Consider the following 57,671-nt stretch of genomic DNA (forward strand, 5'->3'; position numbering starts at 1 on the left):
AAATACCAATAATACCAATTTTATCAGAATCAACATTCTTTTGAACAGATAAGAAATCTACAGCGGCCTGAAAATCTTCTGTATTGATATCTGGTGAAGCCATATATCTTGGTGTTCCACCACTTTCACCTGTATATGATGGGTCAAAAGCTATCGTTAAAAATCCTCTTTTTGCCATTTCTTGAGCATATAGACCAGAAGCCTGTTCCTTCACTGCACCAAATGGTCCACACACTGCAATAGCCGATAATTTTCCTTCATATGTTTTCGGTTCATATAAATCAGCAGCTAAAGTGATTCCATAACGATTATGAAACGTTACTTTACGATGATTCACTTCCTCACTTTTTGGGAATGTTTTATCCCATTCTTTAACTAAATTTAATTTTTCTTCCATTTCTTCTTCCTCCATTAATACCAATCATGTTTTTCATTACGATTCAAAGCTTCTATTTTTTTCATTTCATCTTCTGTTAATTTAAAATGATAAATCTCTGTATTCTCTTGAATATGATCAGGATTACTTGAACCCGGTATCACAACGACTTCCCTTTGTAAGTTCCATCTTAATATGACTTGAGCCGCTGTGACATTGTGAGCATCTGCAATAGATACAATGGTTTCATCATTCAATAATTCTTCAGTATGTCCTCTACCACCAAAAGGATACCATCCCTGCATTACAATACCATGACTTTGAATATATGGAACAACATCTAATTCTTGATAATAGGGATGGATTTCATTTTGAACTAAAGCTGGAGTTATATTGACTTGTGGTAAAAAGTCTTCCAATTCTTCAATATAATAATTAGATAAACCAATAGAACGAATTTTTCCCTGTTCCACATAATCCTCCATCACATGATAAGCTTTGACATCTCCATCACCGGGATGATGCAACAACATCATATCTATATAACCAATATTCAATTTTTCTAAAGCTAAATCAATAGCTGCCCGAGGATCATCAAACTGACTTGGATATATCTTTGTGATTACAAAAATATCTTCTCTATTGACTTGAGAATCTCTGATAGCTTTTCCTATTTCTTCTTCATTATGATACATATAAGCTGTATCAATCAGTCTAACACCTGATTGTAAGGCACTCGTTATAGCGTTATAACATTCATCACCCGTTAAACTATATGTTCCTATTCCATTAGTAGGCATATCATAACCACTATTTAATGTCACATATCCATCATCTAAATGAAATTGGTATTGTGTCTGATGAGATTTCACATCAGTTGTCACTTTATTTTCATTGTTTTGACATCCACATAAACATACACATAAGAAAGTCAGTATAATCATTATTTTTTTCATGATTTAATCATACCAATGAAACAATGATTGACCTTGATCCAATGTCTGAATCAAATTCTTATCATCATCAGATAATTCAAAATCAAAAACACTCATATTTTCAATCATTCTTTCTTTATGTGATGTCTTAGGAATCACAACAATCCCATTTTGTATTAAATACGTCAAAGCTATTTGAGCAGCACTTTTGCGATATTTCTTTCCAATATTTGTTAATACTGGTTCATGAAAAATATCTTTTCTACCTTCTGTAAAAGATGCCCACGATTCCATTTGTACACCATCTTTTTCCATTCTTTGCTTAAATTTTAACTGTGAATGATAGACATGTGATTCAATTTGATGAACAGCAGGTATCATGCCACAATGTTCAATAAACCAATCATAATGATGTCCTTGAAAATTAGAAATACCAATTGCTCTTACTTTTCCTTGATGGTAGGCTTCTTTCATAGCTTCATACATTTCTAATGATTGTGTGTAAGGCTCATGAATCAGCAATAAATCAATATAATCTGTCTGCAAATCTTTTAACGATTTTTCTATCCCTTGCTTGGCTTTTTGATAGCCTTGACATGAAGATTCAAGCTTTGTTGTAATAAAAATATCCTGTCTTGGTATTCCACTTTCGATAATTGCCTGTCCTACAATGACTTCATTTCCATACATTCTGGCTGTATCAATCAAACGATAACCTACCTGCAATGCCTGAATAATAGTCTGTTTCCCTGCTTCCCCTCTTAAATCCCATGTTCCTAAACCTAATAGAGGCATTGAAATACCATTGTTTAATGTTATAAATCTCATATCCCACCCTCCTTCTCTATTTGAAAAAGCAGATAATCTAAACAATCTATTTCATTTTGATATTTGTGTAAACAATCCAAAAGATATTGACGGTGTTTTTGTAAGTGAAAATCAAGCATATCAATGTTATTCACTTTGATACAATCCATACATGTTTGAATAAGTTCATTCTGACACCCTGCATCTATCAGATTGTCTTTTAGCTCTTTTGATATCTTTTCATCCACTCCATCACCTCCACCATCTTCATTATATAAACAGTCTATAGATATGTAAAATATTTAATATCTATATTTAATTATTCTTATTTTTAATAACTATGTTATAATCATTAAGAGGTGTTTTATTTATGGAAATACGTGTTTTAAGATATTTTTTAGAAGTAGCGAGGGAAAAAAACATATCAAAAGCTGCTGTTCGTCTTCATATTTCTCAACCAACATTATCTAAACAACTAAAAGATTTAGAAGCAGAATTAGGGAAAAAATTATTTGTGCGTAGTAATTACTTTATTAAACTGACAGAAGAAGGGATGATGTTAAGAAAACGTGCTGAAGAAATTTTAGAATTGGTAGATAAAACAACGGATGAATTTAAAGCACTTGATGAAATTAATGGTGGTGATATTCATATTGGTTGTGCTGAATCTAAAGATTTACACTCTTTCTTTCATATATTGCATCAACTCCAAATGCACTATCCTCACATTCGCTTTCATCTTCATAGCAGTGCAACCGATGCTATTGATGAAAGATTGGAACGAGGATTATTAGATTTTGCGATTATTGCGCAAGATGTAGATTCCAGAAAGTATAACTTTTTAAAAATTCCTTCTGCTAACCAATGGGGTATTATTGCTAGAAAAGATATGCCTTTAGCTCAAAAACAGAAAATTCATCTCAATGATTTATTAGATGTTCCTTTAATTTGTTCTCGTCAATCTTTACAGGCTGATTTTCCAAAATGGTTAGGTGATCAACAAGATCAGCTTCATATTATTGCTACATATGATTTAGCCTATAATACATCCATCATGGTTGAAGAAGGTATGGGATATGTTTTAACTTTTAATCATTTAATATATACTGGTCAAGACAGCAATTTATGTTTTCGTCCTCTAGAACCAGTCCTTGAATCACCTATGTATATTGTATGGAAAAAATATCAAGTCTTTTCACCTGTAGCTCAAATATTATTAAATGAACTTAAAAAAAGTTATTTACCAAAGGCATAACCGATTATACTTATGAAATATTTGTTTTTTTCATCATTTCCCTTTAAAATAATAAATATAAGGAGGAATGAAAGATATGAGTTTTCAAGACAATTTTTTATGGGGAGGAGCAATTGCTGCAAACCAAGCTGAAGGAGCATGGAATGTAGATGGTCGTGGACCAGCCAAAACAGATGTCACAACAGGAGGTTCTGTAAAAGAACCAAGATATGTGACATTTATTGATAAGGATGGAAAACCTGGTAAAGTCATCAATGGTCAACCTATCCCTGAAGGGGCCAAATATGCTGTTTTAGATGATTATTATTACCCTAATCATGATGGTGTTGATTTTTATCATCATTATAAAGAAGATATCGCATTACTTGCTGAAATGGGATTTAAAATGTTTAGACTGTCTATTTCATGGTCACGTTTATATCCTCATGGTGATGAAGAAACACCCAATCCAAAAGGTGTTGAATTTTATCGTTCTGTCTTTTTGGAATGTAAAAAACATGGTATTGAACCATTAGTGACAATCTGGCATTTTGATACACCATTATATTTAGAAGAACATTATGGTGGCTGGAACAATCGTCAGCTTATTGATTTCTATGTGCGTTTTGCGACAACTTGCTTTAAAGAATATCAGGGCTTAGTGAAATACTGGCTCACATTTAATGAAATTAATAACACAATCATGATGTTAAATCTTTTTGGCAATCATGCTGGAGATAAAGAACATCAACAAGGTTATCAACAACTTCATTATCAATTTGTTGCGAGTGCAAAAGCTGTACAAATTGGTCATGAAATTGATCCAAACAATATGATTGGTTGTATGATTTGTGGCATTACATTCTACCCTGGAACATGTGACCCAAAAGATATTATGGCAAATCGTCATATGTGGGAAAAAAGTATTTTCTATTGTGGAGATGTTCAATGTAAAGGAAAATATCCAACATTTGCGAAAAGATTATGGAATGAACATCATGTTCAATTAGATATCACTGAACAAGATTTAGAAGATTTAAAACATGGTTGTGTCGATATGTATACATTCTCTTATTATATGTCTTCTATTGAAACAACACATGAAACAGATGATATGGTTTCTGGTAACTTTGCTGCTGGAGCTAGAAATCCTTATTTAACATATTCTGATTGGGGTTGGGCACAAGATCCTTTAGGTTTACGTTATTATCTTGAAATGATTTATGATCGTTATGAAAAACCACTAATGGTTGTAGAAAATGGATTAGGTGCTTATGATACATTAGAGGAAGATGGAAGCATTCATGATGATTATCGTATTGATTATTTAAGAGATCATATTAAAGAAATGGGAAAAGCAATTGATAATGGTGTCAATTTGATTGGATATACAACGTGGGGATGTATTGATTTAGTATCAGCAGGTACTGGAGAAATGCGTAAACGTTATGGATTTATTTATGTAGATAAAGATGATCAAGGTCATGGAACTTATAATCGTTATCGTAAAGATTCTTTCTACTGGTATAAAAAAGTGATTGAAAATCATGGAGAAGATTTAGATTAAAGTTAAAAGCGACAAATGTCGCTTTTTTCATTGATATAAATCTGCAATTTCTCCCATATCTTCCAATCTTATATGTGAAGCGTCTATTCTTGGTGATTCTTCATTTTGTTGAGAAAGATTGGCAGGTAGCTGTCCTTCGAGTTGTCCTCTAATACTTTTTGATCTTAATAAGCAAAACTCTTGAAACGTTTCTACACCCAAAAGATAATCTTGATAAGAACAAAATGCAGTTGGGTCTTTTTGCACATAAGAATCTATCATTTTAATTGTATCTTCTACTTTGTTTTGGAAATATCCACTTTCAAAATATTCACTGATCAATTGTTGGAAATATTGATGATATTGTTTGAAATATTCATCATGTTGCATAACATGATGATATAATGGTCTATTCAACATAACTTCTTTAGTATAAGGTGTGTTGATTGGAAAGTTGACATACCTTGTTATATCATTACTAGGATTAGGCATTCCCAGTGAATATGTGCCATATGCCAAATTGTAATCCCAAGGAAGCATTGAAATCATACCATCTTCTTCATATAAATAATAATTATGCCCAGTCGGACCTAAATAACTATCTAAATTCACTACAAAAACCTGTACTACAAAATATCTTAAAACTTCATCTATATTGACAGCTTTTTCAATATTTTGATTATCATCTAAGATTTTTAATGATTGAATTAATCTTTTTTTATCAGCCTCAGTTATCTTAAATTTTGCATTATCAAATAAATTAGGATACGATTCAATATTCTCATCAATATACTGTAACGCTAAATCTCTATTGGGTGCATAAACATCTGTATATCCCGGTTTATAAAGCACACCATGATTTCTTCCATAATTTCTTCTTATAAAAGCTTCTTCTGGTTCTTCGATTGCTAAAAATAACCCCCAATCTTTTTGATTAATTGTCACCCAGACATAACTTGTTAGAGGAGATGGAACACCCATAAATGACATCATATCATAAGTTATATAGTTTTTTAAATAGGCATTGTCTTGAAAAGAGCAATCTAATGTAAACTTATCTAAGCCATAATAATGATATCCTGAATCATAATGATCAAATTCTACTTTTAAACTAAAGCGATCCGACCCATAACGATCAATAAGCTCTAATGAGTTATTCCCTTTCACTCTTAAACCTACCATATCAAAGGTTTCACCATCTATCGTTATAGAAGATACATGATATTCTTTGGCTTGTGCCTGATCAAAAAAATTCTGTGGATTATCCAATTGTATATCGATAGTATGGACATAACTTTGATCAAATAACTTAGAAGCATAAGCTGGTAACTGATAAACTGGTGTTATACCCCAATGTCCCGGTAACATGAAACCAATCGTTATAATAAGACTAAGGATAACAAATATCAAAACAATCCTATCTATATATTTATGTTTAATCATATTAATTCATATAATCTCCATTATAAGAAACCATCACTGTATATAAAACACCTTCCATATTTGAAAGTTCATTAACAAATGATGTTTCTTGATCCTTAAGTCTGACTTCATAATTCAGTTCAATGCAATCTTTTTTGATACTCTTGCTTTTCAGTGAAAAAGCAGACACCTGATTTTGAATAAATTGATAGACATTCTTTTCACTGTCTTGATTTTCACAATGAACAACTAGTATATAAGGTCTTTGTGTATTTTTCTTATGAGAAAAGATATAAAGAATGAGTCCAATCCATAAACTACCAAATACAGCTAAGGGAATTAAACCCGCTGCCAATACAATACCTACCGCTATACTCCAAAACAAAAATGCAATATCCATAGGTTCTTTAACAGCCGTTCTAAATCTCACAATAGATAAAGCACCAACCATTCCTAAAGATAAAACAATATTACTTGTGATGGCAAGAATAACCAATGTGGTAATCATTGTTAAAGCTACAAGTGTTATTGCAAAACTGGAAGTATACATAATCCCACTATATGTTTTTTTATAAACAAAGAAAATAAACATCCCCATCATAAATGCCAAAAGTAAAGCTATTGACATATCCAGTAATGAAACAGCATGTATATTTTCTAAAAAATTTGAACGAAATATATCCTGAAAAGTCATTTTTCTTCTCCTTTACCAATCAATCTGTCGACATTTTGCAAACTTTGAATAGGCTGATGTTTTCTGTGAAAGTCCTTGTATCGCCATTTTCACAATATCAGGTAAAAATTCATTATATTTCACTTCGAATACTGCAAAATCATCTACACCTATTTTTCTATGATCCAATGATAAAAAATCATATATATTTTTATATGTACACAAATATCTATCTATTGTTAATCTTACCTTGGATACATCATATGTATAAGCCTGCCTTTGGTATGATACAATCACACAAGGTTTTAATAATTCTCCTTTTAATGCACTATAAAATTCAATCATTAATGGATTACCACTTTTTAATAAAAAATCTATATCTCCATTCAATATATCTTGAACCTGTTTAACAGTCAATTTCGTAGAACGTTTCGCACATAACCCATTATGTTTCATTTTCTTTTCTAATCGTATAAAACTTAAATCATGATTATAATATCGTATTCTAAACTTATGCCTTTGTGATACTCCATTTAATTTTTCTTTTAAAGCTTTATCACCAGGTGTATCAAAATAAAGACTATGAACATCATAATATCCTTCATTCAATGTATAATGATCTTTAGAGAATAATAAATTCAATCTTCGATTTAAAATCTCTGCTTCTAATGGATTGATAATATGTTTAAGTTCGTGCCGATATTGAATAGGTTTATAATTCTTAATCATAAGCATAACCTCTCTATAAATTGAGGAGTTTATTTCTATAAACTCCTACATTTTCACATCAAATGAAACAATTTCTCCACTAATAGCATTCACTTGATAATTATAACTGGCATATGCATCCATAAAATTCACATTATATACAAGTTGATTGTTTTTGACATCCAGCTCATCTTCATATGATTTCAAATCTTTAAGAGTCACTTGAGCGTGATTTAAAACTTTTGTTCTGACTTCTTCATCACTCAAATAACCACTATGACTTTCTACCCCATCTATTGTAATGGTTTTAAACTGTATATTTTTATAATGAATTAATGTATTTAAATCATTAATGGAAAGATCAACCAAATCAGCAAATTCATAATCCGGACTAACATTTATTAATTTTTTTATTAATGTCACCTTACCTACAGAAATCCCATATTTTTCAGCTAATTCTTCTCGCTCTTTAGAAAACTTGTAATCTTGTGAAACAACAGATGCTTTTAATGAATAACCCGATAAGATATCTTTTACATCAGTTGCAACATCTTGCTTTAATGCCTCTCTTGCTTCTTTATCGCTCCCCTGAACACTTACAAGAACAGAATTTTTAGCCTCTGTAATATAACCATATTTAAACATACTTCCTATAATAGCATTCACAGCCACATCTAAATCTGTATTTTTTAAATCCATTTCATCTAACACAAGCAAAGCATCATCATTATGACAAATCACATCTTCTACACGTCTTTGATGATTGATTTTTAATTCAATACTAGGATTGACCTCAAAAGAAACGGAATAAACATTTTGAGGTTTTGATATCATAAAAGCAAAAATAAGAGTACACGCTAAAGCTAAAAAACTGATTTGATATTTTCGAGGTATCTTTCTTTTTATTTGTTGAACTTCAAGCTGATCAATATATTCAATATCTCGCATAAGTTGTTCTTTTCTTGAAGGCATATGAATATCTTGAAATTCTTTTTTTAACTGATTTTTTATTTCTTTATTTTTCAAGGCTCATTCCTCCAGACTCTTTCTCAATTTTTTTAATGAACGATGATATTTATTCAAAACCGTTGATAACTTTAAATCCATAATCTGCGCTATTTCTTTAAACTTTAATCCTTCAACAACATGTAAGATGATGATTTCACTTTCATCTTGACAAAGTATTTTCATCATCCTTTTTATCATCATCTTATCATGTATTCCATTCATTCCTTCATCAACACCATCAATTTCATAATCAACAACCTGCTCCCTTGATAACTTACGAAGTGACATATAAGTCACATTACGAGAAATCGTAATAATCCATGCTTTCGCATTTCCTTTTGGTTTATACAAATGGACATTGCGATAAACCTGTATAAAAGTATCATGTGTCAAATCTTGTGCATATTCCTTATTATGAACTATACTATAAATATATCTATAAACTTCATCATACATACAATCATAGATTTGTGCCAACACATCTTGATTTTCCTTGAGTTCAACAACTAAATTTTCTAATTTCTTTTCTAACATCACAGATCTCCCCTATGATGTTAATATCCCATTTATCAATCACCACTTTCTTGCATATTTATTTTAAGTTTATATTAAGTTTGCGTTAATTAGTCATCATCGTCATCATCATAGTTTGACTGATTTCCATAATTAGATTGTTCTTGATCATCATAATTTGTATTATCATAGTTTGTATTGTCATAATTTGTATTTTGATTTGTTGTTTGTCCAGAACTTGATGGTTTCGACGTAGATGGTTTACTTGTTGTCTGATAATTTGTATTATCATAGTTTGTGTTATCATAGTTTGTATTTTGATTTGTTGTCTGTCCAGAACTTGATGGTTTTGACGTAGATGGTTTACTTGTTGATTGATAATTTGTATTATCATAGTTTGTGTTATCATAATTTGTATTTTGTTTTGTTGTCTGTCCAGAACTTGATGGTTTTGATGTAGACGTAGATGATTTACTTGTTGACTGATAATTTGTATTATCATAATTTGTATTTGATGATTGATTTGTATTTGTTGAGGTATTTGTAGATGGTTTTGTTGTTACCTTTGGTTCTACTTCTCTTTCTACAATACCTTTTGTAGCACTAACTTCATATTCATACTCATTTTGATTATAAGTAAATTCAATATCATAAGTTAATGCTCCGTTTTCTAGATCATAATCTATTTCAAGATTTTTAATTTTATCTTTTGTTAGAGATGCATTTTTTAAAGCAACATTTAAAGCTTCGTCTTGAGAAATATATTGTTTTGTACTAACACTTCCTACCATTTTATGAGTATCTTTTTGTGCATCGTCCTTATTTAAAGACTGGTAAATTAAAATTAAGTCTTGAGCATTCAATTTCACTAAATCTTCTACTTTATAAGTCTTCTTCTCATCATCATTTTCATCTATAATATCTTCAATCAGATTGGCCTTTCCATAAGAAATACTATATTTATTCATTAAAGATTCAATATCATCATCAATATCTATATCTTGAGAATAAATGGCTCCTTCAATAGAATAACTTTTTAATGTTGTATAAATATATTGGCTCAATTCATCTTCCAATGCTACTCTTGCTTTATCATCATCATTTTCAACAGATAATAATACTGTATTTTGATTTGCATTTAAATATCCATTCTTAACCAATGAACCAAGTACTGCATTCATTGCAACATTGGCATCTGCCTGTTTTAAATCCATATCTTCTAGTACCTTTTTAGCATCATCATTAACTGCAATAGCATCAATAACTTTATCTTTTTCATCAAGCTGTAATTGAATACTTGGATTAATATCTAATGTTACTAAACTTGTATAATCCTGTGTTCGGCTACCACTGCCACACCCTGTCATTACTGACAGCATTAATGTACTCACTCCTAATAATTTTATCATTTTCATTTTATTCATATTTTTCTCATCTCCTTCATCTTACTAATGCATGAAAACCTTAATTTATCACAACAAAGAAAAAAAGATTTCAATTTTTTTGAAATCTTTCAACCACAATATTTTTCAAATTCTTTTAATATCTTGAGTGAACTACTTGTTCCAATACGACTCGCTCCAGCTTCTATCATTGCTTGACATGTTTTCCAATCACGTATTCCTCCAGCTGCTTTAACCTTGACTTCATCTCCAACTGTTTCTTTCATTAAACGTACATCTTCTACTGTTGCTCCTGAAGTACCAAAGCCTGTACTCGTTTTGATATAATCCGGCTTCACTTGTTTTGCGATAAATGCTATATGCTTTATTTCATCTTTTGTAAGGTAACAATTTTCAAAAATAACTTTACATATCCTGTGATTTTGATGACAGAGTTGCACAATACTTTGCATTTCTTTTTCAATATAATCCCAGTCATGCATCTTTGCCTTTCCAATATTAATCACGTAGTCAATCTCATCAGCTCCATCATCAATAGCCTGTTTTGTTTCAGCTAATTTGATATCTAATGTTGTCTGTCCTAATGGAAATGAAATAGCTGCACCGACATGAATAGAAGTTCCTTTCAGTAATTCTTTACACAACTTTACTGGCTCACTGTTAATTGCTACCATTGCAGCTCCAATATCTTTAGCCTCATCACATAATTTAATAAAATCATCTCTCGAAGCATAAGCCTTTAAAAACGTATGATCAAACATACTAGCTAGTTCTTCTTTTGTCATGTAAAAACCTGGTATATTATAATTGACTCATTTATCAGTCATTAAAATATACCTTTTCCTTTCTATCAACTTTATTAATACGTAGTTGATGACGTTTAGGTTTATATGTAAAATTGAAATATGTGTTTGTGGATTTGTATTTTTCCGTGTGGCTTTGACTACTTCAAGGAGGTTTGGACCACTCACTTATTCCTCAATAACGATGAGTTAGATGAGTCTTTGAATTCGCATTTTGAACCAGGTTTTATGGTCTAAGTGTTGTGGGTACCACTTCACATGAAATTTATTTGAAAGGATGGTTTTTATGAAATTAGTTGGTATTGATATTGGAAAGCACAAGCATTTCGTCAGTATCGTTGACAAGTTGACTGGTGAAATTATTCTTCAGCCTGTCGCTTTCTCTAATAATGCTCAGGGTTTTGAATTCCTTATCTCTCAGATCGCTCTCTATCCTGTTGATAGCGTTCTTATCGGTATGGAAGATACTGGTCATTATCATTTCGCTTTATTGCGCTTTCTTTTACAGAAGAACTACAGCGTCGCTTTGATCAATCCTAAAACTACCGATCTCAATCGTAGAATGGATGGTGGCATCACTAAAAACGATAAACTTGATACTCTTAATATATGCGATATATTAAGCTCAAACAAACTCAAGAAACCTTATCGTTTGACGTCATCTAAGAAATTTGACCTTTATGAACAGAAGCAGCTGACTAGGTTGCATCATTCCCTCAAGGAACAGATTAATGTTCTTTCCAATCGTCTGCAGAAATGCATAGATCTTGTTTTCCCTGAATATAACGCACTTTTTAAATCCAAGTATGGAAAAGTCTATATGTCTATTCTTAAACAGTTTGGCAGTGCAAAGGCCATTGCACAGGCTGACATCAGAACTTTACGCAAATGCTTTGATATTACCGGCAGAGGCAATCGCATTTCTCTGACTGCTGAAAAGCTAAAGGAAAGTGCAAAAACATCTGTTGGCATTTCTTCGTTGGCAGATGAAATGCAGATCAAGCATTTGATAGCTCATATCGAACTGCTTAACGATCAGCTCAAAGAAATAGATAAAAAATAGAAGAGTTTTCCACTGACTTAAACTCTCCTATCATCTCCGTACCAGGAATTTCGCATTTCTCTGGTACATCAATTCTAGCAGAATATGGAGATATTTTCAACTATTCTAAGCCTTCAAAGATAATAAAGGCAGCGGGTGTCGCCCCATTTCACTACGAATCAAGTCAGTACGAAGCCAAGCATAGTGCCATAACCAAGCAGGATCGAGCTATTTAAGAAAGACGTTATATCAGGTCATTGTGCCAGTCATCAGGTTCAACAAGGTCTTCAAGGATTACTACGACCTTAAACGCTCACAGGGAAAAAGTCATCGCTGTGCGCAGGGACATTGCATCAGGAAGCTGTTGAGAGTCATCTATCATCTGGTAACGACAAATCAGCAGTTTGATGCATCGTTACTGAGATAGAAAGAAAATGAAACCGTATTCAAAAAAGTCTATTCCATAGGCTGTTTTCGTCATGCCCAAAAACACAAATCGTATTCACATTTCAAAGATCTTACATATTGATGAGCTACCATAATCAAATCATTTAACATTTTCAAACTTTTTTCATCAAATGACTTGAATTTTATATAGTTAGCTCCTTATAATAATTTCAACAATTGCATGTGATTTGTAATAATTATATCACTTTGACTTTGATTATTTTGAAATTTTCCTGAATAGTAAGCAACAACTTCTAAACCTGCCATTTTTGCTGCTTGTATTCCAAAAGTACTATCCTCTACAACAAACAATGGCTTTTGATATTTTTGTTGTCTTACAATTATTTGATAAACTTCCGGACTAGGCTTTGTTTTTTTAACATCTTCTTTTCCCATGTAAAATAATATATACTTATCTAAGTTTAAATCTGTCAAAACTTGTTTTATTATTTTTCTTGGTGACGAAGAAGCTATGATAATATCAATATTCTTTTGAAAGATATTTTCTATGCATTGTTGAACATTTGGAAAAACTATTTGTTGATAATTAGGGAATTTTAATTCCTGAAGATACTTTTCAAAAAGGTATTGAATATTACCTTGATAATTAATATATTCTTTTAAAATATCAAATATATCTTTAGTATTTAAACCTAGTATTTCTTCCAGTTTCTTCTCTGGTATAACATATCCTCTAGATACAAAAAAATTCCTTAACTGGTTCATGTACCAACTTTCACTATCAATAATAACTCCATCCATATCAAAAATAATATACGGTTTCATCTTAACCCCTCTTAAATGTTGCTGTCATATTAATAAAAGTGACATCTAAAGATGAAATAGAATATTCTATGACGGTTCCATCGTCAGCATATCCAATATCTTGGACAAGCATAATTGGATTTGTAGAGCTGACTTCTAAAATTTTTCTAACTTCACTATCAGGTAAACTTGGAATTAGTGTTTCTCGAATAATAGATACTTTTAATCCTTTACTATCCAGATACTGGTAGAAATGCTGTGCTGCTTCTTTAGCCTCTTTATCAAAATTTTCTAATAATTTTTTATCAATATATGAGCGTGAAAATGATGCTACCTTTATTCCAGCATATCTGACTCTATCCATGACCCATACAAGATCACCTACATTTATTGATAAGTGTTTAGCAATATCTGGTGTAGCCTCAGTTATTCCAACATTTAAAAATTTTGTTTTACAAACAAAACCATTTCTATTAATAACTTTATCTAATTTATATATTGTTGAATTGATAACCTCTTGTTGATCATTAATTTTTTTCTTAGATGAAACAAATGTTCCAACGCCTTTTCTTTTATATAAATAACCCTCAGTTACAAGCTCATTTAATGCCTGTCTAACTGTTGTTCTGCTTAACTGATATTTATCAATTAATTCGTGTTCAGTGGGAATTGTTTCATCTTCCTTATAAACACCATCATCAATCAAATTGATTATAATTTGCTTTAGCTGGTAATATAATGGTAAAGGTATATTTTTATCAATAGTATATTTCATTTATATATCAACTCCTCTTGTCACATTGTAACATTTTTTCCATATTTTACCTATTTATTATTATTATAAATTTGAAAAAATAGGGATTTTCACCCTATTTTTTCAAAAAGGGAAGTATTTATTGATACGCATTACCCATATCCATATAACATTCTAAAACAGCCAATTCTTCATCAGATTTATCTTTAGGTTTTATTACATATTGTCCAACACTTGCAGGAATAAAAACTGCTTCAGCATAATGAATTTCAATAGGCTCAAATTCATTATTAGGACTAACAATAATAGCTTCTTCTCCTTCTACAAGTACATGCAATTTTACATGATCCTTTGTTTCAAAAAACACTGGCTTATTAAACCAATATCTATCAACTTTTAATAATTCATATTCCATTGTTCCACTATGCTCTTTTCTCCATCCAGTTCCTCTATCAACTTCAGCTTTTTTAGAAATAAGATGTTCTTTTACAAATTTAGTTTGATATTTTTCTTGAATAACCTTTTCACCATGATCTATATTAATTGGTCTTGGTTTACCATCAGCATCAATACGTCCCCAATCCCAGAGTTTAAATGTCTGAAATCCAATTGGATTTATTTCTAATACTAAAGTATCTTTACCAGAAGCATGAATTGTTCCACTTGGAATATAAATATGGTCATGTTTTTTCATTGGAAAACGATTAATCCATTGTTCATCATCAAATTCACCAGTTTTTTGAGCTTCTTTAAAGGCTTTAACCAGTTCCTCTTTTTTGACTCCATCCTTAGTCCCTAAATATACAGAACTTTTTTCAGATGTATCAAGAAAATAATAACTCTCATAATGTCCAAATGGAAAATTAAAAACTTCTTGTGCATATCCAATATCTGGATGAACTTGCAAACTTAAATTTCCACCACCCCATGTATCTAAAAAATCACATCCAACTGGGCAATTATATCCAAACCAGAAAAAATTTTGATTTCCTAAAAACTCAACAGCTTTATATTGTACTATATCTCTACCAATAATTCTAAATTCATTTTCTCCTAATTTTGCTAGTGTATTTTGAAAATTCATCCATCCTGTCATACCCCAAGCAGTATTTTCTTTATCTAATCCTCCTTTCAAAACATCTTTACACCAATGTCCACCCCATACGCCTCTGTTAAAGAATGGCTCTAATTTGAAAGGATGTGAAGCAAAATAATTTAAAGTTTTTCTAAAATCATCTCCAGTTACCATAACAGGATTATCTATATCATCTCCATCAATGACATAATCCATATCATTAAAAAGATGTCGTTTATGATTATCAAAATATTTAGCTTCAACAAAATTGAAAATTTTTTCTTTTGTAAGTGGATCTTCATGAGGATTGTTCATTCCCCAATTTGACAATGATGAAAGATATCCATCTTTAACTCTTTGAATAGTTATATTATTATAAACAAGAATATCGCCTTTTGTAACCAATGCAGCTCCAATGCCATATACGACAATCATTCCTTGTGTAGTATTATGAATCAATTCTTGTGCTGTCTTTATTTTTTCACTATCAAAATATTCATCAATTTGTCCAATAGCAAATACACCATTAATGCGATCATTAGTGATGAACTTATCTAATCTCTCATGTAGTATATCATCATCTGCTCTCAGATCATCTGTACAAATAACTAATTGAGGTTTAATGTTATCTATGAAATACTCTCTTAATTCTTTATGATTAATATGATAATATGAGTCAATAACCAAAACACACTTCGATTCATATTTTTGCATTTCATGATCAATAATTTTGCTAATTTCTTGATATCCTTTCCATGATTGTGTTCCATCTATTGTAAAAACAGGATGTAAATCAAAGTTCGGTATTCTTTCATTTATTTTTTCGTACATAATAACCTCCTATATATCCATATAAATTTCTAATACTGCACATTCTTGAGATTTAGATTTTCCATATGGTTTAATAGTATATTGTCCTGCAGCTGGTGGTACAAACACTGCTTCTGCATAATGAATGACAACTGGTTCAAAACTATCATCTAAACTTTTAATAATAGCTTCTTCTCCTTCAACTAACACATGAATTACAATGCAATCATTAGGATCAAAATGTACTGATTTACTAAACCAGTATCTATTGACTTCCATAGGAGCTTCAAATGGCATTGTTCCACTTCTTTCTTTACGCCATCCATATCCTCTATCTACTTCTTGTTTTTTAGAAATAAATTGATCTTTAATCATTTGAGTTTGGAATTCTTCTTGAATAACATGTTTTCCATGATCTATATTAATTGGTCGTGGTTTTCCATCAAAATCTACACGTCCCCAATCCCATAACTTGAACGTCGTAAAACAAAACATATCAATTTCAAGTGTTAATGTATTTTTTCCAGCCGAATGAATTGTTCCACCTGGAATAAAGACATGATCATGTTTTTTCATTGGGAAATGATTTATCCATTTCTCATCATCAAATTCACCAGTTTCTTGTGCTGTTTCAAAAGCTTCTACTAAATCATCAAGTTTGACACCATCTTTTGTTCCTAAATAAACAGAACTTTCATCACAAGCATCTAACATATAATAGCTTTCATAATGTCCCCATGATGAATTAAATACTTCTTGAGCATATGCAAGTGTTGGGTGAACTTGTAAACTAAGATTTCCTCCACCCCAAGTATCCAAGAAATTGACATGTAAAGGACATCGGTTTCCATAAAGATACCAAATTTTTCTTCCTAATACTTCTTTAGGATTACATAAAATCAAATCAGTTGATGGAAACTCAAAAACTGCATTATTTAATTGTGCTGCTACAGCTTGACAATCCAAAAATCCAGTGATTCCCCAAGCAGTATTTTCTAAATCTTTTCCGGCATTTAAAACTTTTTGACACCAGTGACCACCCCATACTCCTTTCATAAAGATAGGAATAGGTTTAAATGGACTTGTTGAAAATTGAGATACAATCTTATCAAAGTCATTTTTTGTAACCATAACAAATTGATCATCTTTATTACAATCAATAACATAATCACATTTTTTATAAATCTCTCTTTTATGCTTGTCTTGAACTCTACTTTCTAAGAAATTAAATCTCTTTTCTTTTCTCAAATATTCTTCATCTTCATTATGTGCACCCCAATTTCCTAAACCTTGGTTATATCTATCTTTAATTGTTTGATAGCTAATTGAACCAGAAATAAGAATATCAGGATTACAAACAACTTGAGATGCAACACCATAAACTATAACTAAACCTTTGGTTCCTTGAATTTTATTTTGTATGTCTTTGATTTTATCAACATCAAAGAATTCTTCAATATTACCTACACTAAATACCCCATTAACACGATCTTCAGTAATAAACTTTCCAAACTTATTTTGAATCATTGATTCATCATATTTAGCAATATCAGAATGAATAATCAATTGTGGTTGTAGTGCTTTAGCAATATCTTCAAATAATATTTCATTAACACCATGATAATAATCAAAACAAACAACAATACAATCTTTTTGAATTGATTTTATCTTGTTATTAATTTCATCAATAATGTCTAAGATTCCTACTTTAGCATTAATATCTATTTTTTTCTTTGGATATAAATCAAAATTCGGTATTCTATTTTCTACTTCATACATATAATATATCTAACAATTTTAGAATTACCCATAATATGCTAAAACTGTCATTTCTCCTTTCCACATTAATTTTTTTACATTGGCACTAATTAAGAAAGAATCACCCGCTTGGAGTTTAACATCTTCTATTTGTCCTTGACCTTCAATGACAAAGGCTCCCAAATAAGGTTTAGGCATCGTTAATTCTCCACTTCCATTTATAACATATTTATAAACCGAAAAATTCTTATTATCAGTTAATTTGATTTCTGTCACACCTTGATGATTTCGATAAGAATAATGTGTATCCTGACATTCAAATGGGACTAATATGTTATCTTTAGCCTTTTCAACATCAAGCTGTCTTGGTTTTCCTTGCTTATCTAATCGATCATAATCATAAAAACGGTATGTAACAGGACAAGGATTACACACTTCCATAAAAGTCGTTCCTTTTTGTATTGCATGTAATGTACCAGCTTGAATATTATAAAAAGCACCTGGAAAAATTGGATATCGTTTTAATAAACCATTCCAATCTTTATTTTGAATATACTCATCTAATTCCTGAATGGTTTTTGCATTATGTCCCATTACAATATCAGCATTGTGTGGACAATTGACAATATACCAACTCTCGCTTTTTCCATGACATCCTAAATTCTTTAATGCATACTCTTCAGTTGGATGAACTTGTATACTTAAATCAGTACATGCATGAGCTATTCCCATAGATACAGGGATATGCTCCCATCTTAAAGTGGATGGTGTTCCAAACATTTCTGGATGTTCATCATAAAGTTCATTGAGTTTTCGTCCTTTATATTTTCCATTCATAATTTCATTAGCGTCTTGTGGTAACCCACAAAATGCTCCTAAACCAGTAATTTCATCTATATTCATATCTTTTGGTACATATTTTTCAACATGATAATGATGAACTAATGAGCCATCACCCCAAATTGCAGTTGAAAATGTTGGTTTTAAAAATATATACTTTTCATCCATATCATTTATCACCTCTACTTATATTTCACTTTATAACACAATATAATTGAAGCTAATATAAACGTAATACAATTAGCCACTATAACTGCATAATCACCTATATATATTCCATGTATAAACCATAAGAAAACACCTATAACAAACATAGAATACATAATCAAAGAAATTCCTGATGTATCTTTTGTTTTAATAACCTGTATAGCTTGTGGTACAAAAGATAATGTTGGTAAACAAGCAGCTATCATTCCTATCATTCTTCTATCCTACTTTCTAAAATATCAATAGCTTCTTTTATGTTATCAACGACATATGTCGCTTTTTGTTTTGCTTCTTCATAACCATGTGTCATACAGAAACTTGTATGACAAAATTCAAACATTCCTATATCATTTAAACTATCACCAATAGCAATTGTATTATTTTTAGGTATATTATTGAGTTTTAAATATTGATTGATGCCTTGCTCTTTTGTAGCTTGTTTTTGAGTAATATCATAACTATAATCTGATGTTACTTTACATTGATATAGTTTTTCATGATCCAGAATATTTTTTTGATAATCTTCATAAAACTCTTTATGCAATTGTTGATTTGGAAAAATATAATTTATATGAATGATTGGTTTATAATCTGTGAGAATATACTCATTTATTGTTTGATGAATAACTTTGTTTGGATCTTTCTTAAACATATTTGCTGTATAAGATGATAATTTTCCATATATATATACATTATCTATATTTGTGACCTTAGCATAATCTTTATATTTATACATGCCTTTATATATATCTAAAAATTGTATGTTAGAAAAAGGATATAGACAAACAACTTTATGATCCATATATATTTCTGCACCATTCCAACCGATACAGTCAAAATCGTATTGTTTTAACTTTTGCGTTATATTATTTAAAAAAGTATGATGTCGGGCAGTACATAACACAAAACTATTCTTTTTAGCAATCCAATATTGAATTGCTTGAACATCTTCATTCAATATTTCTTTTGTTTCTGGTCTTAATAATGTATCATCTAAATCACAAAATATAACCTTATCCATACCCTTTACCTCATTTTATACAATACCTAAAACTCCTAAAACAATTGCAATAATTAAATAAACTCCAATAAGTTTAACAGCACTCATCTTTTTCTTTTTCAATAAGTAATATCCCAATAAAACTAAACACATTGGAATTAATTTTGGGAAAATACCATCTAAAATCTCTTGGAAATTAATCGTACTATATTCACTGACATATTGAGTTGTAATTGTTAAATTAACATAACTTGCAGTAATTGCTCCAACAACTGTTAATCCTAATACAGACATTGCATCTTGTATTTTAGTCATCTGCTTACCTAACAATTTTGAAACAGCTTCTCTACCAGATTTATATCCTTGCATATAGAACAATCGTGATAAAGCCATTTGTGATAAGTATAAACCTAAAACTGCAAATACTGCTCCTAATGGACTACCACCTGATGACAATCCAATTGCAATACTTAAAATAATTGGTGGGAGCGTTGCCTGTGTAACAGCATCTCCAATTCCAGCTAATGGACCCATTAAACCAACTTTTATACTGTTAATAAATTCATCAGTAATTTTAGCTCCATTTCCTCTTTCTACTTCCATTGAAGCGACAATTCCATTAACCATAGCACCAAATACAGGATTTGTATTATAGAAAACTGAATGACATTTCAAACGTGCAACCATCTTATCTGGATCTTTTGAATAAAATTTTTTCAAGATTGGTAACATAGATAAAGTAAATCCTGGAGCCTGTAATCTTTCATATCCAAATACAGTTAAGCAATATTTAAACCATATCCACCAGCTCTTATTAACTTCTTGCTTAGTTAACGTCACTTTATTATCTTCAGCTTTTACTGTTTCTACTTTTTCACTCATAACAATTCATCCTCCTCTACGTCATCATCATTTTGTTGAGTGGTCGATTCATTTTGACCACCAATAAACATATAATACATAACTGCTAAACACATACCCACTACTGCAGTGGCAACCATATTAAGTTCCAAGAAGGTAATACATACAATACCAATTAAGAAATAAATAATAAATTTAAAATCTTTTAATGTATAAGTGACAAGAATAGAAATACCTACTGCTGGTAAAATTCCTCCTAAAACACTTGCTATATGTAAAACTATCTCTGGAATTGCTGCTAATAAATCTGCTGCATACGCACTTCCAAGCATAACAATTGAGAAAGTGATACCAAATCTGATTACAAAACTTGTAAGAGGTGGTAAAACCATATATGTTAGTTTCATTTTCTTAATATCATTATTTGCAATGAATTTATCACCTAATGAATAGAAAACAGAACATAAAATTTCATATCCAGTGAAAACTGCTGCTCCTAAGACACCTACTGTTGCAGCCAATGTTACTGCTACTGTTGCATCCGCTCCCGCTAACATCGCTAATGCAATTGATGGATAAGATACAAATGCCATATCTGCTGTAGCAACTCCACCAATTAAAACTTGCCCTAGATACATAGCTTGAACTGCTGCTCCAATAGTAACACCTGTGGCTACATCACCTAAGATAAATCCTACAATCGTTCCACCTACGATTGGTCTTGATAATGCATCTGAAAAACCGACTCCTAATGGTTGTGCATTTTCACAACTTCCTAACCAACAAGCAATACCTATCAGTATAGCTTGCATAACTGTAATTTCCATAATTATTCTCCCTTCTTCAAATTATTTTTTACGGTTTCCCAACTTAATCCTTGTTCATCAGGAATAAGTTTAAATTGAATTTTTATTCCTTTTTGTGCCAACTCATCACAGTGTTGAATATCATCTTCTGATAAGTAAATATTATTGTAAACTTTTCTCGTCCCTTCGGCTTTACTAGCTGTACCAAAAATAATTTCATCTCCAAAATCAATACCATGTTTATTCAATTGATAAAGTTGTTCAATTTTCTTTGAAATAACATAGTAGTGTTTCTTTCCTGCTACTGCTTTTGGTATTTTCTCTAAAGCTTGATCCACTGTAAAAATATAAACTTTTTTTCCAATTGCATTCCCTGCATTTAAAAAGACTTCTTTTAAAAATGGATCACTTCCTAAAGCATCATCTACCAAAAGAATAATAGCGTCTCCCTGTCTTACCTTTGACCACATCAATACAACCTGACCGTGAATCAAACGATCATCTACTCTTACCAAACTTAATGACATAATTCCCTCGCCTCTCTTTGTTATGTTATCGTGTTGTCATGACATCTTTACATTAATATAATAGCATTACTTTAATAAAAATGCAATGCTATAAACTACAAATAGAAATTTTTCCTGTTTCTATTACTTGATCAACTAATTGTTTCATTTCCATATCCAAAGAACTCATCATTCCTAACTCTATGACCATCGCGAGATTCATGCCAGAAATCAGACATAAATGAGAGTCTTTATGACTTAATATATATCTGTAACATTCATTATATGGCGTAGCATTTGGGATGTCAGTTACAATAATAACTTCTTTATATTCTTTTTCTAATTTTTCTATAATTGCTGCTAAATGAACTCTAAAATTATCCACTCCTTCTTCTGTTAAAGAGCATGTATATAAATTTTCCTTTTGTCCTATAATCATTTCGCAACTTGCTTTTACTCCTTCACACATAGTAGAGTGTGTCACTAATAAAATAGCTTTCATGTTTTCCTGGTATATTATAATTGACTCATTTATCAGTCATTAAAATATACCTTTTCCTTTCTATCAACTTTATTAATACGTAGTTGATGACGTTTAGGTTTATATGTAAAATTGAAATATGTGTTTGTGGATTTGTATTTTTCCGTGTGGCTTTGACTACTTCAAGGAGGTTTGGACCACTCACTTATTCCTCAATAACGATGAGTTAGATGAGTCTTTGAATTCGCATTTTGAACCAGGTTTTATGGTCTAAGTGTTGTGGGTACCACTTCACATGAAATTTATTTGAAAGGATGGTTTTTATGAAATTAGTTGGTATTGATATTGGAAAGCACAAGCATTTCGTCAGTATCGTTGACAAGTTGACTGGTGAAATTATTCTTCAGCCTGTCGCTTTCTCTAATAATGCTCAGGGTTTTGAATTCCTTATCTCTCAGATCGCTCTCTATCCTGTTGATAGCGTTCTTATCGGTATGGAAGATACTGGTCATTATCATTTCGCTTTATTGCGCTTTCTTTTACAGAAGAACTACAGCGTCGCTTTGATCAATCCTAAAACTACCGATCTCAATCGTAGAATGGATGGTGGCATCACTAAAAACGATAAACTTGATACTCTTAATATATGCGATATATTAAGCTCAAACAAACTCAAGAAACCTTATCGTTTGACGTCATCTAAGAAATTTGACCTTTATGAACAGAAGCAGCTGACTAGGTTGCATCATTCCCTCAAGGAACAGATTAATGTTCTTTCCAATCGTCTGCAGAAATGCATAGATCTTGTTTTCCCTGAATATAACGCACTTTTTAAATCCAAGTATGGAAAAGTCTATATGTCTATTCTTAAACAGTTTGGCAGTGCAAAGGCCATTGCACAGGCTGACATCAGAACTTTACGCAAATGCTTTGATATTACCGGCAGAGGCAATCGCATTTCTCTGACTGCTGAAAAGCTAAAGGAAAGTGCAAAAACATCTGTTGGCATTTCTTCGTTGGCAGATGAAATGCAGATCAAGCATTTGATAGCTCATATCGAACTGCTTAACGATCAGCTCAAAGAAATAGATAAAAAATAGAAGAGTTTTCCACTGACTTAAACTCTCCTATCATCTCCGTACCAGGAATTTCGCATTTCTCTGGTACATCAATTCTAGCAGAATATGGAGATATTTTCAACTATTCTAAGCCTTCAAAGATAATAAAGGCAGCGGGTGTCGCCCCATTTCACTACGAATCAAGTCAGTACGAAGCCAAGCATAGTGCCATAACCAAGCAGGGATCGAGCTATTTAAGAAAGACGTTATATCAGGTCATTGTGCCAGTCATCAGGTTCAACAAGGTCTTCAAGGATTACTACGACCTTAAACGCTCACAGGGAAAAAGTCATCGCTGTGCGCAGGGACATTGCATCAGGAAGCTGTTGAGAGTCATCTATCATCTGGTAACGACAAATCAGCAGTTTGATGCATCGTTACTGAGATAGAAAGAAAATGAAACCGTATTCAAAAAAGTCTATTCCATAGGCTGTTTTCGTCATGCCCAAAAACACAAATCGTATTCACATTTCAAAGATCTTACATATTGATGAGCTACCATAATCAAATCATTTAACATTTTCAAACTTTTTTCATCAAATGACTTGAATTTTATATAGTTAGCTCCTTTAAAAATCTGCCATATCTGGATGAGAACCAATCTTTCCATGATCATGACTAAGATTTTTTATTTCTTGAATATCCTTGGCTGTTAATTGAAAATCAAAAACTTCATGATTACTTTTTATTCTTTCAATAGTTATAGATTTTGGTAAAGGAATAATTTCATTATCTATGGCATAACGAATACAAATTTGTGCTGGTGTCTTATTATATTTGTTTGCTATTCTTTTGATGATAGGATCATTTAACACTTGACCTCTTCCCAATGGACTATACGCCTCTAAAACAATGTTGTGTTTTTGACAATATGCTATCGTCTCTTCATCATAATAATAAGGATGGAATTCTATTTGATTGACCATAATTGGAATTTCTATTTGACTGCTTAACTCCTCTAAATGATGCTTCAAAAAATTACTTACCCCAATAGCTTTTATCTTTCCATCTTTATACAATTTTTCCATTGCACGATAAATTTCGATATTTCTTTTTTGATAAAACGATCTACAATCTTTAGGGGCTGGCCAATGGATTAAATACAAATCAACATAATCAAGTTTTAATTTCTCTAAACTTTTGTTAAAGGCCTCTATAGCTTCTTCATAAGAACACGCTGTATTCCACAATTTCGTTGTTATAAATAGTTTATCTCTGGCTATATGACTTTGTTTTATAGCTTCACCAACAGCATCTTCATTACCATAGATACTTGCTGTATCAATATGTCTATATCCATATAAAATAGCAGATTTTACTGATTCAACAGCAATTTCATAATCATTCATTTTCCATGTTCCAAAACCAATGCAAGGTATATTTACACCATTATTTAATTTTAAATCCATTATCTCCCTCCTTTTGTTATAATGATGTCATGTCATCATTATATTAACACTTACATATTTTTTTGTCAACACAGTCATCATAAAATAAAAAAAGAGATAGTTTTCCTATCTCCAAAAATTCGCATTTCCACTACCAAGAGAAACAACTTCAAATTTGGTATTATGTGAGGTGCCACCACCAAAATATCTTTTCCCAGAACCTTCACTACCATTAAAAATATCTATTTTATTTCCCTTAATAGCACCACCACGATCTACAACAATTCCATAAATAGTCCCTGCTGTATTTAAATTATGATTAGAAATCTTAATCACAGTTCCAAATGGAATAGATCGATCAGCAGCCAAACAATAATATTTCTTTCCTTTATAATATAAGTAAGGTGAGTTGGTATTATTGACTCCACTCGTTGGGGATAATTTCACACCAGATGAAGATGTTCCTCCACATCCTGTACAATCTCCACCATATATTGTCAATCTACCTGTAAAAGTTGTACCTTTTAAAACACCACCATATTGAATAATCTTATCTACTGGCTTTTCAATAATTTCTTCTTTAATCATTTGACGATCAGTTTCTTTTCCATTAGCATAAGTCAACAGATAAGTTCTTTTAGCTTTTCCATCTTTTCCTTCTTGAACAACTGTTTTTGTCCAGCTTCCACTACCTTTGGTTTTTGTTGAGTATGGTATTGTTTCTATTTTTTCTATTGTTTTCGTTTCAACTCTTGTGATTTCAATATAATCATTTTGTTGAACAATCTCTTCTTTATCTTTATTTAAAGTATCCTTCTGATCTAACTCAACATTTAATTCATTTAAGACATTTGATACTGTATCCTGCTTGACCAAATAATCTTTTTCCTCCTGTAAACCATCTTTTAAACGAATATCTACAGTTGGAATAAAATCTGTAATCTGATTAACAGCTCCTGATGATACAGTTGCTAACATAATAACAACATATACCACAGCCATCGCTAAAATTCCTTTTGTTCGGCTATCAGCCGAGACAATTGCCTCTTTAGCTTTTTGTAACATAAAATATCCTCCTTATTTAATCCCAAACATTTTTTTGGCATTAAATGTTGTGATTCTAGCAACGTCTTCTATCTCCATGTTCTTTAGCTTTGCTATTTCCTGGGCAATATACACAACATTTGCTGGCTCATTCAACTTTCCTCGAAATGGGTGAGGTGTTAAATAAGGGCAGTCCGTTTCAATCATTAAATGTTCTATATCAATTGATTGAGCAACTTCTTTAGGGACTTTTGCATTCTTAAATGTCACGGGTCCAGCTAATGATATTTCAAAACCTATATCAATATATCGCTTTGCCATTTCTACCGATCCACTATAACAATGCATAATGCCATAATGTGCAGTTTGTTTTAAGATATTGTAAGTATCTTCATAGGCATCTCTAGCATGAATCACAATGGGCTTTTGATATTTTTTAGCAATTTCAATTTGCTTTATAAAAATATCTTTTTGCTTTTCATGAGGGACTTCTTCCCAATAATAATCTAAACCTATTTCTCCTAAAGCCACTACACATGGGTCTTGAAGCAATTTTTCAATTTCATTTAAATCTTCATCAGTTGTATCCTTACAATCATTAGGACTTATTCCGACTGCTGCATAGATAAATGAATACTCATGAGCTATCTCAACAGCTTTCTTTGATGACTCTAAATCATATCCTACAACAACCATATTTTCGACTTGATGTTCTAAAGCATTTTGAATAAATTGATCTCTATTAGGATACAATTGTTCACTATTTAAATGTGTATGTGTATTGAAATACATCTTCATCACCCTGAGGCATAATAACAAATATTTAAAGCTTTGTCAAATTTCTAAAAACACAAATATACAATTATTCCCATTTTATCGACATTTTTCTTATTCACAATTCCATATATTTGTCATTATAACAAACATCATTCTATACTCTTTTGAAATATTCCAATCTATAAATATTTGTCAAAAAACGTTGAAATCACCAACATCATATTTATAGTATGTCTATTTCACAATTATTTAATCAAATTCTCATAACAAAATAAAAAGGAGATTCTTCAATCTCCCATCAATCACTATTCACCCTTAAAATCAAAATGTTTGAAAACATCACTTACAGGTAAATCATTTTCAATACTTTCAATAGTATAAGCCAATAATTCAGCTACACTAATTTGTACTAATTTATCAAAACGTTTTTCTTCTGGAATAGCAATTGTATCTGTAATAATCACTTCTTTTGCGACACAATCTTTTAATCTATCTACTGCTGGTCCTGATAATACACCATGAGTACAAGCAATATAAACATCTTTAGCACCTTTTTCTTTTAAGACTTGTGCTCCAGCTACAATTGTACCAGCTGTGTCAATCATATCATCAATTAAGACACAGTTTTTACCTGCAACATCCCCAATAATACCCATAACTTCAGCAACGTTTGGTTTAGGACGTCTTTTGTCAATAATAGCAATTGGACAATCCAATGCTTCTGACATTTTTCTAGCACGCGTTGCTCCTCCATGATCTGGTGATACAACACATAAATCTTCAATATTTTTATTTTTAATATATCTACAAATAAGAGGTAAAGCTTCCATTTCATCAACTGGAATATCAAAGAATCCCTGAATTTGACGTGCATGTAAGTCTACTGTCACAACTCTATCAACCCCAGCTACTGTTAATAAGTCAGCAACTAAACGTGATGTAATTGGTTGTCTTGGTTTTGCCTTACGATCTTGTCTAGCATAACCAAAATATGGTATAACTGCTGTAATTTCTTTTGCTGATGCACGTTTTAAAGCATCAGTTAAAACTAAAATTTCCATTAAGTTTTCAGTCACTGGATTTGATGTTGATTGTACAATAAAGACATCTTTTCCACGTACTGATTCTTCAATTTCAACTAAGATTTCACCATCTGCAAAATGATGAACTTTACTTTTCCCAACTTCTGTCCCTAAAATATCAGCCATTGAATGAGCTAATTCCTGATTAGATGATAAAGCAAATATTGTTATGTTATTTTTCATTTTTACCCCATATTCTCCTTATTTTTTATTTTTATTTCGTCTTTCGTATTCTTTTTCACGTATTTCTTTTAATATCTTACTATAACCTTGTTTATTTTCTTGTCTAGCTCTCGCAATTGCCATCGCATCTTCATCAACTTCTTTTGTAATTGTTGATCCTGCTGCAATATAAGCATTCTTTCTCACTGTCACTGGAGCCACTAAATTGGTATTACATCCAATAAAGACATTATCTTCAATCTTTGTGAGTGATTTATTTTTACCATCATAGTTAGATGTAATTGTTCCACAACCAAAGTTAACATCTTGACCAACCTGAGCATCTCCTACATAAGTTAAATGTGAAGCCTTGCTTCCTGCACCAAAGTCAGCTTTTTTCATTTCTACAAAGTTACCTAAATGTGCATTCTCATGAATATGACAATTTGTTCTCAATCTTGCATATGGTCCAATATCTACACCACTTTCAATAATTGAATCACTTAAAACAGAGAATTTAATTTCAACATTATCTTTAATTTCCATATTTGTAAATTCACAATATGGTCCAATATGACAATGACTTCCAATCACTGTTTTCCCTTTTATAATACATCCTGGTTCAATAATTGTATCGTGTCCAATCACAACGTCTCTACCAATATACGTATTAGATGGATCGACAATAGTCACTCCATTTAAAAGATGTTCACGATTAATACGATCTCTTAAAAATTGTGTTGACTGAGCTAATGCTACACGATCATTAATACCACCAACTTCATCAAAATCATCAATCTTATAAGCATCTACTTTTAAACCTTGATGATTCATGATTCCAATAACATCAGTCAAATAATACTCATTTTGCGCATTATCATTTGTCACTTGACTTAATGCTTCAAATAAAGCTTTATTGTCAAAACAATATTCTCCAGTATTCATTTCAGTAATATCTTTTTGACTTTCTAATAAATCTTTAAATTCCACAATTCCTGTGACTTGACCATTTTCTTTAATAATTCTTCCATAATGTGTACTTGGATCACAATCAGCACTCATGATTGTTGCCTGATTATGATGTTCTTGATGATACGCAATAAATTCTTTTAATGTTTCTTTACGAATCAATGGTGCATCACCACATAAAACAAGAGTCATTCCATCTCGATTAGCTAAAATATCTTTAGCCTGCAATACAGCATGACCTGTACCAAGTTGTTCTGTTTGATCAACAAAAGTGACATCATCCACAATTGCTTTCACTTGATCAGCTTCGTGACCAACAATCACAATTGTTTCATCTACACCTAAAGCCTTTAATTCATCTACAACATGATTAATCATTGGCTTATATAATACTTCATGTACTACTTTTGGTTTATCAGACTTCATTCTTGTGCCTTTACCAGCAGCCAATACAATAGCATATACTTTCATTTTTTTCTCTCCTTATCGCCACTATTCTAACAAAAAAATATATAAAAAAAAAGAGGAAACAGGGAAATACTTATGTTCATACCCATATTTTTCCATTCTTTTTTATAAAATCAAAAGTTAGTTATTTATAACTTCAGTGAATCCTTATTTAAAATCTCTGTTTTTCTGACAAAAGCATATCTATTCAAAAAGAACTGATAGCCTTTTTCTAACAACTCCTGATCTTGAGTTAAACCAAATACACAAGAACCACTTCCAGACATTAAAGCGCCATCAAACCCTAATTCTTTCATTTCTTCTTTAATTTTTAATATATCAGGGACTATCTTTAAAGATGCTTCTTCTAGAGTGTTCCCTAAACAATTGACAACCCCCTGATAGTCATTATTTTCAATAGCTTCTTTCATATCCATGATTAGAGGATGCTCTGCATTTGTTAAATCAAGCATTCCAAATGATTTCTTTGTAGATACACCTTTTTTTGGTTTAACCAACAATAAATAACAATGAAAATCTTGATTAATAAATTCTAACTGTTCTCCAATTCCTTTCACTAAAGCCATTTTTTCATAAATACAAAAAGGAATATCAGCCCCAACTTCTTTCCCTATTTTGGCTAATGTGTCTAAAGACAAATTCAATCTAAACATACGATTCATTGCTTTTAAAACAGCTGCACCATCCGCACTTCCTCCAGCGAGTCCTGCTTGTGTAGGAATATGTTTATAAATATGAATCTTGACTCCATAAGGAATTTGATAACGTTCTATGAGTAACTGTGCAACTTTATACATGATATTTCTTTGATCTGTTGGCATACGATTGGTATTTGCAGTGATTTGAATACCATGATCAATCTTTTCAATATAAATCAAGTCATGTAAAGTTATAGGTGCCATGATCATCTCTAAATCATGATAACCATCTTCTCTTTTTCTGACAACATCCAATGCTAAATTGACCTTTGCATAAGCTCTTATTTTCATACTTTTCATCCTCTCGTTGGATATATTTTTCTGGCGACACCTCTTGTATCAATGCCCCCTATTCCACTTTGTTTGTGTGATGTATGATTGATAATATCTTCCACATCACAATAATTTCTAACACTCTCATTAGCTACTAGACTTGCAATATAAACAGGGTCTAATGCATGAATATTAATACGTTTAGGACTGGAAGCAAAATTAGCACCACTCGCTAATAACATTTCATAGTACGATTGACACGCTCCAGCAATAATAATCAAAGCATCCTTATCTCCCTGATACTGTCGTGCTTTTTTCACTGCTGCCATATAATCTAATGAATGTTGATAATTCTGTCCAATACTTTTATCAGCATTTTTTCTTAACGCATCATGTCCAGTAATGACTAAAATCTGAGGCTTGTGTTTTTCTAATAATTCAACAACACGATCAGCCATTTCACTTTCTTTCATATAATAACAATCAGCCCTAATCTTTAATTCTTCATATTTTTTCTGACACATCTTTAAATACTTTTCATCACCATCCAGATGTAAAACTTTACCTCTAATCACAGGATGTCTTTCCATCACAAAATGATCATCATCATGAGGTTGAACTTCACTTAACTCCAAGTCTTCTTCCTCACTATCAGCAATCAATCTTAATTCTACACCTCTTAAATAATAAACATCATCTTTAATATCAAATATTTCAAACAATATATCTCGATTATATTTTTTTCTCACAACATAATCGCCAATCTTCATAAACATCACCCATATATCATATGAATTTATAAATAATGTGTGAGTTTTTGATAATCTTCAATCGTTAATTGTTCTGGTCTTGTTTTTAAATCAATATCACATTCATTTAATATGTTTTCTGTATTTTCTAAAAACAATCCTTTTAAATTATTATAGATTGTTTTTCTTTTTTGTGTAAATGCCTGTTTTAAAATCTTTGTTAAAAGTGGGTTGTATGTCTTTTCCATCATAATAGATAAAATCGCACTATCTACTCTTGGAGCAGGTGAAAATACATTTTTAGAAACTGTCATATCTAAAGAAGCTTGACCTATACTTTCTATCATAAAAGTCAATGGACTATGATAAGATGCATCTGTTAATTTCAGTGCCACTTCTTTTTGAACCATAACATGTATACTATCAATATCTGCCTGTGATGTAATAATATGTTCTAAAATATCTGATGTAATATAGTATGGTAGATTTGCTACAATACAAACCTTTGAATAATGTTGTTTATAATGATGAACAACCTGTTTTAAATCAACTGTTAAAAAATCTTGAAATATGACTTCTACATTAGTACATTCTTGCAGTGATTCATTTAAGACATCTTTTAATCTTATATCAATTTCATAGCTCACAACATGTCCTGCTCGATAAGATAACTGTTCTGTTAATGCCCCAATACCCGGTCCAATTTCAATCACACAGGTTTGTTGATCAATAGATGTACAATCTACAATTTTTTGTACAACATTTAAATCTATTAGAAAATTTTGCCCAAATTTCTTTGTTGCTTTCATATTGTATTTTTCTAGTAGATACATTGTATTTGCCTTTTTTGCTATATCTTTCATTCTCTCACCTAAAACCTATTATAATCCAATTTCATACAAAAGAAAAGCAACCTATTTCAAGCAATCAAAAAAGTATCAATCTTAACTTCATTTTGAATGATACTTTTTGTAATTAACTTAGATGATTCACTATTTAATAACTGATTTTTTTATAAGAATATATTTAATAGATGCATATATAATCGTAGCTAATGCTACAATCAAAAAGAAATAATGAGATATAAATCCAATAAATGTATCTATATGATTTGTAAGAGGAATAACAGAGTAAAAGATGATAAATAGACATGTTAAAATACAACCATGTTGAAATTGTAATTGAGCATCTCTCATCAAATCTTCTCTTGTGACTTTGATTTGTGAAATTAATGCGTCTTGATCTGTATAAAAAACAAGTGCATCATTATTAATAGAAACATTTGTAAATAATGTCCATCCTTGATCTTTCATATGTTGAATATACTTTTTCTTTAAATCATCATCTTCGAATCTTTGATATTCAACAAGATACCTAATCTTATTTGTAGCTGATTTTTTGAAGGTAAAAGCTATAAAATGCAATGGTGGAAATAATATAAATGGAACAATTGATTTTAAACGATAACCCTTTACAGCTTTCTTATTAATATATCTTTGCATAGCGACCATTCCCATATCACTTTTTATTCGTAGCATATCAATACCTCCTCACCTTTATAATTTATAATAATTGAATATGATTTTTATAAGCTCTACCAATTTGTAATGTTTCATCATTTTTTAATAAAACATGATCAGAAAAAATATTTTTAATCCACTGTTTATTGACAATAAATGATTTATGAATCTGGATAAATTGTGATGATTGAATTGTGTTTAGAAAATCTTTTAAGTTTTTTCTTTCTACCATTGTGCCATTAATAGAATGAATAATAATAGAATGTCTTAATGATTCTACATAATAAATATGTGATAAACGAATTTGAGATATAATTCCATTTCTTTGGTATTGATAATATTGGAATTTATCTTGTATATCCTTTAGGATATAATCCTTATATTTTTCAAGTTCTTTTATAAATGCCTGCTTTGAAAAATAAAGATCAACCTTTAGACGAATACATTCACTTGTAATTACATAATCCTCTGGTCCAATAACATAATATAAAGAATAGGGAGAATAAGGATGATTAGCAATAAGTTGTAAGTCTTCTTTATTTTGAATTTCAAAAATATAAATATCTTGATAGCTTTGTTTTTGATAAGGAACGATGCAATATTCTAAATGCTCTTTTTGAAAGAACTGTTCAAATGATTGTTGAATCATTTGATTATTTTTTGAAGATATGCTAACTCTAATCATTTTGATTGCTCCTTATCTATTCTTTCTAAGTAATAAGAAAGATGTTCATGAGAATGTAACGCATCCAAGATATGATAACCATCTTTAAAATGAATACCTTGTTCCTTCATAAAATCTACAGCTTGATTAAAATCCTTTTTACCAGATAATGTTAAAGCAATAAAACTATAAACTGAACCATCATAAGTATGAATATTAAACCAAACATCATAACCAATAGCACCAAAAGGTGCTCTAGGCACTTTCGCATATGTGACAGCAATATAATCTATCTGTTCCAAATTGATGACAACTTGATATGGAAAACGTTTTGCTACAAAAAGTTGTTGATAATATGTTAAAATTTTATCAATACCTTTTGAATAATTAGTAAATTTTAAAGTCTGAGTATCTATTTCCCACATCAGTTCACTACATGCTGCCTCTGGAAAGATAACAAAAATACTTAAAAAAATGATTACAATACCAGCATAATTCATTCCTTCCCAAGGTGTAAAAATATAAATTGCAACTCCTAAGAGTGAGTAAAAAGTTGATAATAAAATTGCCGTTAATATTGACGGTTTACCAACAACATACTTCATAAGTCATCACCTCTTTAAAATCTCATTCTAAATAATTCATTATTAGCATTTATAACATCAATTGTATCTTCATTACACTTTAAGTGCTTCATTAAAAATTGTTTAATATCTTTCTTAGATAAAGATGACCACCCTCTTACTGCTTTTTTCCCATAATAATTCCATTTCCCAATTTGATTAAGTATTTCCCAAGAAATATTTTTCTCATCCTTAAATATGATAAAATAATCAAATTCAATATTTTTATCCAAATGTAATTGAAATGTTCCAAGAAATGGTTTTAACTTTGATAATATCGCCTTTAACATGATTCCTTCCTCCTTTCACTTTTTATTTTATGCCTTTTTATAACATTGTAAATATAAGCGACATCAACAACATCTTATAGACTTATTCTACTTTATTTTAGAGTTGAAATCATTTATAATTTGTTGTGAGGTAAAACATTATGGATAGAAAAGAGAAAATTATCGAAGAAATAAAAAAAAGTGAAAAACCTGTTTCTGCATCTGCTCTGGCGAAAAAATTAGGTGTATCCAGACAAATCATTGTTGGTGATGTTGCTTTAATTCGTGCCAGTGGAACCAATATTATTGCTACTCCTAGAGGTTATATTTTAGATAATCATCAATTACAACATACCTATACTCTTGCTGTTAAACATACCCAAGAACAACTTGCTGATGAATTGTATACGATTGTTGATTTAGGTGGTTCTATCATCGATGTTATTGTGGAGCATCCCATCTATGGACAATTAACAGGAAAATTACATTTATCATCACGTTATGATGTTAATCAATTCTTGAAAAAGATTACTCATGATAATGCAAAACCTTTAAGTCAGTTAACAAATGGTCTTCACTTACATACAATTCAATGCTTAAATCAAGAAACATATCAACGTATTGTTGATGCTTTAGATGAAAAAGGATATTTATTTAAGAAAAGTTAATCATTTCTAACAACATGAACTTAAGGAATATAATTATTCTTAAGTTCGTGCTTTTTATTATAGATTCACAATAAAATATGATTTTCAAAAACATAAACTTATAGGACTAGAGTTCAATCTCTAGACTTACTTTTTCATTTCCTTTTTATGGCAGGAATCACCACTTTTTGATATATTACTATATCTCCTATTGACATATTCATTGTAGTATATCATATGTACTATTTCAACATCCTCTATCAAATCACATTAACTTTGCAATTTTTATCATAAGAAACTTATTTTCATTTTATAAATCCTCCCATATCAATATGACAACTCCACACTCATAAAAAAAGTATACAAATATCTACAATTTGTATATCTTATAAAAAAGCAAGAACATTTCTATCATGTTGTAGAGTTAAAACTCAATTAACTTTCTTCATGTTGAAAGGATTCATTTTTTATTGACACATTCTCATTTTTGGATATAATTAGTCATAACATGTGTCTTGACACATATATTGATAAGGAGGAAAACAATGAAATCACATAAACATATGCAAGTTTTTGTTTTAGCATCTCTATTAATTGCAGTAGGAACAATCATCCCTATGTTGATGCCTAAGATTATTATAGGTCCTATGTCTTTTACTTTAGCTTCACATGTTGCAGTCATGATTGCAATATTCATCAGTCCAGCTGTTGCGATAGCAGTATCTTTAGGAACAACGCTTGGTTTTTTCATGGCAGGTTTTCCATTCGTTGTTGTTTTACGTGCCTTAACGCATGTGATATGGGCTTATTTAGGTGCTCAATATGCCAAAAAGAATCCACAAATCTTTGAAAAACCATTAAAAACTTTACAATTTAATATTGTGATTGCACTTATTCATGCTCTTGGTGAAATGATTATTGTCATTCCTTTCTATTATGGAAATGGTATAGATATGCAAACATTTATGTACATGATTTTTGGTTTAGTAGGACTTGGTACTGTGATACATAGCTCTATTGATTTTTGTTTAACACTTCCTGTATGGAAAGCATTAACTCAAAGCCATCGTATTCAAGGTATTTCTCAAGTAAAGAAAATCAATTTAATGAAAAATGCATAAAAAACATATAATCGTTTTTGATTATATGTTTTTTAATTGCTCTAAAATATCTTCTTTTGTAATACCAGCCATATTTAATCTTTTAAATAATGTTTTAGCATTCCCATAACCTAAATGAAACAAATCATAAATCATCAATCTTTTTTGCTTATTACCAATAATATCTAATGAAACAAATTCTTCCCAACTTATAGATTGAGTATTTTGAGAAAAACTCACAACATTTTCTAAAGCTTGAATGATGGCTTCTTCTCTTGCTTCAGCAATTCCTAATTTTCTTTTTCCAATAGCATCTTTTTTATCTACAAATGCCTGTTTGACATGTGGGATACGTTTCATAATCATATTTCTAATCTTCATACCCGGATAGTCAGGATCTGTTAATAAAATAACTCCTTTTGTTTTATTCATTTCTTCTATAAAATCTAAAGTTTCTTCTGTCAACGCTAAACCATGTGTTTCTATCGTATCTGCATCAAATAACTTTTGAATAATTGCTGTATCTGTTTTTCCTTCAACAACAATCACTTCCTTAATCTTCTTTTTCATCTTTTTCTCCAGTATTCATCACTTCATAACATACTTCTTCTTTTTCTTGTTTTGCCTTATACAAAAGCTTATCGATATCCTCAATAAGACTACCTTGTGGTTGTTCTTGACAATATATACCACCAATACTTGCTGATATATGAACATCAGGATAATGAACGAGCTGAATATCTCTAATTGCATCTCGCATTTGATATAAACGCTTTTGAAAAGCTATTTCACTTATATCTCTAAAGACAATTAAAAATTCATCGCCACCATAACGAATCACTGAATCACAGCTTCTTGTCATAGAAAGCATAACCTTTGCTAATTCTTTTAAAACAGTATCTCCAACCAAATGTCCAGATGTATCATTAATAAGTTTAAATTTATTAACATCAAGCATCATAATGCCATCATTTTGACTAATAATCCCTTTCACTTGCTCATCATAATAAGCACGATTAAAAACTTTTGTTAATGAATCAGTATATACACGTGCATTCAATTTCGTTAATATTTTTGCTAGTTGACTTTGTCCCTGTGCTCCATAAAGTGTATGGTTATCAGACTTAGAAATCATTTCCAAAACAAAAGCTCTGTCTTCTATCTCTATATATTTTGAAATAACAAAAAATATACGGCTATCAATAAATTCATACTTTGTGACTTGCCCTTTTGTTGTAAAAGCTTTTGCACTACTACAATTTTGGCATTTTCCTGCTCTATTCCAAAACTCGTAACAAGCATGTGGTTCTACACATATTTGTTGCTGATCATCTAAATAATAAGTTTTTGTCGTCGCAATATCCACTAATCTCACTTCATCAAATATCATTTCCTGTTGTTCAATAAATGTTTTCAGCTGTTCCATTGTTAAAAACTTGATGATTTCTTGATTTTTTAAGACCTTTTCCATTATGATTTCTACTCCTTAATATCATATTAGCCTTTCATTCAATAATTATAAGTCGTCACTATTGTAAGCATAATATTCTATAAAAATCAAGAATTTTAATGGTAATCATGACCAAATAAATAATAATTTTTACTGTCATTTTTATGTTTTATTCAGTATAATATGTTGACAGGAGTGAATTATATGAATAAGTATAAATATTTATTATTTGATGTTGATGGAACTTTATTAGATTTTGATAAAGCTGAACAACAAGCATTAAAAAACACTTTTCAAAATCATCATATATTATTAACTGATGAGCTTCTTCAAAGATATGAAACCATTAATAAACAATTATGGAAAGATTTTGAAAAAGGATTAATTGATAAAAAAACTGTTGTTTACACACGTTTTGTTCAATTATTTCAAGAGTTTCATATACATCAAGATGGTATTGCTTTTGAAGATGATTATCAAAAAGCATTAGGTGAAGGTTATTTTCTTTTACCTCATGCAAAAGAAATATTAGAAACACTTTATCAAAAATATCCATTATATGTTGTGACTAATGGCGTTTCTAAAACACAATATAGTCGTTTAAGAGGAACACATATTGATCAGTATTTTCAAGATATCTTTGTATCAGAAGATATTGGTTATCAAAAACCAGCTAAAGAATATTTTGATTGCTGTTTTCATAAAATAGAGGATATAAAATTAGATCAAACATTAATCATTGGCGATTCTTTATCTAGTGATATACAAGGTGGTATTAATGCAGGTATTGATACTTGCTGGTATAATCCTCAACATCTTAAAAAACCTCAAGATATGAATATCACTTATGAAATTCATGATTTAAGAGAGTTATTTCAAATATGTAATTAAAAAATATAACAAATATAAAAAGCAGGGATCATCCTGCTTTTGTTATAATGCATTGTTTTTATAGAAAGATATACCATATCCTATGATATGTTCATACCCTTCTTCTATCAGTCCTTCAATATATTTCTGTCTGATAATCTGTTCACTTGCCTTTGCACTGTCCTTTCTTAGTTCCTTGATGCTAGATGAATGTTTATATTCTATAATCAGTGCTATATCAAATCGTCCATATCCACTTTTCTTATTGGATTGAACTGTATAGCCATTAGCCTTTAAAAAGCCCACCATAAAGCCATGATATAAGTTTTCATAGTTATCATAATAGCTGATGCTCTGTTGGAGAACATCTTGCAATAGTCTATTGGCTTTCATGACATCTTCCTGTATCAAAGATTCTATGAATGATGAATCTCTTTTTCTTTGATAGCTTTCAAACCATTTCATGAAGATATCTTCATAGATATATTTAACTTCTTTATTAGGAATCACAAGTTCATAGGTATAAGGATGATCATTATCAACCTTACTCTTGATTTTCAGATAACCATCATACCATTCCTTCATCTCCTGATGCTTATCCATTAGATTGTAGTATTTCAAAAGTTCATCAATTTCTTCTTGGGTAAATTCAAAACAATCAGATGCCTCTACATCCATAATGGTTCTCACTGTAAAGTTATTAAGACCTGTAAAGATGCTTTCTTTGGATATTCTTAGACACCCTGTTAATACTCCTCTTTCCAGTGCATCGTTAGTTTTTAATGCAGATGAAAAGACGCTTCTAATAAAATCAACCATTTCATCATAGTAACCATGTTGACAGGCACTCTGTAAAGGCACATCATATTCGTCTATGAGAATGATGACTTTTTGATGATAATAGTTAAATAGAATAGATGAAATATCTTTTAAAGACATATGTAATTCATTAATATTGATGTTTATATCACTATTTTGTATATCACTATATTTATCAACAATATTTGCAATGATATTGGCAAAAATATAAATCTGAGATTGAAAAGTATTGCATTCATATCTTTCAAAGATAGAAAAATGACAGGATATTAATTTTGATGAAGCATGAGATATTGATGTTTTGATACATTCAAACCCTCAAAAAGATAAGCATTTTCTTTTTCCTTGTTAGAAAAGAAATAATAAAGCATACTCATGTTTAATGTCTTTCCAAAATGTCTAGGGCTTGTATACAACATGACCTTATCGCTTAAGACATCATCTATAAGCATTGTCTTATCAACATAATAATAAATCTTATCAATGAATTCTTTAAAATTTTCTGTTCCTGTTGTGATACGCTTCATTATGATTTTTCCTTTCTTTTTGATTATATTATAGTCAAACAGTACAAAAAAAGTCCTGTATTTCTACAAGACCTTTCCTATTTATTTTAAATTTCTAAATATATCCAATACATCTTCTGATAACCCATCAGATACAATCACCATATGGTCATTGACTTCTACTTTCTTTTTATCATCACCAATTGTTTTTTCATCCATGATACGTTCAAACTCATCACCATCTTCATAACGATAAACATCAATATTTCCATTATCCGTTACATAACGATAACCTTCTACACCACCAACATTTGTTGCATCTAAGACATTTTTAGAAGAATAATCAATGTTTCCTTCTTTCAAGCCATTTTCAAATTGAGCATACCAATCATCTGTTTTGTTAGTTGGTGTGTTATTGTTATTTTCATTTTCTGTCACATTATCTGTTGAACGATTGTTATTGGCTGTATCATCCGATGTATCTGTCTGACTACTACAACCAGTAAATACAGTCATACATAAAAGTAATGCTAATATTTTTTTCATCATCTTAACCTCCATATTCATATCATGGTCAAAGAATGAAGAAATATACATATTTATTCATTAACTTTTTCAAATGCCTGTGGAATAAGATGTTTATCTTCTTTATTTTTAAAACGATAATAAAGAATTGTAAGAAGTGAACAAATCATAAGAATTCCTAAAAAGATGATGATTTCATTTGTAATGGGCATTTCTGTCATACTAATGACTTTTCTAAATCCATTGACACTATAGGTATAAGGGACAAATGGATGTAGCCATTGATAAAATAGACTTGATGTTTCTAATGGATAAGTTCCTGCTGATCCACCTAAATTTAAAATCATAAAGACTAACAATAAAAATTCTCCTATATAACCTGTTGTCAGTGACAACAACATCACAAGTGACATAAAAGCAGCTGAAACAATAATCGCAAAGAGATAAGTCATCAATAATTGTTGAGGTTCAAAGCCACATATCCATCTTAAACTTGTGATTAAAATGATAGCTGATAATGTTGATACACTATACATCACAGAGGCTTTTGATAGCCAATACTTGAATGGTGATGAAGCTTTTTTTATACCTTTTCTTATTGGATACATAAGTGTAAAAGCTAAAGCAGCAACATATAAAGCCACGCTCATCATATAAGGTGCCATCGCATGACCATTGTTTGTGACTGTGGAAATCGCTTCATGACTTGTTTCTACTGGTGCGGACATCATATCCAACGTTGAATCTTGAATATGAAAATTAGCCTTTTCTACTCCTTCCTTCAAACTTTCATCTAATTTTCGAGTCCCATTTTGAAGTGTCTGTAAACCATCACTTAATGTTAATGAACCATCACTCAGTTGTTTTGCACCTGCTTTAATCTGTGTTGAACCTTGAGTTAATTGTGTTGATCCTTGCATGATTGTTTCATTTTGAGATATTAATGTGGTTGTACCATCATATAATGCTTTTACTCCTTGATTTAATTGTTCTATTCCACCGAAAAGAGCTGGTGTCTGTTGTTTAAACGATAATAATCCATCTGTTAATTGTTGACTTCCCTGCAATAATGTTTGATTTTGATGTTCTAATTTTCCTAAGCCATCATGAATCTGACTAACACCTTTCATATAAGCTTCAATACCCGGTATTAATGATGTTCTCACTGATGTATTCAAGTCTTCTAAACCACTTTGGAGTTGTTGGCTTCCTTTTTCTAGTTTTTGTGTATTTTTATACACTTGTGTTAAACTTGTACTGAATTGACGGATAGCTTCTTGATTCCCTGTGATTACACTTTTTTCTAATTCTATATACGAATAATGTGTTAAAAGATACTGTACATCTTGTTGATTCAAAGCGATATTCTTGGCTTCTGCATCACTTAACTTTTGGTTCATCCATTTTTGAGCCATTGATGGATTGGAAGACATCAATTGATTCAACAATATTGTTGCTTGATTTAAAGAATCATTAGCCTGTGTGATTGTTTGTATTTGTTCCATATTGATTGAAGATAACTGTTGATTGAGTTGATTCAATCCTTGATAAACCTGTTGATTGCCTTCTATAAGTTTATCAGTTCCTTGATCCAAACTTTGCATTCCTTGAGTTATTGGTTCTTGATTTTTCATAAGTTGTTGTGTTCCTTGATAAACACTTGAAACACCTTTTGTATATTGTTGTAGTCCTGTGTTTAATACTGAAGACCCCTGAGATAATGCCTCCACTCCATCATGAAGTGGTTGTGTTGATTGATACAATGTGTCCAATCCATCTTTTAAAGTATAGACACCATTATGCACTGTTAAAACACCTTCCGTATAATCTTTTAATCCTTTTGTCAGTGTTTGTGCTCCGTTTTCAAATGAAAGTGTACTGTCTGCTAAAACTTGAAGATTATCTGAAATCAGTTGGTTTCCATCTACCAATGCTTGACTTCCATCAGATAATTGATGTGCCCCATTATTGGCTTGTTTTAAACCATCTGTTAACGTTGTAATTTGTTCAAAAATTGTTTGAGCATATGTTTTTGTCACAGTTTGTGAAACTTCTGATTTGATTTTTTCGATTGCTGAATCATCCATTTTAGAAGCAATGTAGTTACTTCCCGGATTCGTTGTATAATGAAGTTTCATTTTTTGTGGTTGTTCATCTAAAAGTGTTGTTGCATTTTTTGAAAAATCTTCAGGAATAGTAATGATCATATAATATTGACCATCTTCTAATCCCTTCTGTGCTTTGCTTTTATCCACACATTGAAAATCCATAGTTGTATTATCCTTAAGACGCTCTGTTAATTCTCTCCCTACATCCAAAGTACGATTCCCATACTTGACTGGCAAATCAAGATTCACCACAGCTACGGGAATCTTTCCTGTATTTCCATATGGGTCCCACATAGAACCTAAAAAAATACAAGCATATAAACTTGGTATCAAGATAATCGCTACAAGAACAATCTTCATCCAAGTATGGCGAAAAATATTCTTCCACTCCTGTTTAATCATAAAACTCCTTCTTTCTTTATTATCTTTAGATATTTAATATCCATAGATATTAAATATCTAAAGAATATTATATAAATTTACAAATAATTGTCAACTCTTTTAGATACAAAGAGTTCTTTTTCTGTTAAAATAGAAAAGAAGGTGATGAAAATGAAGATTAGAAAGAGTTTTGAACAAGCTATTTGTATATTACTTTTAATAGGTGCCAATGATAAACCCATTAAAAGTCATGAACTGAGTGAAAAACTATCGGTATCAGATTCTTATCTTAAAAAAATCACCAGACAACTTGTTGTTTCTGGTTTGATTCAATCTATGGCTAATAAGCGTGGTGGTTTTGTTTTAACAAGATCTCTTGAAAATATTTCTTTATTGGATATTTTTGAAGCTATGGAAGGAAAAGAACCTTTTGTGAAAACAACACATTTGGTTGATAAGGTTTTTGATTCTCATTTAAAGGTTAAGGAAACAGAAGATTTTATTGTTGATTATTTAAATGCTGCTGAATATCAATATAAACAAAAATTAAATGAAATCACTTTATCACAAATTATAAATGCAGCCCATCAAGGAGGAGAAAATTTATGAATGAATACATACTTTCTATTTTAAAAGATATTATGGCGATTGACAGTCCTTCTGGTTATACTAAAGAAGTCATTGAATATTGTCAAAAAGAAGCACAAAATTTAGGATTTGAAACAAAACTGACTAAAAAAGGTAATCTACAAATATTCGTAGATGGACAAGATGATTATACAATTGGGTTCTGTGCTCATGTTGATACACTAGGATTAATGGTCAGAAGTATTAAAGATGATGGAACTTTAGCTTTTACGAATGTTGGTGGTCCTATTATTCCAACATTAGATGGTGAATATTGTCGTATTATGACAAGAAATCATGATGTTTATACAGGAACAATTCTTTCCAATTCACCTGCTGCTCATGTTTATAAAGATTCTAAAGACAAAGAAAGATCATGTGATACAATGCATATTCGTCTTGATGAAATCGTTAAAACAAAAGAAGATGTAAAAAAGCTTGGTATTGATAATGGTGATTATATTGCGATTGAACCTAAAACAACATTCACTGATTCAGGATTTATTAAGTCAAGATTTTTAGATGATAAAATGAGTGTTGCGATACTTTTTGGTGTTTTGAAATATTTATCACAAAATCATATTCGACCTCAACATAATCTTTACTTTATGATTTCTACATTTGAAGAAGTGGGGCATGGTAGTAGCTATGTTGATTCAAATGTTGATGAATTGATTGCGGTAGATATGGGATGTATTGGAGAAGATTTAGCTTGTAGTGAATATGATGTCAGTATTTGTGCGAAAGATTCCAGTGGTCCTTATGACTATGAAATCACATCTACATTTATAGAACTTGCAAAAAGAGAGAATTTACAATATGCAGTTGATATTTATCCATTCTATAGTAGTGATGTTTCTGCTGCTTTAAGAGGTGGGCAAAACATCAAAGGTGCTTTAATAGGACCGGGCGTTCATGCTTCACATGGTATGGAAAGAACACATATCCAAGCTGTAGAAAATACGTATCGCTTAGTTCTTGCCTATATTCATCAAGGTGAAAATCATGAATAAAAAATTACTATTATTTGATGTTGATGGTACGCTAATCAGCTATGATGGGACCGTTCCTCAAAGTTGCAAAGATGCATTAAAACAAGCGAAAGATTTAGGACATTATGTATTTGTTGTGACAGGAAGAACACGTAATCGTGCAACTGTAGGAGATATTGAAGTCAGTGGGATGATTTGTGGAAATGGTGCTTATATTGAATGTGAAGGAAAGGTGCTAAAAGATCAAAAACTTTCATTAGCACAAGTGAAAGAAATTACTGATTATTTAGATTGTCATGATTTATGTTATTTCATGGAAGGGAATGATGGTTTATATGGTTCCCATGATTTTGAAACAAGAGCGGTTCCTACTTATCAAAAATATGGTCATCAAGGTGATATTAAAATTCGTGATATTTATCCAATGATGACATTTCCTGAAAGCACGTATCAAGAAAATATTACAAAAATCAATTATATTTTAAATAGTTATCAAGATTATCTTGATTTCAAAGAGCATTTTCCACAATTTCAATGTTTAACTTGGGGTGGTCAAGGAGAAGAAGCTTTATTTGGTGACTGTGCTTTACCTCATATTGATAAGAAGAAAGCCATTGAACAATTAATAGATTATCTACAAATAGATCAAGTTGATATTTATGCTTTTGGTGATGCTGAAGTGGATATTCCTATGTTTGAATGTGCTGGTACAAGTATCTGTGTAGGCAGTGGTAGAGAGGCAGCCAAAAAAGCAGCCACTTATGTCACTGATGTTGTTAAAAATGATGGCATCTTTAAAGCTTTAAAACACTTTCAGATTATTTAAAAAGGACAAAAATTTTGTCCTTTTTATTGTCTATTCACTTTGATCCATTCATATGCAAAATCACAAAGAGATTTCATTTCTAAATACCTCGTTTTTGCTAGACCCACAGTTCCAGCTTCGATATGATATTGGCTTTCATAAGCCTGACCTATATCCAAAAAATCACTATCATCATAAGCAATCTCTAAAAACTCTTTCCACACACGTTTGCCGTTTTCAATGATGGCTGCCCCATTGGTATACCATTGAGGACACTCTTGCCAAACTTCAGCTAAATGCATACAAGTACAATGATCATAGCTGACTCCTAATAGTAAAACATGTGCATTCAAGTCATATAATCTTTGTAGAGGTGAATCTTTGCCAAATCCTGGTGATAATGGATGTTTTTCAACAATCATGTTTGCCATTTTTCCTCTAGCACTAAATGATACTTCTGGATGATAGGAACGCAAAACTTGAGGATAATGCCAAAAGGCTTCCGCAATCTTTCCCATTTCTCTTGTTGGTGTTTTATCACATTCAAAAGGAGGCATATAATCTTTAATCACAGATATCCAATCGGCTGGAACAGGAGGATTTTGCCACAATTCTGGCTGACTGTTTTCTCCACTAAAGCTTGGCATAACAATTGTTCCTTCTTCTCCCACTGTTTCAATTAATGCTTCAATCACAGCTATTTCTCGTCCAGCAATCCATCCTATTTGTGACATGGACGAATGCACTAAAACAATATCTCCTTTTTGTATTCCTATCTTTTGAAAATCTTCTTTCAAAGTATCTTTAGTTTGTGGTCTTATACTCTTTTGAATAACACTTGCTTCACTCATAATGTTCCATCTTTCCAAATGTTTTGATCAATAAAATCAAACACTTTATTCCAATAGTCTTCAACATCATAGTCTTTTGCTTGAGCATGACCAGCTTCTTTTACAATATAAAGCTCTTTCGTCGTAGGACAAGCATCATAGACTTCATAAACCATATCTACAGGCACAAAATCATCTTTACCCCCATGAATAAATAACATTGGTGCATTCGCTTTTTTAACCTGTTCTAAACTCGAAGCCTCTTTAAAATCATATCCTGCTCTTATTTGTGCCATAAAATTGGAAATATCTAATACTGGAAATGTTGGTAAAGAAAAACGCTTATCCAGTTCACTAGCAAAAATATCCCACACACTTGTATAACCACAATCTTCAATATATCCAACCACATGTGGTAAATGATCTCCTGAAGCCATCATCACTGTTGCTCCACCCATTGAAACACCATGTAAAATAATTTGAGCTTGATTATCTTTTTCAATAATCCAGTTAACCCAACAGGCGATATCATCTTTATCTAGCCAACCCATACCAATATATTCTCCATCACTTTTCCCATGAGCACGATTATCTGGTAAGACAACATTATATCCATGTTCATAATAAGTTGCCCCATAAGACATCATATTTTCATTACTTGATTTATAACCATGAATCAAAATGACCCATTGGTGTGTATTTTCATGATCTAAATATTTACCTTTTAAGTTTAGTGAATCATCACTACTCACAATCATAGGTTTCGTTTGACTTTCAAAATCAATCCCTTTCACCATTTCTTTTTCTTGATTTTGATCAATCTGTTTTTGAACAGAATCACTGAGTTGAACTTCATCACTTTCATCTATTTCTCTTTGATCAGAAGAACTACTTGGCGATAATGCATAATTTACAAAATAACTCCCTACTCCATATCCAGCACTTAAAAGAATAGAAACAACAATAAAAGTGATAATAAACCATCTTTTTTTCAAAACCATCATCCTTCCATACTGGCTTATTGTACTGAAAAAATATGAATTCTTCAAGAAAATGAGTAGGAATTCCTACTCATTAATTAATTTATTTTCAATTAAAAACTGTTTTGCGACATCACTTGTTTTCTTATTTAATTCATCAACTTGATAATTCAATTCTACCATAACATCATCATTTAAATAATTCTGTAACTGATTAATCAAATCAGCAACTTCAGGATATTCATCAACAATAGTATTATTGACAATCGGTATCGCATGATATGGTAAAAAGAAATTTTTATCATCTTCTAAAACCTGTAAATCAAACTTCTTTAATAGTCCATCAGTTGAATAAGCATCAATGACATCACATTCATTGTTCATTAATGCTGTATAACGTGGTGCTCCATCAATAGGAACAGTCTGTTTGAAATGAATAGGATATGCTTTTTGTAATCCTACCCAGCAATCTTCTCTTTCCATAAACATTAATGTTGGTGAAAATGTAAGTTGTTGAGAAACTTTACATAAATCGCTTATTGTTTTGATATGATACTGCTCAGCTGTATCTTTTCTAATCGCAAGTGTATAAGTATTGTTGAAGCCTAGAGAATCTAAAACATTTAAATCATATTGTTCTTTCATCTGTTCTTTGACAGTGTTATAGACTTCATCAACATTTCCATTAGGTTCATTTCCTAAGACATTACCATAAATTGTTCCTGTATATTCTACATACATATCAATGGATCCCGTACGCACAGCATCTAAGACAATAGAACTTGAACCTAGAGATAATGACTGTTCCACATCTATGTCTGTATTCTCTTCAATATAATACTTCAACATATAATTTAAAATCTCTTGTTCAGTAAAATCCATGCTTCCAATTCTAATGACTTGACTGCCATTTGTCTTTGCTAAGCCTGTATAAACAAAGCTGGCTGCTAAAGCAAGACATGAAATAACAATGACAACTTTATCCAATATACCTTTCATTTTGGATCTTGGTTTTGATAATTGGAAACTCTTTGGTGTGACTAATCTCTCTAAAATAGAAAATATATAATCTATAAGTAATGCCAGTAAGCAGGCAGGTATAGCTCCAGCTAAGATTTGAGCATTATTGACCGTTCGAATACCCGCATAAACCAGATATCCTAAACCATCAGCGCCAATAAAAGCTGCCAAAGTCATCAAACCAACCGAACTAACTGCACTAACTCTGACTCCTGCCATAATAACTGGTGCTGCCAGAGGAATCTGAACTTTATATAAAATTTGAAATCTATTTAAACCAATACCTTTAGCTGCTTCTAAAGTTTCTCCGTTAATATTGTCCAGTCCTGTGACTGTATTTTTAATAATAGGTAATAAAGAATAAAGTATCACCATGACAATGGCTGGTTTTGTTCCAATTCCTAAAAGAGGAATCATAAAACCTAATAAGGCCATTGATGGAATCGCCTGAATAATATTTGCTAATGCCATAATTGGTTTTTTAGATGGCTTAAAATAAGTAATAAAAATACCTAAAGGGACACCTATAATAATCGCAATCAAAATAGCCATAACAGTCAATTGAACATGACCTATTAATAAATCAAAAATCTGCATATAGTTTTGGGAACAATAATCTATAAATGCCTGCATTATTCTCCCTCACTTTCATCATATTTTTTAGAAAGAGTTGTAACCAGAGTACTCTTGGTAATTAAACCTTTTAAGATCCCATCATCTACAACAGGAATTGTATACATATTCTTCTCTTTGGTGATATTTAAAACATCAACGATTGATTCCTGTGAAGAAACTGTGATACATTCCTTTTGCATAACATGACCCACAATTTCATCTTTATTTTTTTCATCAGCTGCATCAGCCGCATGAATAACACCTTTAAAATGTCCCTGACGATCTATTACCATCAAACTATCAACTCTTGAATTAAACATCATATTTAAAGCTTTTACACATTTTAAACGATCATAACAGGTAATTGGTCGATCTATCATAATGTCTGCTGCTTTGATTAATTCTGGTGAATCCCAGATACGCTTTTTCCCAACAAAGTTTAAAACAAAGTCATTGGCAGGATGTTTTAAGATTTGTTCTGGTGTATCGTACTGTTGAATCTTTCCACCACTCATAATACATATACGATCTGCCAATTTGATAGCTTCTGCCATATCATGTGTCACAAACACAATCGTCTTTTGAACACTATTTTGTAATGTCAACAGTTCATCCTGTAATTGATTTCTCGTAATAGGATCTAACGCACTAAAAGGTTCATCCATTAAAATAATATCTGGTTCACTTGCAAAAGCTCTTGCAACACCTACACGTTGTTGTTGACCACCACTCATCTGAACAGGATACTTATCTAAATATTCATCTGGATCTAAACCAACCATATTTAAAACATCTTTCACTTTTTCCAAAAGATGTTTATCATTTTTATTTTTTAACTTTGGAATCAGTTCAATATTTTCTTTCACTGTCATATGAGGAAATAATCCTGTTTGTTGAATAACATAACCAATATTACGTCTTAATTCAATTTCATTTTCCTCACTAATATCCTTTCCATTTACATAAATTGTCCCCTGGCTTGGTTTAATCAACCGATTAATCATCTTTAAAGCAGTCGTTTTTCCACACCCACTGGGTCCAATCAAACAAACAAATTCACCATCATTCACTGTAAAATTGATATCTTCCAATACATGTTTATCTTTAAATGACTTGTAAACATTTTGAAATTCTATCATAAGCAAAACACCTCACTTAAATACATTTTATATCTTAGATGTGACTCTTATGTGAATTCTTTAATTATCTATATCTTTATATCCTTAAAATATAGATTTTTTTATTTATATCCTAAATAATAACATAGATATCATTTGAATTTTGACAAAAAAAGAATATGAATTATGACTTCATATTCTTAAATGCAGTTGAAAGCATCAACTTAATTCTATTTAATTGGTTAACTTCACTCGCACCTGGATCATAATCCACAGCCACAATGTTACTTTGTGGATATTTTTTACGTAAGGCTTTAATAACCCCTTTACCTGTTACATGGTTTGGTAAGCAGGCAAATGGCTGCATACACACAATATTTGGTGCACCTTCTTCAATTAATTCAATCATTTCTCCAGTTAAGAACCATCCTTCACCTGTCTGATTTCCAATAGAAACAACTTCACTTGCTTTTTTCGCAATTTGATCAATAGGTGTTGGTGGATCAAAACGTTTTGAATCTCTTAATGCCTTAATCATATCTTTTCTTAAGAAATCAACAAACCAAATGGCAAAATTACATAACCATACTGAAGATTGTGACGCATCAAAATGTTCATGTTCATACCAAGTGTTATAGAAACAATACTGGAAGAAATCAATTAAATCAGGCATAACGGCTTCTCCACCTTCTGATTCAATGATTTTCACAATTTCATTATTGGCAGTAGGATGAAATTTAACTAAGATTTCTCCAACCAATCCAACTCTTGGTTTTTTAATATCTAATAATGGCAATTCATCAAAATCTTTGACAATTTGATAAACATTCTTTTTAAATTCTTTCATGCTGCCATTTTTCACATTTTCCTGACATTTTGCAACCCATGATTCATAAAGTTTATTGGCTGAACCTTTGACTTTTTCATAAGGACGTACACGATAAAGAACGCGCATAAATAAGTCCCCATACATAGCACCAATGATTACTTTTTTGGCAATCTTATATGTAATCTTAAATCCAGGATTACTTTCTAATCCAGATAAGTTTGCAGAGATGACTGGAATTTGTTCCATACCTGCATCTTTAAGAGCTTTTCTGATAAATGCAATATAGTTCGTTGCACGACATCCTCCACCTGTTTGAGAGATAATCAACGCCACTTTATTCAAATCATATTTTCCACTATTTAAAGCATTCATCATTTGTCCTACAACCAAAATACTTGGATAACATGCATCATTGTTGACATATTTTAATCCCTGTTCTACTGCATCTTTATCAACTGAAGGCAACACTTCAAAGTTATAGCCTTCCGAATTCATTGCGGTTTCAACAAACTGGAAATGAATCGGTGACATCTGTGGACAAAGAATTGTATAACGATCTTCTTTCATCTGTTTTGTAAAAGGTACTTTTACCTGTTCATACTTCTTAGATAAATCAATAATATCTTCTTTCTTTTCAATTGTAGCTTTTAAAGAACGGATACGGATACGAATAGCTCCTAAATTGCTTCCTTCATCAATTTTAATTAAAGTATATATTTTATTTCTTGCTTTTAAAATTTCAGCTACCTGATCAGCTGTAACAGCATCCAAACCACAACCAAATGATGTTAATTGAATCAACTGTAAATCTTTTTGTGATGATACAAAAGATGCGGCTTTATATAAACGAGAGTGATAAGTCCATTGATCAACAACACGTAATTTTAAATGTTCTTCATCTAAATAACAAACACTATCTTCACTTAAGACAACAAATCCTTCACTTGTAATCAAATCTGGAATTCCATGATTAATCTCTGGATCAACGTGATATGGACGACCTGCCAAAACAATACCTTGCATATGGTTTTCACGCATATATTCCATGGCACGTTTTCCTTCCTGACGAATATCTTGCTGACAATGATCTAATTCTTCATAAGCTTTATCTATAGCCTGATGTAATTCCTGATCTGTAATATGAAATTCACTTAATTCTTCTTTTAAGACATGGAACAATGTCTTTTTATTATTTAATGATATAAATGGATTTTTGAATTTTATATTTTTTTGTTGGAGATTATCCACATTATTTCTAATGACTTCTGGATAAGAAGCCACCACAGGACAGTTATAATGATTTCCAGCATCTTCATTTTCCATTCTTTCATAAGCGACTGATGGATAGAAGATAAAAGGCACTCCTCTAGCAATCAGATTTTCAATATGTCCATGTGTAATTTTAGCAGGATAACAAGCACTTTCACTTGGAATAGATTCAATTCCTTTTTCATAGATGGCTTTAGATGAACGAGATGATAAAACAACTCTAAATTTCAATTCTGTAAAGAATGTATGCCAGAAAGGATAATTTTCATACATATTTAAAGCTCTAGGGATACCAACAATACCTCTAGGAGCATCTTCTATTGGTAAAGAATGATAATTAAAGACACGACGATATTTATAATCAAATAAGTTTGGTAATGATTTAGATTTTAATGGTAAATTAGCTCCTCTTTCACATCTATTTCCACTAATAAACTCTCTTCCATCATTAAATGAAGTAATTGTCAACATACAGTTATTTGTACATTTACCACAATTTTTCATACTATTTTGATATGTTAAATGTTCTAATTCTTCACGTGTTAATAAAGTTGTTCCCTTATCATCATCTTTTTCTTTCGCAATTGTTGCCATACCATAAGCACCCATCAAGCCTGCAATATCAGGTCTAATGACTTCAATACCTGCTTCTTTTTCAAAAGCACGTAAAACGGCTTCATTATAGAATGTTCCACCTTGTACAACAACATTTTTACCGATTTGGTCTTTACTTCTTAACTTAATAACTTTATATAAGGCATTCTTAATAACGGAATATGATAATCCTGCTGAAATATCTGCTAAAGATGCACCTTCTTTTTGAGCCTGTTTCACTTTTGAATTCATGAAAACTGTACAACGGCTTCCTAAATCAAGTGGATGTTTTGACATCAATGCCATCTCGGCAAATTCATCAATTTCATATCCTAAAGAATGAGCAAATGTTTCAAGGAAAGACCCACATCCAGATGAACATGCTTCATTCAATGTAATATCTTGAATGACTTCATCCTTAATGGTGATAGCCTTCATATCCTGTCCACCAATATCTAAAATAAAGTCAACATCAGGTTCAAAGTGTTTAGCTGCTGTGTAATGAGCAATTGTTTCTACTTCACCATAATCCACTTTTAATGCAGCTTTAATTAAAGCTTCACCATATCCAGTGACACCAGTTTTTTGAATATGACATCCTTCAGGAATTAAATCATAGATTTCCTTCATAATTCTAATAATTAAATCTAAAGGATTTCCTTCGTTAGAATTGTAGAAAGAATATAATATTGATCCTTCATCATCAATTAATACAACTTTAGATGTTGTTGAACCAACATCAATTCCAACATAAATATTGCCTTGATATTTTTTTAGATTTCTTTTCTTTGTCATTGCTTGAAGATGACGATCTCTAAATCCTCTTAATTCATCTTCATTATGAAATAAAGGTTCTAATGTATGAGCTGCTTCTGTTCCATTATCTTTTAAAACTTTTAAATCATGAATCAATTTGTCCAATGGAATTGCTTTTTCTACATCTTTCGCATTTAAGGCAGCACCCATAGCTACAAACAATTGGGAATTATCTGGGAAAATAATATCCTCATCTTGAAGCTCTAATGTTTCAATAAAACGTTGTCTTAGTTCACTTAAGAAGTATAGAGGTCCTCCTAAAAAAGCGACTTTTCCTTTAATAGGTTTTCCACAGGCTAACCCACTGATAGTCTGATTCACAACCGCCTGAAAAATAGAAGCCGCTATATCTTCTTTTCTTGCGCCTTCATTGATTAAAGGCTGAACATCAGTTTTCGCAAAAACCCCACAACGAGAAGCAATTGGATAAATACGCTGATGTTTTTTGGCTAATTCATTCAATCCTGAAGCATCAGTCTGTAATAAAGTGGCCATCTGATCAATAAATGCACCTGTTCCACCGGCACAAGTTCCATTCATACGTTGTTCTAATGAACCTTCAAAATAAGTAATTTTCGCATCTTCTCCACCTAATTCAATGGCAACATCTGTTTGTGGAATATAAGTTTCTATTGTTTTTGTACACGCAATCACTTCCTGTACAAATTTGACATTCAATGATTGAGAAATTGACAATCCTCCTGATCCTGTAATAACTGGATAAATATTGATTCCTGGATATTCTTGATGAATTTCTTCTAATAATGTAAGTATTGTATTTCTTACATCTGAATTATGTCTGACATAACGTGAAAATAAACAGACATCCTTTTCATCTGTTAAATAAGCTTTAACTGTTGTAGATCCCACATCAATTCCTAAATAATATTGACTCATAACACTTCTCCTTTAAACATTACACTTATCTATAATTTTTAATCTTATCTTATTTCGACATTATCTTCAATTGATATGCTTTACTTCAAATCTTTAATAATTTGATTAATCTTTAACGATAAACGTAAATATTCTTTAGTATCTTCTTCTCCTAAACATTCTAAAAGATGACCAAAATAGGCTTCAATTTCTTTTTGTTTTTCTCTAGCAAATGCTTTCCCTTTATCCGTAATAAACACCTTTATTTTTCTTTTGTCTAATGGATCGACTATCCTTTGGATATAACCTTTTTTAGATAATGTATTAAGCACTGCTGCAACTCTTGACGTATTAATATCAAAACGCTGACTAATCTCGGAAGCATTGACTCCATCACCATCCATCAAATAAATAAGAACTGCACATTCCCCTCTGGCAATTTCACTGATATCACGATGACAAAACTTAAATGCCTGTTCATTTTCTATCATATAACCTATTAATTCTCTAGCATATTTACGATAATCCATTTTATTTACCTCACACTATGAGCATTTTATACAACTTTATCTCATTTGTCAATTTTTTTGTTTATTTGTCTATTTCTTAAAAATAAACGATATTATTTGATGTTCAAATTTGATGTTGGTACAATAAAGAAAAGAGGGAGAGATACATATGTATGAAAAAATAAAAGAACTTGCAAAGTTATATTATCCTGATACTGTAAATTGTCGTCGTGATTTACATAAGTATGCTGAAAAAGGCTGGTTAGAAATGCGAACAGCCTGTTATATTGCTTCTACATTAGAGGAATTAGGATACGAAGTGCTTGTTGGTGAAGATATTATGAAAAAAGAAGCACGTATGGGTGTGCCAGCAGAAACAATTTTACATTTAAATTACCACCGTGCTCAAAAGCAGGGAGCAAATCCTTACTATTTGGAAAAAGTTAAAATGGGAATGACTGCCGTGGCAGGTGTATTAAAATGTGGAGATGGTCCTACTCTTGCTTTAAGATTTGATATTGATGCTTTAGGCCTCATTGAAGAATCTTCTTCAAGCCATTATCCTTTTACACAAGGCTTTGCTTCTGTTCATCGTGGAACAATGCATGCCTGTGGACATGATGGACATACTTCGATTGGACTTACAACAGCTAAAATACTTATGAACATCAAAGACCATTTACATGGAACAATCAAACTTATATTTCAGCCTGCTGAAGAAGGTGTTATGGGAGCCAGAAGTATTGCTGAAAGTGGATTCTTAGATGATGTTGATTATATTTGTGCAGCTCATATTATGCCTCAAGAAGATCAACCTTATGATTTGTATTTTGGTATGGATGAATCTTTTGCGACCACAAAACTTGATATTACTTATCATGGTGTTTCGACTCATGCTGCTGAATCACCACAGTTTGGAAAAAATGCTTTATTATCAGCTGCCAACTGTATTTTAAATTTACACTCTATTCCTCGTAACAGTGATGGTCAAACACGTGTTAATGTAGGAACTGTTCATGCAGGAACGGGAAGAAACGTTGTACCTGAAACAGCTAAACTTGAAATTGAAGTTCGTGGGGTGACAAGTGAACTCAATCGCTATATGGAAATCTATGCCAGAGATATTATTGAAGGTTCTGCACGTATGCATGATACTGTTGTAGAAATCAAAGAAATGGGTAAAGCCTATGCTCTCAACTGTGACGATGACTTCATGAATACCATTCGCTCTATGTGTCAACAGTATCTTCCTGATCTAAAATTACCACCTTATAATTTAAGTCCACTTGGGGGTAGTGATGACTTTTCATATTTCATGGAACGTGTTCAAGCTCATGGTGGTAAAGCCACTTACATGAAACTTTTAACACCTATGACTTCTTCCCCTCATAATGATGCTTTTGATTTTGATGAAAAAGTTCTAGCATTAGGACCTCGCATCTTTGCAAGTCTTATCTATTATCTTTCTCATGAAAACAAGGCATAAGAGATACAAATCAAGTATCTTTTATGCCTTTTCATTATTTATTAGCTTTCTTATAACGTTTTCCTTTGGTTACACCATTATCAATAAGTTTTTCATTTTCTACTAGTTCTTTTAATAATGTTTGAACACGTCTTTCCTTAACACCCAAAATATCTATAAAATCTTTTACCTTATACCATTGTCCATATTCCATATAAGAAAGAATTTGTTCATATTGTTTGAATGTTTTTCCTGAACTTTTTTTCTCGCACTTTTTTGAAAATATTCTAATGAAATAATTTTATATAGCTTTTATATAACGTTCAAAATTATCACTTAAATATTCCTGAACGAGTGCATTGAGCTTTGAATCAATATCTAAAATACGTTGATGATTGACTATAGGATTAATATATCTTTTTTTAGCGTTCACCTTTAAATATCCAGTTTGAGGAAATGAAGATCTCAGAACTTTATGAAAGTGTGTATAATTTTCATAAAGTTATTTTGTTAAGGAATGACTTATTAATTTTTGGATAACTTGTGTTTCGGTTGTATATAAATCATCATATGAACAAACATGATGATTTATAGCTAAACGCATTAATCTTGCAAGATATTCCATACAATAACGATTTTCATCACTTGTATAACATAAACTGCATTTCAACATCACTTGAGTAAATAGTCTAGCTATCTTGAAATCATCAAAAATCAATTCGTCTTTGGAATCATTGGCTTGAACATGTTTATAAATATTGCTTATTTCTTCTTTAGTCATTATTTTATAATAGACTGCATTTGATAATGTATATTCTAAACGATCAGCTGATAATTGGGGTGTATCATTATCAGCAATGGGATAATCATGATAATTCATGACTTTATCACTATCAATATGATAATATTCAAAAATAGATTGAAGTTCTAAACTCTTTTGAATCATTTCCTCTGTTAAATTTTCTGTTGTTTCTTGATGTATATAATCATGATACATAAAATCAATCACATGAGCAAATACAGGTGTGGCTATATCATGAAGTAATGCAGCAATCGTTTGATGTTTATCGTGTGTAAAATGATAAACAATCAAAGCGACTCCTATGCTATGATTATATCTTGATACACCTCGACAATCTTTAAATGGTTCAAACTGAGTATACTCCATACCACAATTCATACCCACATCTTTCAATCTTTGAAAAAGAGATGTTTTCATTATATCCTGTACATAATTAGGAATAAATTCATGATATAAATTATAAAGACTGTTACTCATGAAATAAAGCTCTGCCAATTCTGACTATTGTTGCCCCTTCTTCTAAAGCAATCTGAT

Annotated in this window: 61 protein-coding genes (2 of these 61 running past the window's edge); 11 read left to right on the plus strand and 50 right to left on the minus strand. The window is 31.1% G+C overall.

The features are described 5' to 3' along the window. The 4 genes in view from KEC48_RS11105 to KEC48_RS11120 are tightly spaced (at most 14 nt apart) and all read right to left on the minus strand, a layout consistent with a single transcriptional unit that may run on beyond the window. A protein-coding gene (locus KEC48_RS11105) for an alpha/beta hydrolase (protein WP_087359134.1) crosses the window boundary here: on the minus strand, positions 1-397 show its 5' end (the start). It extends 593 nt beyond the left edge of the window; the window shows 397 of its 990 coding nt (coding positions 1-397); the start codon lies at positions 395-397; its stop codon lies off the left edge, out of view. A 14-nt stretch (positions 398-411) separates the two neighbouring features. Further along, positions 412-1,332, minus strand: a complete 921-nt coding sequence (locus KEC48_RS11110; RefSeq protein ID WP_087359132.1) for an aldo/keto reductase — start codon at positions 1,330-1,332, stop codon at positions 412-414. Positions 1,333-1,335: 3 nt separating this feature from the next. Then, positions 1,336-2,139: an aldo/keto reductase gene (locus tag KEC48_RS11115; protein ID WP_211962273.1), complete on the minus strand. Its 804-nt coding sequence runs from the start codon at positions 2,137-2,139 to the stop codon at positions 1,336-1,338. After that, positions 2,136-2,366: a hypothetical protein gene (locus KEC48_RS11120; RefSeq protein WP_087359128.1), complete on the minus strand. Its 231-nt coding sequence runs from the start codon at positions 2,364-2,366 to the stop codon at positions 2,136-2,138. The genes KEC48_RS11115 and KEC48_RS11120 overlap by 4 nt, the downstream gene beginning before the upstream one ends. 122 nt (positions 2,367-2,488) lie before the next feature. On the opposite strand from KEC48_RS11120, the gene KEC48_RS11125 reads away from it, so the two are divergent. Continuing rightward, the gene (locus KEC48_RS11125) at positions 2,489-3,373 is read left to right on the plus strand and encodes a LysR family transcriptional regulator (protein ID WP_087359126.1); all 885 of its coding nucleotides are present in this window, start codon (positions 2,489-2,491) and stop codon (positions 3,371-3,373) included. A 76-nt stretch (positions 3,374-3,449) separates the two neighbouring features. Further along, the gene (locus tag KEC48_RS11130) at positions 3,450-4,919 is read left to right on the plus strand and encodes a family 1 glycosylhydrolase (protein WP_211962275.1); all 1,470 of its coding nucleotides are present in this window, start codon (positions 3,450-3,452) and stop codon (positions 4,917-4,919) included. Positions 4,920-4,946: 27 nt separating this feature from the next. On the opposite strand, the gene KEC48_RS11135 is transcribed toward KEC48_RS11130, so the two are convergent. The 7 genes from KEC48_RS11135 to deoC form a co-directional block, all read right to left on the minus strand. After that, a complete protein-coding gene (locus KEC48_RS11135; RefSeq protein ID WP_211962277.1) occupies positions 4,947-6,341 on the minus strand; it encodes a CotH kinase family protein in 1,395 nt (464 codons plus the stop codon). Position 6,342: 1 nt separating this feature from the next. Continuing rightward, a complete protein-coding gene (locus tag KEC48_RS11140; RefSeq protein WP_211962279.1) occupies positions 6,343-7,014 on the minus strand; it encodes a DUF4956 domain-containing protein in 672 nt (223 codons plus the stop codon). Between the two features lie 12 nt (positions 7,015-7,026). Then, the gene (locus KEC48_RS11145) at positions 7,027-7,722 is read right to left on the minus strand and encodes a polyphosphate polymerase domain-containing protein (RefSeq protein ID WP_211962281.1); all 696 of its coding nucleotides are present in this window, start codon (positions 7,720-7,722) and stop codon (positions 7,027-7,029) included. A gap of 45 nt (positions 7,723-7,767) precedes the next feature. Then, positions 7,768-8,727: a PepSY domain-containing protein gene (locus KEC48_RS11150; RefSeq protein ID WP_211962283.1), complete on the minus strand. Its 960-nt coding sequence runs from the start codon at positions 8,725-8,727 to the stop codon at positions 7,768-7,770. 3 nt (positions 8,728-8,730) lie between these two features. Then, complete coding sequence (locus KEC48_RS11155; RefSeq protein ID WP_087359113.1) at positions 8,731-9,243, minus strand: RNA polymerase sigma factor; 513 nt, start codon at positions 9,241-9,243, stop codon at positions 8,731-8,733. Between the two features lie 89 nt (positions 9,244-9,332). After that, a complete protein-coding gene (locus KEC48_RS11160; RefSeq protein ID WP_211962285.1) occupies positions 9,333-10,646 on the minus strand; it encodes a PepSY domain-containing protein in 1,314 nt (437 codons plus the stop codon). A gap of 89 nt (positions 10,647-10,735) precedes the next feature. Beyond that, positions 10,736-11,410, minus strand: coding sequence for a deoxyribose-phosphate aldolase (deoC, locus tag KEC48_RS11165; protein ID WP_211962287.1), 675 nt, complete (start codon positions 11,408-11,410; stop codon positions 10,736-10,738). Positions 11,411-11,714: 304 nt separating this feature from the next. Between deoC and KEC48_RS11170 the strand changes: the two genes are divergently transcribed. Then, positions 11,715-12,491: a transposase gene (locus tag KEC48_RS11170; RefSeq protein ID WP_211962005.1), complete on the plus strand. Its 777-nt coding sequence runs from the start codon at positions 11,715-11,717 to the stop codon at positions 12,489-12,491. Positions 12,492-13,076: 585 nt separating this feature from the next. Here KEC48_RS11170 and KEC48_RS11180 read toward each other — a convergent pair. The 11 genes from KEC48_RS11180 to KEC48_RS11230 all read right to left on the minus strand — a co-directional run bounded on the left by KEC48_RS11180 (position 13,077) and on the right by KEC48_RS11230 (position 22,801). Beyond that, entirely contained in the window at positions 13,077-13,703 is a 627-nt protein-coding gene (locus KEC48_RS11180; RefSeq protein ID WP_087304927.1) for an HAD family phosphatase, read from the minus strand. Position 13,704: 1 nt separating this feature from the next. Next, the gene (locus KEC48_RS11185; RefSeq protein ID WP_087304928.1) at positions 13,705-14,457 is read right to left on the minus strand and encodes a GntR family transcriptional regulator; all 753 of its coding nucleotides are present in this window, start codon (positions 14,455-14,457) and stop codon (positions 13,705-13,707) included. Between the two features lie 118 nt (positions 14,458-14,575). Further along, complete coding sequence (locus tag KEC48_RS11190) at positions 14,576-16,342, minus strand: class I mannose-6-phosphate isomerase (protein WP_211962289.1); 1,767 nt, start codon at positions 16,340-16,342, stop codon at positions 14,576-14,578. A 9-nt stretch (positions 16,343-16,351) separates the two neighbouring features. Beyond that, positions 16,352-18,100, minus strand: coding sequence for a class I mannose-6-phosphate isomerase (locus tag KEC48_RS11195; protein WP_211962291.1), 1,749 nt, complete (start codon positions 18,098-18,100; stop codon positions 16,352-16,354). Between the two features lie 24 nt (positions 18,101-18,124). Next, positions 18,125-19,087 carry a type I phosphomannose isomerase catalytic subunit gene (locus KEC48_RS11200; protein WP_211962293.1) on the minus strand — a complete coding sequence of 321 codons (963 nt, stop codon included), beginning with the start codon at positions 19,085-19,087 and terminating at the stop codon, positions 18,125-18,127. Between the two features lie 14 nt (positions 19,088-19,101). Continuing rightward, complete coding sequence (locus KEC48_RS11205) at positions 19,102-19,341, minus strand: SemiSWEET transporter (protein ID WP_211962300.1); 240 nt, start codon at positions 19,339-19,341, stop codon at positions 19,102-19,104. Then, positions 19,338-20,147, minus strand: a complete 810-nt coding sequence (locus KEC48_RS11210; protein WP_087297040.1) for a Cof-type HAD-IIB family hydrolase — start codon at positions 20,145-20,147, stop codon at positions 19,338-19,340. Before KEC48_RS11210 ends, KEC48_RS11205 begins: the two co-directional genes overlap by 4 nt. Positions 20,148-20,162: 15 nt before the next feature. After that, positions 20,163-21,008 (minus strand): PTS system mannose/fructose/sorbose family transporter subunit IID, encoded by an 846-nt coding sequence (locus KEC48_RS11215; protein WP_211962302.1) that lies wholly within the window; start codon positions 21,006-21,008, stop codon positions 20,163-20,165. Then, on the minus strand, positions 21,005-21,814 hold the full coding sequence (locus KEC48_RS11220) for a PTS sugar transporter subunit IIC (RefSeq protein WP_211962304.1): 810 nt from the start codon (positions 21,812-21,814) through the stop codon (positions 21,005-21,007). Before KEC48_RS11220 ends, KEC48_RS11215 begins: the two co-directional genes overlap by 4 nt. Positions 21,815-21,816: 2 nt before the next feature. Then, positions 21,817-22,320, minus strand: a complete 504-nt coding sequence (locus KEC48_RS11225; protein ID WP_211962313.1) for a PTS sugar transporter subunit IIB — start codon at positions 22,318-22,320, stop codon at positions 21,817-21,819. A gap of 88 nt (positions 22,321-22,408) precedes the next feature. Further along, positions 22,409-22,801 (minus strand): hypothetical protein, encoded by a 393-nt coding sequence (locus KEC48_RS11230; RefSeq protein WP_087297036.1) that lies wholly within the window; start codon positions 22,799-22,801, stop codon positions 22,409-22,411. 302 nt (positions 22,802-23,103) lie between these two features. Here KEC48_RS11230 and KEC48_RS11235 point away from each other — a divergent pair, with 302 nt between their 5' ends. Further along, positions 23,104-23,880: a transposase gene (locus KEC48_RS11235; RefSeq protein WP_211962005.1), complete on the plus strand. Its 777-nt coding sequence runs from the start codon at positions 23,104-23,106 to the stop codon at positions 23,878-23,880. A 587-nt stretch (positions 23,881-24,467) separates the two neighbouring features. Here the strand turns inward: KEC48_RS11235 and KEC48_RS11245 are convergent. The 12 genes from KEC48_RS11245 to KEC48_RS11300 form a co-directional block, all read right to left on the minus strand. Beyond that, entirely contained in the window at positions 24,468-25,307 is an 840-nt protein-coding gene (locus tag KEC48_RS11245) for an aldo/keto reductase (protein ID WP_211962315.1), read from the minus strand. A 105-nt stretch (positions 25,308-25,412) separates the two neighbouring features. Beyond that, positions 25,413-26,351, minus strand: a complete 939-nt coding sequence (locus KEC48_RS11250; RefSeq protein ID WP_211962317.1) for a G5 domain-containing protein — start codon at positions 26,349-26,351, stop codon at positions 25,413-25,415. A 12-nt stretch (positions 26,352-26,363) separates the two neighbouring features. Beyond that, positions 26,364-27,122 (minus strand): TatD family hydrolase, encoded by a 759-nt coding sequence (locus KEC48_RS11255; RefSeq protein WP_211962319.1) that lies wholly within the window; start codon positions 27,120-27,122, stop codon positions 26,364-26,366. Positions 27,123-27,412: 290 nt separating this feature from the next. Next, positions 27,413-28,372, minus strand: a complete 960-nt coding sequence (locus KEC48_RS11260; protein WP_087359100.1) for a ribose-phosphate pyrophosphokinase — start codon at positions 28,370-28,372, stop codon at positions 27,413-27,415. 18 nt (positions 28,373-28,390) lie between these two features. After that, complete coding sequence (gene glmU / locus KEC48_RS11265) at positions 28,391-29,791, minus strand: bifunctional UDP-N-acetylglucosamine diphosphorylase/glucosamine-1-phosphate N-acetyltransferase GlmU (protein ID WP_087304467.1); 1,401 nt, start codon at positions 29,789-29,791, stop codon at positions 28,391-28,393. Between the two features lie 125 nt (positions 29,792-29,916). Then, positions 29,917-30,777 (minus strand): 4-(cytidine 5'-diphospho)-2-C-methyl-D-erythritol kinase, encoded by an 861-nt coding sequence (ispE, locus tag KEC48_RS11270; RefSeq protein WP_211962321.1) that lies wholly within the window; start codon positions 30,775-30,777, stop codon positions 29,917-29,919. 5 nt (positions 30,778-30,782) lie between these two features. Beyond that, entirely contained in the window at positions 30,783-31,529 is a 747-nt protein-coding gene (locus KEC48_RS11275) for a sporulation peptidase YabG (RefSeq protein WP_087359094.1), read from the minus strand. A gap of 26 nt (positions 31,530-31,555) precedes the next feature. Further along, positions 31,556-32,371, minus strand: coding sequence for a 16S rRNA (adenine(1518)-N(6)/adenine(1519)-N(6))-dimethyltransferase RsmA (rsmA, locus tag KEC48_RS11280; protein ID WP_211962323.1), 816 nt, complete (start codon positions 32,369-32,371; stop codon positions 31,556-31,558). A 129-nt stretch (positions 32,372-32,500) separates the two neighbouring features. Then, positions 32,501-33,046, minus strand: coding sequence for a DUF2812 domain-containing protein (locus KEC48_RS11285; RefSeq protein WP_211962325.1), 546 nt, complete (start codon positions 33,044-33,046; stop codon positions 32,501-32,503). Between the two features lie 25 nt (positions 33,047-33,071). Next, entirely contained in the window at positions 33,072-33,713 is a 642-nt protein-coding gene (locus KEC48_RS11290; protein WP_211962327.1) for a LytTR family DNA-binding domain-containing protein, read from the minus strand. Further along, on the minus strand, positions 33,710-34,297 hold the full coding sequence (locus KEC48_RS11295) for a hypothetical protein (RefSeq protein WP_211962334.1): 588 nt from the start codon (positions 34,295-34,297) through the stop codon (positions 33,710-33,712). The genes KEC48_RS11290 and KEC48_RS11295 overlap by 4 nt, the downstream gene beginning before the upstream one ends. Before the next feature lie 14 nt (positions 34,298-34,311). Further along, positions 34,312-34,605 carry a hypothetical protein gene (locus KEC48_RS11300; RefSeq protein ID WP_211962336.1) on the minus strand — a complete coding sequence of 98 codons (294 nt, stop codon included), beginning with the start codon at positions 34,603-34,605 and terminating at the stop codon, positions 34,312-34,314. A 140-nt stretch (positions 34,606-34,745) separates the two neighbouring features. Between KEC48_RS11300 and KEC48_RS11305 the strand changes: the two genes are divergently transcribed. Together KEC48_RS11305 and KEC48_RS11310 are read left to right on the plus strand one after the other, a co-directional pair. Next, a complete protein-coding gene (locus KEC48_RS11305) occupies positions 34,746-35,252 on the plus strand; it encodes a transcription repressor NadR (RefSeq protein ID WP_211962338.1) in 507 nt (168 codons plus the stop codon). A 524-nt stretch (positions 35,253-35,776) separates the two neighbouring features. After that, positions 35,777-36,352 (plus strand): hypothetical protein, encoded by a 576-nt coding sequence (locus tag KEC48_RS11310; protein ID WP_205089155.1) that lies wholly within the window; start codon positions 35,777-35,779, stop codon positions 36,350-36,352. Positions 36,353-36,373: 21 nt separating this feature from the next. Here KEC48_RS11310 and rnmV read toward each other — a convergent pair whose 3' ends face one another. Both rnmV and KEC48_RS11320 read right to left on the minus strand, forming a co-directional pair. Further along, complete coding sequence (gene rnmV, locus KEC48_RS11315) at positions 36,374-36,901, minus strand: ribonuclease M5 (protein WP_211962340.1); 528 nt, start codon at positions 36,899-36,901, stop codon at positions 36,374-36,376. Next, positions 36,885-37,802, minus strand: coding sequence for a GGDEF domain-containing protein (locus KEC48_RS11320; RefSeq protein WP_211962342.1), 918 nt, complete (start codon positions 37,800-37,802; stop codon positions 36,885-36,887). The genes rnmV and KEC48_RS11320 overlap by 17 nt, the downstream gene beginning before the upstream one ends. A 183-nt stretch (positions 37,803-37,985) precedes the next feature. Between KEC48_RS11320 and KEC48_RS11325 the strand changes: the two genes are divergently transcribed. Beyond that, positions 37,986-38,672: a YjjG family noncanonical pyrimidine nucleotidase gene (locus KEC48_RS11325; protein WP_087359078.1), complete on the plus strand. Its 687-nt coding sequence runs from the start codon at positions 37,986-37,988 to the stop codon at positions 38,670-38,672. Positions 38,673-38,714: 42 nt separating this feature from the next. Here the strand turns inward: KEC48_RS11325 and KEC48_RS16370 are convergent, their stop codons facing one another. The 4 genes from KEC48_RS16370 to KEC48_RS11345 all read right to left on the minus strand — a co-directional run bounded on the left by KEC48_RS16370 (position 38,715) and on the right by KEC48_RS11345 (position 43,011). After that, positions 38,715-39,776 (minus strand): AAA family ATPase, encoded by a 1,062-nt coding sequence (locus KEC48_RS16370; protein WP_349291062.1) that lies wholly within the window; start codon positions 39,774-39,776, stop codon positions 38,715-38,717. Further along, positions 39,740-39,997, minus strand: coding sequence for an AAA family ATPase (locus KEC48_RS16375; RefSeq protein WP_087357831.1), 258 nt, complete (start codon positions 39,995-39,997; stop codon positions 39,740-39,742). Before KEC48_RS16375 ends, KEC48_RS16370 begins: the two co-directional genes overlap by 37 nt. Before the next feature lie 81 nt (positions 39,998-40,078). Then, the gene (locus KEC48_RS11340) at positions 40,079-40,522 is read right to left on the minus strand and encodes a hypothetical protein (RefSeq protein WP_087357834.1); all 444 of its coding nucleotides are present in this window, start codon (positions 40,520-40,522) and stop codon (positions 40,079-40,081) included. Positions 40,523-40,575: 53 nt separating this feature from the next. Next, a complete protein-coding gene (locus tag KEC48_RS11345; RefSeq protein ID WP_211962346.1) occupies positions 40,576-43,011 on the minus strand; it encodes a YhgE/Pip domain-containing protein in 2,436 nt (811 codons plus the stop codon). A gap of 150 nt (positions 43,012-43,161) precedes the next feature. Between KEC48_RS11345 and KEC48_RS11350 the strand changes: the two genes are divergently transcribed. The 3 genes from KEC48_RS11350 to KEC48_RS11360 are packed head-to-tail and all read left to right on the plus strand — an operon-like array spanning position 43,162 to position 45,435. Beyond that, the gene (locus tag KEC48_RS11350; RefSeq protein WP_205089160.1) at positions 43,162-43,599 is read left to right on the plus strand and encodes an Rrf2 family transcriptional regulator; all 438 of its coding nucleotides are present in this window, start codon (positions 43,162-43,164) and stop codon (positions 43,597-43,599) included. Continuing rightward, on the plus strand, positions 43,596-44,630 hold the full coding sequence (locus KEC48_RS11355; RefSeq protein ID WP_211962348.1) for a M42 family metallopeptidase: 1,035 nt from the start codon (positions 43,596-43,598) through the stop codon (positions 44,628-44,630). The genes KEC48_RS11350 and KEC48_RS11355 overlap by 4 nt, the downstream gene beginning before the upstream one ends. Then, entirely contained in the window at positions 44,623-45,435 is an 813-nt protein-coding gene (locus tag KEC48_RS11360; protein ID WP_211962350.1) for an HAD family hydrolase, read from the plus strand. Before KEC48_RS11355 ends, KEC48_RS11360 begins: the two co-directional genes overlap by 8 nt. A 23-nt stretch (positions 45,436-45,458) precedes the next feature. Here KEC48_RS11360 and KEC48_RS11365 read toward each other — a convergent pair whose 3' ends face one another. The 6 genes from KEC48_RS11365 to KEC48_RS11390 all read right to left on the minus strand — a co-directional run bounded on the left by KEC48_RS11365 (position 45,459) and on the right by KEC48_RS11390 (position 54,891). Continuing rightward, on the minus strand, positions 45,459-46,265 hold the full coding sequence (locus KEC48_RS11365; protein ID WP_205089162.1) for an AAC(3) family N-acetyltransferase: 807 nt from the start codon (positions 46,263-46,265) through the stop codon (positions 45,459-45,461). Further along, entirely contained in the window at positions 46,262-47,239 is a 978-nt protein-coding gene (locus KEC48_RS11370) for an alpha/beta hydrolase (protein WP_249191356.1), read from the minus strand. Before KEC48_RS11370 ends, KEC48_RS11365 begins: the two co-directional genes overlap by 4 nt. Before the next feature lie 72 nt (positions 47,240-47,311). Then, positions 47,312-48,877, minus strand: a complete 1,566-nt coding sequence (locus tag KEC48_RS11375) for a glycine betaine ABC transporter substrate-binding protein (protein WP_211962354.1) — start codon at positions 48,875-48,877, stop codon at positions 47,312-47,314. Beyond that, a complete protein-coding gene (locus KEC48_RS11380) occupies positions 48,877-49,998 on the minus strand; it encodes an ABC transporter ATP-binding protein (RefSeq protein ID WP_211962356.1) in 1,122 nt (373 codons plus the stop codon). Before KEC48_RS11380 ends, KEC48_RS11375 begins: the two co-directional genes overlap by 1 nt. A gap of 163 nt (positions 49,999-50,161) precedes the next feature. Beyond that, the gene (locus tag KEC48_RS11385; protein WP_211962358.1) at positions 50,162-54,382 is read right to left on the minus strand and encodes a 2-hydroxyacyl-CoA dehydratase; all 4,221 of its coding nucleotides are present in this window, start codon (positions 54,380-54,382) and stop codon (positions 50,162-50,164) included. A gap of 80 nt (positions 54,383-54,462) precedes the next feature. Next, the gene (locus KEC48_RS11390) at positions 54,463-54,891 is read right to left on the minus strand and encodes a MarR family winged helix-turn-helix transcriptional regulator (protein ID WP_087245133.1); all 429 of its coding nucleotides are present in this window, start codon (positions 54,889-54,891) and stop codon (positions 54,463-54,465) included. Between the two features lie 148 nt (positions 54,892-55,039). Between KEC48_RS11390 and KEC48_RS11395 the strand changes: the two genes are divergently transcribed. After that, complete coding sequence (locus KEC48_RS11395; RefSeq protein WP_211962359.1) at positions 55,040-56,356, plus strand: amidohydrolase; 1,317 nt, start codon at positions 55,040-55,042, stop codon at positions 56,354-56,356. A gap of 34 nt (positions 56,357-56,390) precedes the next feature. Here the strand turns inward: KEC48_RS11395 and KEC48_RS11400 are convergent, their stop codons facing one another. The 4 genes from KEC48_RS11400 to KEC48_RS11410 all read right to left on the minus strand — a co-directional run. Further along, entirely contained in the window at positions 56,391-56,549 is a 159-nt protein-coding gene (locus KEC48_RS11400) for a hypothetical protein (protein ID WP_158093981.1), read from the minus strand. A gap of 87 nt (positions 56,550-56,636) precedes the next feature. Continuing rightward, positions 56,637-56,768 carry a hypothetical protein gene (locus KEC48_RS16380; RefSeq protein WP_283092191.1) on the minus strand — a complete coding sequence of 44 codons (132 nt, stop codon included), beginning with the start codon at positions 56,766-56,768 and terminating at the stop codon, positions 56,637-56,639. Positions 56,769-56,837: 69 nt separating this feature from the next. Then, positions 56,838-57,632, minus strand: a complete 795-nt coding sequence (locus tag KEC48_RS11405) for an HD domain-containing protein (protein WP_211962361.1) — start codon at positions 57,630-57,632, stop codon at positions 56,838-56,840. Then, on the minus strand, positions 57,607-57,671 hold the end of the coding sequence (locus KEC48_RS11410; protein ID WP_211962363.1) for a YggS family pyridoxal phosphate-dependent enzyme. The gene runs 580 nt beyond the window's last position; only the last 65 of its 645 coding nucleotides appear in the window; its start codon lies off the right edge, out of view — the gene reads right to left on this strand; its stop codon occupies positions 57,607-57,609. The genes KEC48_RS11405 and KEC48_RS11410 overlap by 26 nt, the downstream gene beginning before the upstream one ends.

This window comes from Clostridium sp. C1, assembly GCF_018223625.1.
Taxonomy (GTDB): Bacteria; Bacillota_I; Bacilli_A; order Erysipelotrichales; family Coprobacillaceae; genus Allocoprobacillus.

What these genes read in the sequence shown, in the direction of transcription:
- KEC48_RS11340 (WP_087357834.1), bottom strand. Translation starts at nt 40,522, where the DNA reads ATGAAAAAAATATTAGCATTACTTTTATGTATGACTGTATTTACTGGT.
- KEC48_RS11385 (WP_211962358.1), bottom strand. Translation starts at nt 54,382, where the DNA reads ATGAGTCAATATTATTTAGGAATTGATGTGGGATCTACAACAGTTAAA.
- KEC48_RS11310 (WP_205089155.1), top strand. Translation starts at nt 35,777, where the DNA reads ATGAAATCACATAAACATATGCAAGTTTTTGTTTTAGCATCTCTATTA.
- KEC48_RS11375 (WP_211962354.1), bottom strand. Translation starts at nt 48,877, where the DNA reads ATGCAGGCATTTATAGATTATTGTTCCCAAAACTATATGCAGATTTTT.
- KEC48_RS16375 (WP_087357831.1), bottom strand. Translation starts at nt 39,997, where the DNA reads ATGAAGCGTATCACAACAGGAACAGAAAATTTTAAAGAATTCATTGAT.
- KEC48_RS11275 (WP_087359094.1), bottom strand. Translation starts at nt 31,529, where the DNA reads ATGAAGATTGGCGATTATGTTGTGAGAAAAAAATATAATCGAGATATA.
- KEC48_RS11390 (WP_087245133.1), bottom strand. Translation starts at nt 54,891, where the DNA reads ATGGATTATCGTAAATATGCTAGAGAATTAATAGGTTATATGATAGAA.
- KEC48_RS11220 (WP_211962304.1), bottom strand. Translation starts at nt 21,814, where the DNA reads ATGGAAATTACAGTTATGCAAGCTATACTGATAGGTATTGCTTGTTGG.
- KEC48_RS11160 (WP_211962285.1), bottom strand. Translation starts at nt 10,646, where the DNA reads ATGAATAAAATGAAAATGATAAAATTATTAGGAGTGAGTACATTAATG.
- KEC48_RS11195 (WP_211962291.1), bottom strand. Translation starts at nt 18,100, where the DNA reads ATGTATGAAGTAGAAAATAGAATACCGAATTTTGATTTATATCCAAAG.
- rsmA (WP_211962323.1), bottom strand. Translation starts at nt 32,371, where the DNA reads ATGAAAGATATAGCAAAAAAGGCAAATACAATGTATCTACTAGAAAAA.
- KEC48_RS11365 (WP_205089162.1), bottom strand. Translation starts at nt 46,265, where the DNA reads ATGAGTGAAGCAAGTGTTATTCAAAAGAGTATAAGACCACAAACTAAA.
- KEC48_RS11360 (WP_211962350.1), top strand. Translation starts at nt 44,623, where the DNA reads ATGAATAAAAAATTACTATTATTTGATGTTGATGGTACGCTAATCAGC.
- KEC48_RS11155 (WP_087359113.1), bottom strand. Translation starts at nt 9,243, where the DNA reads ATGTTAGAAAAGAAATTAGAAAATTTAGTTGTTGAACTCAAGGAAAAT.
- glmU (WP_087304467.1), bottom strand. Translation starts at nt 29,791, where the DNA reads ATGAAAGTATATGCTATTGTATTGGCTGCTGGTAAAGGCACAAGAATG.
- KEC48_RS11205 (WP_211962300.1), bottom strand. Translation starts at nt 19,341, where the DNA reads ATGATAGGAATGATAGCTGCTTGTTTACCAACATTATCTTTTGTACCA.
- KEC48_RS11185 (WP_087304928.1), bottom strand. Translation starts at nt 14,457, where the DNA reads ATGAAATATACTATTGATAAAAATATACCTTTACCATTATATTACCAG.
- KEC48_RS11130 (WP_211962275.1), top strand. Translation starts at nt 3,450, where the DNA reads ATGAGTTTTCAAGACAATTTTTTATGGGGAGGAGCAATTGCTGCAAAC.
- KEC48_RS11285 (WP_211962325.1), bottom strand. Translation starts at nt 33,046, where the DNA reads ATGCTACGAATAAAAAGTGATATGGGAATGGTCGCTATGCAAAGATAT.
- KEC48_RS11245 (WP_211962315.1), bottom strand. Translation starts at nt 25,307, where the DNA reads ATGGATTTAAAATTAAATAATGGTGTAAATATACCTTGCATTGGTTTT.
- KEC48_RS11325 (WP_087359078.1), top strand. Translation starts at nt 37,986, where the DNA reads ATGAATAAGTATAAATATTTATTATTTGATGTTGATGGAACTTTATTA.
- KEC48_RS11255 (WP_211962319.1), bottom strand. Translation starts at nt 27,122, where the DNA reads ATGTATTTCAATACACATACACATTTAAATAGTGAACAATTGTATCCT.
- KEC48_RS11345 (WP_211962346.1), bottom strand. Translation starts at nt 43,011, where the DNA reads ATGATTAAACAGGAGTGGAAGAATATTTTTCGCCATACTTGGATGAAG.
- KEC48_RS11215 (WP_211962302.1), bottom strand. Translation starts at nt 21,008, where the DNA reads ATGAGTGAAAAAGTAGAAACAGTAAAAGCTGAAGATAATAAAGTGACG.
- KEC48_RS11140 (WP_211962279.1), bottom strand. Translation starts at nt 7,014, where the DNA reads ATGACTTTTCAGGATATATTTCGTTCAAATTTTTTAGAAAATATACAT.
- KEC48_RS11230 (WP_087297036.1), bottom strand. Translation starts at nt 22,801, where the DNA reads ATGAAAGCTATTTTATTAGTGACACACTCTACTATGTGTGAAGGAGTA.
- KEC48_RS11190 (WP_211962289.1), bottom strand. Translation starts at nt 16,342, where the DNA reads ATGTACGAAAAAATAAATGAAAGAATACCGAACTTTGATTTACATCCT.
- KEC48_RS11380 (WP_211962356.1), bottom strand. Translation starts at nt 49,998, where the DNA reads ATGATAGAATTTCAAAATGTTTACAAGTCATTTAAAGATAAACATGTA.
- KEC48_RS11250 (WP_211962317.1), bottom strand. Translation starts at nt 26,351, where the DNA reads ATGTTACAAAAAGCTAAAGAGGCAATTGTCTCGGCTGATAGCCGAACA.
- rnmV (WP_211962340.1), bottom strand. Translation starts at nt 36,901, where the DNA reads ATGAAAAAGAAGATTAAGGAAGTGATTGTTGTTGAAGGAAAAACAGAT.
- KEC48_RS11200 (WP_211962293.1), bottom strand. Translation starts at nt 19,087, where the DNA reads ATGGATGAAAAGTATATATTTTTAAAACCAACATTTTCAACTGCAATT.
- KEC48_RS11400 (WP_158093981.1), bottom strand. Translation starts at nt 56,549, where the DNA reads ATGGAATATGGACAATGGTATAAGGTAAAAGATTTTATAGATATTTTG.
- KEC48_RS11125 (WP_087359126.1), top strand. Translation starts at nt 2,489, where the DNA reads ATGGAAATACGTGTTTTAAGATATTTTTTAGAAGTAGCGAGGGAAAAA.
- KEC48_RS11295 (WP_211962334.1), bottom strand. Translation starts at nt 34,297, where the DNA reads ATGAAGTATGTTGTTGGTAAACCGTCAATATTAACGGCAATTTTATTA.
- KEC48_RS11115 (WP_211962273.1), bottom strand. Translation starts at nt 2,139, where the DNA reads ATGAGATTTATAACATTAAACAATGGTATTTCAATGCCTCTATTAGGT.
- KEC48_RS11225 (WP_211962313.1), bottom strand. Translation starts at nt 22,320, where the DNA reads ATGTCATTAAGTTTGGTAAGAGTAGATGATCGTTTGATTCACGGTCAG.
- deoC (WP_211962287.1), bottom strand. Translation starts at nt 11,410, where the DNA reads ATGACAAAAGAAGAACTAGCTAGTATGTTTGATCATACGTTTTTAAAG.
- ispE (WP_211962321.1), bottom strand. Translation starts at nt 30,777, where the DNA reads ATGAAAATAAGAGCTTATGCAAAGGTCAATTTAGCATTGGATGTTGTC.
- KEC48_RS11145 (WP_211962281.1), bottom strand. Translation starts at nt 7,722, where the DNA reads ATGATTAAGAATTATAAACCTATTCAATATCGGCACGAACTTAAACAT.
- KEC48_RS11395 (WP_211962359.1), top strand. Translation starts at nt 55,040, where the DNA reads ATGTATGAAAAAATAAAAGAACTTGCAAAGTTATATTATCCTGATACT.
- KEC48_RS11355 (WP_211962348.1), top strand. Translation starts at nt 43,596, where the DNA reads ATGAATGAATACATACTTTCTATTTTAAAAGATATTATGGCGATTGAC.
- KEC48_RS11320 (WP_211962342.1), bottom strand. Translation starts at nt 37,802, where the DNA reads ATGGAAAAGGTCTTAAAAAATCAAGAAATCATCAAGTTTTTAACAATG.
- KEC48_RS11260 (WP_087359100.1), bottom strand. Translation starts at nt 28,372, where the DNA reads ATGAAAAATAACATAACAATATTTGCTTTATCATCTAATCAGGAATTA.
- KEC48_RS11350 (WP_205089160.1), top strand. Translation starts at nt 43,162, where the DNA reads ATGAAGATTAGAAAGAGTTTTGAACAAGCTATTTGTATATTACTTTTA.
- KEC48_RS11180 (WP_087304927.1), bottom strand. Translation starts at nt 13,703, where the DNA reads ATGAAACCGTATATTATTTTTGATATGGATGGAGTTATTATTGATAGT.
- KEC48_RS11290 (WP_211962327.1), bottom strand. Translation starts at nt 33,713, where the DNA reads ATGATTAGAGTTAGCATATCTTCAAAAAATAATCAAATGATTCAACAA.
- KEC48_RS11170 (WP_211962005.1), top strand. Translation starts at nt 11,715, where the DNA reads ATGAAATTAGTTGGTATTGATATTGGAAAGCACAAGCATTTCGTCAGT.
- KEC48_RS11235 (WP_211962005.1), top strand. Translation starts at nt 23,104, where the DNA reads ATGAAATTAGTTGGTATTGATATTGGAAAGCACAAGCATTTCGTCAGT.
- KEC48_RS11300 (WP_211962336.1), bottom strand. Translation starts at nt 34,605, where the DNA reads ATGTTAAAGGCGATATTATCAAAGTTAAAACCATTTCTTGGAACATTT.
- KEC48_RS11210 (WP_087297040.1), bottom strand. Translation starts at nt 20,147, where the DNA reads ATGGATAAGGTTATATTTTGTGATTTAGATGATACATTATTAAGACCA.
- KEC48_RS11135 (WP_211962277.1), bottom strand. Translation starts at nt 6,341, where the DNA reads ATGATTAAACATAAATATATAGATAGGATTGTTTTGATATTTGTTATC.
- KEC48_RS11305 (WP_211962338.1), top strand. Translation starts at nt 34,746, where the DNA reads ATGGATAGAAAAGAGAAAATTATCGAAGAAATAAAAAAAAGTGAAAAA.
- KEC48_RS11110 (WP_087359132.1), bottom strand. Translation starts at nt 1,332, where the DNA reads ATGAAAAAAATAATGATTATACTGACTTTCTTATGTGTATGTTTATGT.